The sequence below is a fragment of the Klebsiella sp. R445 genome (genome assembly GCF_051131755.1).
GTDB lineage: Bacteria > Pseudomonadota > Gammaproteobacteria > Enterobacterales > Enterobacteriaceae > Klebsiella > Klebsiella lignicola.
Genome location: NZ_CP180446.1, coordinates 4,183,308 through 4,240,978 on the forward strand (window position 1 = coordinate 4,183,308; position 57,671 = coordinate 4,240,978).

General features: G+C 56.5%; 46 protein-coding genes and 4 tRNA genes (1 of these 50 only partly in view). 33 read left to right on the forward strand and 17 right to left on the reverse strand.

The window, feature by feature from the left end:
- The 7 genes from ACMYSN_RS19765 to recD all read left to right on the forward strand — a co-directional run.
- On the forward strand, positions 1 to 545 hold the 3' portion of the coding sequence (locus tag ACMYSN_RS19765; RefSeq protein WP_462495888.1) for a prepilin peptidase-dependent protein. Its footprint begins 19 nt before the window's first position; 545 of the gene's 564 nt are visible here — the last part of the coding sequence; its start codon lies beyond the left edge, outside the window; its stop codon occupies positions 543 to 545.
- The gene (locus tag ACMYSN_RS19770; RefSeq protein ID WP_462495889.1) at positions 542 to 949 is read left to right on the forward strand and encodes a YgdB family protein; all 408 of its coding nucleotides are present in this window, start codon (positions 542 to 544) and stop codon (positions 947 to 949) included. Before ACMYSN_RS19765 ends, ACMYSN_RS19770 begins: the two co-directional genes overlap by 4 nt.
- Complete coding sequence (locus tag ACMYSN_RS19775; protein WP_462495890.1) at positions 934 to 1,257, forward strand: prepilin-type N-terminal cleavage/methylation domain-containing protein; 324 nt, start codon at positions 934 to 936, stop codon at positions 1,255 to 1,257. The genes ACMYSN_RS19770 and ACMYSN_RS19775 overlap by 16 nt, the downstream gene beginning before the upstream one ends.
- A gap of 12 nt (positions 1,258 to 1,269) precedes the next feature.
- On the forward strand, positions 1,270 to 4,641 hold the full coding sequence (gene recC / locus ACMYSN_RS19780; RefSeq protein WP_462495891.1) for an exodeoxyribonuclease V subunit gamma: 3,372 nt from the start codon (positions 1,270 to 1,272) through the stop codon (positions 4,639 to 4,641).
- A gap of 121 nt (positions 4,642 to 4,762) precedes the next feature.
- Complete coding sequence (ptrA, locus tag ACMYSN_RS19785; RefSeq protein ID WP_462495892.1) at positions 4,763 to 7,648, forward strand: insulinase family protein; 2,886 nt, start codon at positions 4,763 to 4,765, stop codon at positions 7,646 to 7,648.
- Complete coding sequence (gene recB / locus ACMYSN_RS19790) at positions 7,645 to 11,190, forward strand: exodeoxyribonuclease V subunit beta (protein ID WP_462495893.1); 3,546 nt, start codon at positions 7,645 to 7,647, stop codon at positions 11,188 to 11,190. The genes ptrA and recB overlap by 4 nt, the downstream gene beginning before the upstream one ends.
- Positions 11,187 to 13,025 (forward strand): exodeoxyribonuclease V subunit alpha, encoded by a 1,839-nt coding sequence (gene recD, locus ACMYSN_RS19795; RefSeq protein WP_462495894.1) that lies wholly within the window; start codon positions 11,187 to 11,189, stop codon positions 13,023 to 13,025. Before recB ends, recD begins: the two co-directional genes overlap by 4 nt.
- A gap of 76 nt (positions 13,026 to 13,101) precedes the next feature.
- On the opposite strand, the gene argA is transcribed toward recD, so the two are convergent.
- The gene (gene argA / locus ACMYSN_RS19800) at positions 13,102 to 14,433 is read right to left on the reverse strand and encodes an amino-acid N-acetyltransferase (protein WP_123756679.1); all 1,332 of its coding nucleotides are present in this window, start codon (positions 14,431 to 14,433) and stop codon (positions 13,102 to 13,104) included.
- A gap of 226 nt (positions 14,434 to 14,659) precedes the next feature.
- Between argA and amiC the strand changes: the two genes are divergently transcribed.
- From amiC to cobS, 6 genes are all read left to right on the forward strand, one after another.
- Entirely contained in the window at positions 14,660 to 15,913 is a 1,254-nt protein-coding gene (gene amiC / locus ACMYSN_RS19805) for an N-acetylmuramoyl-L-alanine amidase (RefSeq protein ID WP_462495895.1), read from the forward strand.
- Between the two features lie 18 nt (positions 15,914 to 15,931).
- A complete protein-coding gene (gene cobD, locus ACMYSN_RS19810) occupies positions 15,932 to 17,008 on the forward strand; it encodes a threonine-phosphate decarboxylase (protein WP_462495896.1) in 1,077 nt (358 codons plus the stop codon).
- A gap of 166 nt (positions 17,009 to 17,174) precedes the next feature.
- Positions 17,175 to 18,134: a CobD/CbiB family cobalamin biosynthesis protein gene (gene cbiB, locus ACMYSN_RS19815; protein WP_462495897.1), complete on the forward strand. Its 960-nt coding sequence runs from the start codon at positions 17,175 to 17,177 to the stop codon at positions 18,132 to 18,134.
- A gap of 64 nt (positions 18,135 to 18,198) precedes the next feature.
- Entirely contained in the window at positions 18,199 to 19,722 is a 1,524-nt protein-coding gene (locus tag ACMYSN_RS19820; protein ID WP_462495898.1) for a cobyric acid synthase, read from the forward strand.
- On the forward strand, positions 19,716 to 20,261 hold the full coding sequence (cobU, locus tag ACMYSN_RS19825; protein WP_462495899.1) for a bifunctional adenosylcobinamide kinase/adenosylcobinamide-phosphate guanylyltransferase: 546 nt from the start codon (positions 19,716 to 19,718) through the stop codon (positions 20,259 to 20,261). The genes ACMYSN_RS19820 and cobU overlap by 7 nt, the downstream gene beginning before the upstream one ends.
- A complete protein-coding gene (gene cobS / locus ACMYSN_RS19830) occupies positions 20,258 to 21,001 on the forward strand; it encodes an adenosylcobinamide-GDP ribazoletransferase (protein ID WP_462495900.1) in 744 nt (247 codons plus the stop codon). Before cobU ends, cobS begins: the two co-directional genes overlap by 4 nt.
- Before the next feature lie 136 nt (positions 21,002 to 21,137).
- Here the strand turns inward: cobS and ACMYSN_RS19835 are convergent.
- From ACMYSN_RS19835 to ACMYSN_RS19850, 4 genes are all read right to left on the reverse strand, one after another.
- Positions 21,138 to 21,214, reverse strand: a tRNA-Met gene (locus ACMYSN_RS19835).
- A 46-nt stretch (positions 21,215 to 21,260) separates the two neighbouring features.
- A tRNA-Met gene (locus tag ACMYSN_RS19840) sits at positions 21,261 to 21,337 on the reverse strand.
- Positions 21,338 to 21,383: 46 nt separating this feature from the next.
- Positions 21,384 to 21,460: transfer RNA gene (locus tag ACMYSN_RS19845), tRNA-Met, on the reverse strand.
- Between the two features lie 51 nt (positions 21,461 to 21,511).
- A tRNA-Met gene (locus ACMYSN_RS19850) sits at positions 21,512 to 21,588 on the reverse strand.
- 215 nt (positions 21,589 to 21,803) lie between these two features.
- Here ACMYSN_RS19850 and mltA point away from each other — a divergent pair.
- On the forward strand, positions 21,804 to 22,901 hold the full coding sequence (gene mltA / locus ACMYSN_RS19855) for a murein transglycosylase A (protein ID WP_123756686.1): 1,098 nt from the start codon (positions 21,804 to 21,806) through the stop codon (positions 22,899 to 22,901).
- Between the two features lie 105 nt (positions 22,902 to 23,006).
- A complete protein-coding gene (tcdA, locus tag ACMYSN_RS19860) occupies positions 23,007 to 23,813 on the forward strand; it encodes a tRNA cyclic N6-threonylcarbamoyladenosine(37) synthase TcdA (RefSeq protein WP_154143988.1) in 807 nt (268 codons plus the stop codon).
- Positions 23,814 to 23,891: 78 nt separating this feature from the next.
- Here the strand turns inward: tcdA and csdE are convergent, their stop codons facing one another.
- Together csdE and csdA are read right to left on the reverse strand one after the other, a co-directional pair.
- Positions 23,892 to 24,320 (reverse strand): cysteine desulfurase sulfur acceptor subunit CsdE, encoded by a 429-nt coding sequence (gene csdE / locus ACMYSN_RS19865; RefSeq protein WP_462495901.1) that lies wholly within the window; start codon positions 24,318 to 24,320, stop codon positions 23,892 to 23,894.
- Positions 24,320 to 25,525, reverse strand: coding sequence for a cysteine desulfurase CsdA (gene csdA / locus ACMYSN_RS19870; RefSeq protein ID WP_462495902.1), 1,206 nt, complete (start codon positions 25,523 to 25,525; stop codon positions 24,320 to 24,322). The genes csdE and csdA overlap by 1 nt, the downstream gene beginning before the upstream one ends.
- Before the next feature lie 443 nt (positions 25,526 to 25,968).
- Between csdA and gcvA the strand changes: the two genes are divergently transcribed.
- From gcvA to rlmM, 3 genes are read left to right on the forward strand one after another with little or no spacing between them, the layout of a single operon-like run.
- Positions 25,969 to 26,886 (forward strand): transcriptional regulator GcvA, encoded by a 918-nt coding sequence (gene gcvA, locus ACMYSN_RS19875; protein ID WP_462495903.1) that lies wholly within the window; start codon positions 25,969 to 25,971, stop codon positions 26,884 to 26,886.
- A 19-nt stretch (positions 26,887 to 26,905) separates the two neighbouring features.
- Entirely contained in the window at positions 26,906 to 27,301 is a 396-nt protein-coding gene (locus tag ACMYSN_RS19880) for a DUF423 domain-containing protein (RefSeq protein WP_123756691.1), read from the forward strand.
- Entirely contained in the window at positions 27,294 to 28,394 is a 1,101-nt protein-coding gene (rlmM, locus tag ACMYSN_RS19885) for a 23S rRNA (cytidine(2498)-2'-O)-methyltransferase RlmM (RefSeq protein WP_123756692.1), read from the forward strand. Before ACMYSN_RS19880 ends, rlmM begins: the two co-directional genes overlap by 8 nt.
- 97 nt (positions 28,395 to 28,491) lie before the next feature.
- Here rlmM and fucR read toward each other — a convergent pair whose 3' ends face one another.
- The 4 genes from fucR to fucI are packed head-to-tail and all read right to left on the reverse strand — an operon-like array spanning position 28,492 to position 32,936.
- Positions 28,492 to 29,208, reverse strand: a complete 717-nt coding sequence (fucR, locus tag ACMYSN_RS19890) for an L-fucose operon activator (RefSeq protein ID WP_462495904.1) — start codon at positions 29,206 to 29,208, stop codon at positions 28,492 to 28,494.
- A gap of 56 nt (positions 29,209 to 29,264) precedes the next feature.
- A complete protein-coding gene (fucU, locus tag ACMYSN_RS19895) occupies positions 29,265 to 29,687 on the reverse strand; it encodes an L-fucose mutarotase (protein WP_434670229.1) in 423 nt (140 codons plus the stop codon).
- A gap of 1 nt (position 29,688) precedes the next feature.
- Positions 29,689 to 31,107: an L-fuculokinase gene (gene fucK, locus ACMYSN_RS19900; protein ID WP_462495905.1), complete on the reverse strand. Its 1,419-nt coding sequence runs from the start codon at positions 31,105 to 31,107 to the stop codon at positions 29,689 to 29,691.
- 53 nt (positions 31,108 to 31,160) lie between these two features.
- The gene (gene fucI / locus ACMYSN_RS19905) at positions 31,161 to 32,936 is read right to left on the reverse strand and encodes an L-fucose isomerase (RefSeq protein ID WP_462495906.1); all 1,776 of its coding nucleotides are present in this window, start codon (positions 32,934 to 32,936) and stop codon (positions 31,161 to 31,163) included.
- Between the two features lie 465 nt (positions 32,937 to 33,401).
- On the opposite strand from fucI, the gene ACMYSN_RS19910 reads away from it, so the two are divergent.
- From ACMYSN_RS19910 to fucO, 6 genes are all read left to right on the forward strand, one after another.
- Entirely contained in the window at positions 33,402 to 34,901 is a 1,500-nt protein-coding gene (locus tag ACMYSN_RS19910; RefSeq protein WP_462495907.1) for a sugar ABC transporter ATP-binding protein, read from the forward strand.
- A 3-nt stretch (positions 34,902 to 34,904) separates the two neighbouring features.
- Positions 34,905 to 35,888 carry an ABC transporter permease gene (locus ACMYSN_RS19915; RefSeq protein ID WP_462495908.1) on the forward strand — a complete coding sequence of 328 codons (984 nt, stop codon included), beginning with the start codon at positions 34,905 to 34,907 and terminating at the stop codon, positions 35,886 to 35,888.
- 73 nt (positions 35,889 to 35,961) lie between these two features.
- The gene (locus tag ACMYSN_RS19920; protein ID WP_462495909.1) at positions 35,962 to 36,912 is read left to right on the forward strand and encodes an ABC transporter substrate-binding protein; all 951 of its coding nucleotides are present in this window, start codon (positions 35,962 to 35,964) and stop codon (positions 36,910 to 36,912) included.
- A gap of 220 nt (positions 36,913 to 37,132) precedes the next feature.
- Positions 37,133 to 38,128, forward strand: coding sequence for a LacI family DNA-binding transcriptional regulator (locus tag ACMYSN_RS19925; RefSeq protein WP_462495910.1), 996 nt, complete (start codon positions 37,133 to 37,135; stop codon positions 38,126 to 38,128).
- A 131-nt stretch (positions 38,129 to 38,259) separates the two neighbouring features.
- Positions 38,260 to 38,907 carry an L-fuculose-phosphate aldolase gene (gene fucA / locus ACMYSN_RS19930; RefSeq protein ID WP_462495911.1) on the forward strand — a complete coding sequence of 216 codons (648 nt, stop codon included), beginning with the start codon at positions 38,260 to 38,262 and terminating at the stop codon, positions 38,905 to 38,907.
- A gap of 25 nt (positions 38,908 to 38,932) precedes the next feature.
- Positions 38,933 to 40,081, forward strand: a complete 1,149-nt coding sequence (gene fucO / locus ACMYSN_RS19935; protein WP_462495912.1) for a lactaldehyde reductase — start codon at positions 38,933 to 38,935, stop codon at positions 40,079 to 40,081.
- 60 nt (positions 40,082 to 40,141) lie between these two features.
- Here fucO and xni read toward each other — a convergent pair whose 3' ends face one another.
- Together xni and kdgT are read right to left on the reverse strand one after the other, a co-directional pair.
- Positions 40,142 to 40,897 carry a flap endonuclease Xni gene (xni, locus tag ACMYSN_RS19940; RefSeq protein WP_123756700.1) on the reverse strand — a complete coding sequence of 252 codons (756 nt, stop codon included), beginning with the start codon at positions 40,895 to 40,897 and terminating at the stop codon, positions 40,142 to 40,144.
- Between the two features lie 237 nt (positions 40,898 to 41,134).
- A complete protein-coding gene (gene kdgT, locus ACMYSN_RS19945) occupies positions 41,135 to 42,124 on the reverse strand; it encodes a 2-keto-3-deoxygluconate permease (protein ID WP_462498297.1) in 990 nt (329 codons plus the stop codon).
- Positions 42,125 to 42,532: 408 nt separating this feature from the next.
- Here kdgT and kduI point away from each other — a divergent pair, with 408 nt between their 5' ends.
- The gene (kduI, locus tag ACMYSN_RS19950) at positions 42,533 to 43,369 is read left to right on the forward strand and encodes a 5-dehydro-4-deoxy-D-glucuronate isomerase (RefSeq protein ID WP_462495913.1); all 837 of its coding nucleotides are present in this window, start codon (positions 42,533 to 42,535) and stop codon (positions 43,367 to 43,369) included.
- 74 nt (positions 43,370 to 43,443) lie between these two features.
- Here kduI and ACMYSN_RS19955 read toward each other — a convergent pair whose 3' ends face one another.
- The 4 genes from ACMYSN_RS19955 to queF all read right to left on the reverse strand — a co-directional run bounded on the left by ACMYSN_RS19955 (position 43,444) and on the right by queF (position 49,065).
- Positions 43,444 to 44,811, reverse strand: coding sequence for an L-serine ammonia-lyase (locus ACMYSN_RS19955; RefSeq protein ID WP_462495914.1), 1,368 nt, complete (start codon positions 44,809 to 44,811; stop codon positions 43,444 to 43,446).
- A 54-nt stretch (positions 44,812 to 44,865) separates the two neighbouring features.
- Positions 44,866 to 46,155 (reverse strand): HAAAP family serine/threonine permease, encoded by a 1,290-nt coding sequence (locus ACMYSN_RS19960; protein WP_462495915.1) that lies wholly within the window; start codon positions 46,153 to 46,155, stop codon positions 44,866 to 44,868.
- A 585-nt stretch (positions 46,156 to 46,740) separates the two neighbouring features.
- Positions 46,741 to 48,108: a nucleotide 5'-monophosphate nucleosidase PpnN gene (gene ppnN / locus ACMYSN_RS19965; protein ID WP_462495916.1), complete on the reverse strand. Its 1,368-nt coding sequence runs from the start codon at positions 48,106 to 48,108 to the stop codon at positions 46,741 to 46,743.
- 111 nt (positions 48,109 to 48,219) lie between these two features.
- A complete protein-coding gene (gene queF, locus ACMYSN_RS19970; RefSeq protein ID WP_462495917.1) occupies positions 48,220 to 49,065 on the reverse strand; it encodes an NADPH-dependent 7-cyano-7-deazaguanine reductase in 846 nt (281 codons plus the stop codon).
- Positions 49,066 to 49,133: 68 nt separating this feature from the next.
- Here queF and syd point away from each other — a divergent pair, with 68 nt between their 5' ends.
- The 8 genes from syd (at position 49,134) to ACMYSN_RS20010 (ending at position 57,632) form a co-directional block, all read left to right on the forward strand.
- The gene (gene syd, locus ACMYSN_RS19975) at positions 49,134 to 49,679 is read left to right on the forward strand and encodes a SecY-interacting protein Syd (protein ID WP_462495918.1); all 546 of its coding nucleotides are present in this window, start codon (positions 49,134 to 49,136) and stop codon (positions 49,677 to 49,679) included.
- A 649-nt stretch (positions 49,680 to 50,328) separates the two neighbouring features.
- Complete coding sequence (locus ACMYSN_RS19980; protein WP_123756708.1) at positions 50,329 to 50,658, forward strand: YqcC family protein; 330 nt, start codon at positions 50,329 to 50,331, stop codon at positions 50,656 to 50,658.
- Entirely contained in the window at positions 50,658 to 51,452 is a 795-nt protein-coding gene (truC, locus tag ACMYSN_RS19985; RefSeq protein ID WP_462495919.1) for a tRNA pseudouridine(65) synthase TruC, read from the forward strand. Before ACMYSN_RS19980 ends, truC begins: the two co-directional genes overlap by 1 nt.
- A gap of 2 nt (positions 51,453 to 51,454) precedes the next feature.
- Complete coding sequence (locus ACMYSN_RS19990; RefSeq protein WP_123756710.1) at positions 51,455 to 51,898, forward strand: flavodoxin; 444 nt, start codon at positions 51,455 to 51,457, stop codon at positions 51,896 to 51,898.
- Positions 51,899 to 52,357: 459 nt separating this feature from the next.
- A complete protein-coding gene (gene gudP, locus ACMYSN_RS19995; RefSeq protein WP_462495920.1) occupies positions 52,358 to 53,710 on the forward strand; it encodes an MFS transporter in 1,353 nt (450 codons plus the stop codon).
- Between the two features lie 2 nt (positions 53,711 to 53,712).
- Entirely contained in the window at positions 53,713 to 55,053 is a 1,341-nt protein-coding gene (locus ACMYSN_RS20000) for a glucarate dehydratase family protein (protein WP_462498298.1), read from the forward strand.
- 29 nt (positions 55,054 to 55,082) lie between these two features.
- On the forward strand, positions 55,083 to 56,423 hold the full coding sequence (gudD, locus tag ACMYSN_RS20005; RefSeq protein WP_462495921.1) for a glucarate dehydratase: 1,341 nt from the start codon (positions 55,083 to 55,085) through the stop codon (positions 56,421 to 56,423).
- Between the two features lie 69 nt (positions 56,424 to 56,492).
- Positions 56,493 to 57,632 (forward strand): glycerate kinase, encoded by a 1,140-nt coding sequence (locus ACMYSN_RS20010; protein ID WP_462495922.1) that lies wholly within the window; start codon positions 56,493 to 56,495, stop codon positions 57,630 to 57,632.
- Positions 57,633 to 57,671: the final 39 nt, after the last annotated feature.

The following is a 57,671-nucleotide window of genomic DNA, read 5'->3' on the forward strand; positions in this document are numbered from 1 at the left end:
GGTTTTCTCTGGCTGAGACGCTTATCGCGATGGCTATCAGCGCCATTTTGCTGACCGGCGCCTCGCGTTTTTTACCTGCGCTGCAACGGCAGGTACTGCGCCAGACGCAGCAGCAGTCGCTGGATGACGAACTGTGGCAGCGCCTTTATACGGTAGCCAAACATCTGCAACGGGCAGGGTATTGCCGTGGGAAGTGTGTGGGGGAGCCATTGCTGATCGCCAGCAGCGGCCACTGCATCATCGTCCGTTGGGACAGCAACAGTAACGGCGTATGGGATATCTCGCCGGAGGCAACCTCAGATGCCACGGGCTTTCGCCTGAACAACGGTGCGTTAGAAACCCGGCGCGGGGTGACCAGCTGTTATGGCGGCGGATGGGAGAAAATGACCAATCCCGCGGCGATCAACGTGACCCATTTTGAGGTGACCCGCCAGGCGATTACCGGCTTTGCGCCAGAGCTTAGCGTGACCCTGACCGCACACTCGACCGCGGATCCACGAATGACCGCCCACGCGGAATACCGCGTGACGGGATATAACCTATGAGCTGCCAGCAGGGGTTCTCGTCACTGTTGATGGTGCTGTTGCTACTGGTGCTCGGTAGTACCTTGCTACAAGGGCTGAATCAGCGCCAGCGCGCGTTGCTGGCGCAAACCGCCGGAGAAACCCGGGGCATCCGGGAGACCGCCGGGGCGCACTCCGCCCTGCAGTGGGGAAAAGAGCAGCCGTGGTCGATAGATGACCCCGCAGCCTGTCGGCACGCAGGCAGCGATAACTGGCGCGCTTGTCTGCGCATTTTTAACGATGCCTCGGTGCTGCTGATAGCCAGCGGCGGCAGCATCTTATTATGGCAATCCGGGTGGGTTGAAAAGGGCGTGGTTCAGTTTTCACCCCACGGCTGGAGCGACTTCTGCCCGTTGACGGAGGAGGGCTTATGTCAAATGCCCTGAGCCGGGAGCACGGTTTTAGCCTGCCGGAAACGCTGCTGGCGATGGTGCTGCTGATGATGGTAGTGACTGTACTTGGCGGCTATCAGCGAGGGTTAGCCAGCGGTTTTATTCAATTAAATCAGTATCGCCAGCTGTGGCGTGATGCGTGGCGCTACGGTCAGTTGAACCCTCCCGCCATCTCGGGCGGCAGGGCGGTCAGCCGTTTGCAGACATCGGCGGCAAGATGTGTCAGCATCACGGTAACGATCACCATGCCCGTTGAAAAACGGGTGCAGATGACCCGGCTGCATTGCCCGGTAAATCAGTAGTCAGGAGCGAATATGTTAAGGGTGTACCACTCAAACCGTCTGGATGTTCTTGAAGCGTTGATGGAGTTTATCGTCGAGCGCCAGCGGCTGGACGACCCTTTCAAACCGGAGATGGTTCTGGTGCAAAGTACCGGTATGGCACAGTGGCTCCAGATGACCCTGGCAAAGCGATTTGGCATTGCGGCCAATATCGAATTTCCATTGCCAGCCAGCTTTATCTGGGACATGTTTGTTCGCGTACTGGCGGATATCCCCGGTGAAAGCGCCTTTAATAAACAAAGCATGAGCTGGAAACTCATGACCTTACTGCCGCAGCGCCTCGACGATGACGCTTTTACGCTGCTGCGCCACTATCTGAGCGACGACAGCGATAAGCGCAAGCTGTTCCAGCTCGCCTCCAGGGTGGCTGACCTCTATGACCAGTATCTGGTCTATCGCCCGGAATGGCTGATGCGCTGGGAGGCTGACGAACGGGTTGATGGCCTTGGCGATGCGCAGCAGTGGCAGGCGCCGCTGTGGAAAGCGCTGGTCGAACACACCGCCGAACTGGGGCAGGAGTCCTGGCACCGTGCGAATTTGTACCAGCGTTTTATCAGCGCCCTGGAAACGGCAGACCAACCGCCGGCCGGGCTGCCTTCACGAGTGTTTATCTGTGGTATTTCGGCGCTGCCGCCGGTCTATCTGCAGGCACTACAGGCGCTTGGCAAGCACGTGGATGTCTACGTGCTGTTCACCAACCCTTGCCGCTACTACTGGGGCGATATTAAAGACCCGGCTTTTCTGGCGAAACTGATGTCGCGCCAGCGCCGTCATCACCGCGAATCACGGGAGCTGCCGCTGTTCCGCGATGCCGAACAGGCGCCGGGGTTGTTTAACGACGCCGGGGAACAGGACGTCGGCAACCCGCTGTTGGCCTCCTGGGGCAAGCTGGGCCGGGACTATATCTATCTGCTGGCCGGGCTGGAACGCTATGAAGAGCTGGATGCCTTCGTCGATATCACGCCGGATAATCTGCTGCACAATGTACAGGCCGATATTCTCGATCTGCGCAATGCGGCGGTGGCCGGGCGTAACGCCGAGGAGTTTGCCCGCAGTGACAGCAAGCGCAGGTTGGCCCTGGGCGATCGCAGCTTGACTATTCAGGTGTGCCATAGCCCGCAGCGTGAAGTGGAAGTCCTGCACGACCGGCTGCTGGCGATGCTCGAAGAGGACCCGACCCTGACGCCGCGCGATATTATCGTGATGGTGGCGGATATCGACAGCTACAGCCCCTATATTCAGGCGGTATTCGGCAGCGCCAGCGGCGAACGCTGGCTGCCGTGGGCGATCTCTGACCGACGCGCCCGTGAATCGCACCCGGCGCTGCAGGCGTTTATTACGCTGCTGTCGCTGCCCGACAGCCGCTTTGCCAGTGAAGATGTTCTGGCTCTGCTGGATGTGCCGGTTCTTGCTGCCCGCTTTAGCATTGATGAAGCGGGGTTGCGCTACCTGCGTCAGTGGGTTAACGAGTCCGGCGTGCGCTGGGGGATGGACGACGATAACGTACGTGAGCTGGATCTGCCAGCCACCGGGCAGCACACCTGGCGTTTTGGTCTGACGCGTATGCTGCTGGGCTATGCGATGGACAGCAGCCAGGGCGAGTGGCAATCGGTATTGCCGTACGATGAATCCAGCGGGCTGATTGCCGAGCTGGTGGGCAACCTGGCTTCACTGCTAATGAAGCTCAACCAGTGGCGTCACACGCTGGCGCAGGAGCGTCCGCTGGCGGAATGGCTACCGCTGTGTCGCGAACTGCTGGACGACTTTTTCCTGCCTGATGGCGACACGGAAGCCGCTCTGGCGTTGATCGAGCAGCAGTGGCAGGCGGTCATTGGCGAAGGCGCTCAGGCGCAATATGCGCAGAGCGTTCCCCTGTCACTCCTTCGTGATGAGCTGGCCCAGCGCCTGGACCAGCAGCGTATCAGCCAGCGTTTCCTCGCCGGGCCGGTTAACATCTGTACCCTGATGCCGATGCGTTCGATCCCGTTCAAAGTGGTATGTTTGCTGGGGATGAATGACGGCATTTATCCGCGTACGCTGGCACCACTGGGCTTCGATTTAATGAGCCAGAAGCCGCAGCGGGGCGATCGCAGCCGTCGCGATGACGACCGCTATCTGTTCCTCGAGGCGCTGATGTCTGCCGAACAGACCTTATATATCAGCTATATCGGCCGCTCGATTCAGGACAATAGCGAACGTTACCCGTCGGTACTGGTACAAGAACTGGCGGACTATATTGGCCAGAGCCACTGCCTGGAAGGTGATGAAGAGCTGGATTGCGACGCCAGCGAGCGGCGGGTCAAAGCGCACATCACCCATCTGCATACCCGGATGCCCTTCGATGCGGCCAACTTCCTCGATGATGAACATCGAAGCTACGCCCGGGAATGGCTGGCGGCCGCCAGTCAGCAAGGGGAGGCGCACAGTGACTTTATCCAGCCGCTGCCGGTGCCGCCCATTGACACCCTGCCGTTTGAACAGCTGTTGCGCTTCTGGCAGCACCCGGTTCGGGCCTTTTTCCAGCAACGCCTGCGGGTTAACTTCCGCTCTGAAGAGAGCGATATCCCCGATGACGAACCCTTTACCCTGGAAGGGCTTAGCCGTTATCAGCTGAATCAACAGCTGCTGAATACCTTGATTGAGCAACAGGATCCCGCAACGATGTATCGTCGTTTCCGGGCTGCGGGCGAACTACCTTTCGGTGCTTTTGGCGAGCTGGCCTGGGAGACGCAACGTCAGGAGATGCAGAACCTTGCGGAGCGGGTTATTGCCAGCCGCCAGCCAGGGCTGAGCGTGGAAATCGATCTGCAATGTCACGGCGTTAACATTACGGGCTGGCTGCAGCAGGTACAATCAGACGGCCTGTTACGCTGGCGACCTTCGCTGCTGAGCGTGGCGCAGGGGATGCAACTTTGGCTGGAACACCTTGTCTACTGTGCTGGTGGCGGAACCGGCGAAAGTCGGCTGTTGGTGCGAAAAGAAGGCGAGTGGCGTTTCCCACCGCTGGCGCAAGAACAGGCAAAGGCATATCTTGATGAACTGGTAGCGGGTTACCTGCAAGGCATGTCCAGACCGCTACTGCTGCTGCCTGAAAGCGGCGGCGCATGGCTAAAAGTCTGTTATGACGCTGAAAAGGATGTCATGTTAACGGACGAAGAGACACAACAAAAAGCGCGGAGTAAATTTCTTCAGGCCTATGAAGGCAATATGGTGGTCAGCGGTGAAGGTACTGATGTCTGGTATCAACGCCTGTGGCGCACTCTTGAACCGGAATGCTATGACGAAATTATTACCCAAACACAGCGTTACCTGTTGCCGATATTTCGTTTCCATCAGTCCGAATAAATTGTAATAGTATAAAAATTGCGCAGATTAAGGTGTTCAATTATCATGCGCAACCAATCACGGACTGATGTGCACCGCGCCGATGCAACCGGCGCAAATTTGTTAATGATGAGGTTCGTGAATGCCCCGCAGTGTATGGTTCAAGGTTATTTTAGTGCTGGCGGCCCTTTGGGCGCCGTTAAGTCAGGCAGATACCGGATGGCAACCGATTCAGGACACTATCCGCAAAAGTGAAAAAGATCCCCGGCAGTATCAGGCAATTCGTCTGGATAATGGCATGGTGGTTCTGCTGGTTTCCGATCCGCAGGCGGTGAAATCGCTGTCTGCACTGGTGGTGCCCGTGGGATCGTTGCAGGATCCCGTCGAACACCAGGGGCTGGCGCATTTCCTCGAGCACATGACGCTGATGGGCTCACAAAAATACCCGCAGCCTGACAGCCTCGCCGAATTCCTCAAAATGCACGGCGGCAGTCATAACGCCAGTACCGCGCCTTATCGCACCGCGTTCTATCTTGAAGTTGAGAACGATGCGCTGGATGGTGCGGTCGATCGCCTGGCGGATGCCATTGCGGCCCCGTTGCTCGATAAAAAATATGCCGACCGCGAACGCAATGCCGTCAATGCCGAGCTGACCATGGCGCGGACCCGGGACGGGATGCGTATGGCGCAGGTCAGTGCCGAAACCATTAACCCGGCTCACCCGGCATCACATTTTTCCGGTGGTAACCTCGAAACGCTCAGCGACAAGCCCGGCAAACCGGTGCTCGATGCCCTGCATGCTTTCCGTGATAGCTGGTACTCGGCGAACCTGATGAAAGCGGTGATTTACAGCAATAAACCGCTGCCGGAGCTGGCAAGTATCGCGGCCACTACCTATGGCCGGGTACCCAACCACAATATCAGCAAACCGGAGATCACCGTTCCGGTGGTGACCGATGCGCAAAAGGGCATCATCATCCACTACGTTCCGGCGATGCCGCGTAAAGTGCTGCGCATTGAATTCCGTATTGATAACAATAGCGACCAGTTCCGCAGTAAAACCGACGAGCTGGTGACCTATATGATAGGGAACCGCAGCCCGGGGACCTTATCCGACTGGTTGCAGCAGCAAGGCCTGGTGGAAGGCATTCGCGCGGACTCCGATCCGGCGGTGAATGGCAACAGCGGCGTGCTGGCGATTTCCGCGACCCTGACGGATAAGGGCCTGGCGAACCGCGATGAAGTCGCCGCGGCGATCTTCAGCTACCTTAACCTGCTGCGTAGTCAGGGCATCGACAAACGCTATTTCGATGAGCTGTCTCACGTTCTGGCGCTCGATTTCCGCTATCCCTCGATCAACCGCGATATGGACTACGTTGAATGGCTGGCGGATACCATGATCCGCGTACCGGTAGAGCATACGCTGGACGTGGTGAATATTGCCGACCGGTACGACCCTCAGGCGATTAAAGACCGGCTGGCAATGATGACCCCGCAAAACGCCCGTGTCTGGTATATCAGCCCGCAGGAACCGCATAACAAAACCGCCTACTTTGTGAATGCGCCCTATCAGGTCGACAAGATTAGCCCCCAGACCTTTAGCGACTGGCAGCAGAAGGCGAGCGCTATCGACCTCAAGCTGCCGGTGCTGAACCCCTATATTCCTGACGATTTTACGCTGATTAAAAGCGACAAAGCCTACCCGCATCCGCAACTGATCGTCGATGAGCCGACGCTGCGCGTGGTCTACGCGCCGAGCCAGTACTTCGCCAGTGAACCGAAGGCCGATGTCTCGTTGGTGCTGCGCAACCCGCAGGCCATGGATAGCGCCCGCAGCCAGGTGATGTTTGCCCTGAATGATTATCTGGCGGGTATCGCGCTTGACCAGCTCAGTAATCAGGCGGCGGTCGGGGGAATCAGCTTCTCTACCGGCGCCAATAACGGGTTAATGGTCAATGCCAATGGCTACACCCAGCGCCTGCCGCAACTGTTTACCGCACTGCTGGATGGCTATTTCAGCTACACGCCGACCGAAGAACAGCTGGCGCAGGCGAAGTCCTGGTACGCACAGATGATGGACTCGGCGGAGAAAGGGAAAGCGTACGACCTGGCGATTATGCCGGTACAGATGCTGTCTCAGGTGCCTTATTTCCAGCGGGAAGAGCGCCGTGGGCTGCTGCCGTCGATCACCCTGAAAGAGGTCCTGGCCTACCGGGACAACCTGAAAGCCAAAGGACGACCGGAGCTGATGGTCATCGGTAATCTCAGCGCCGAGCAGTCCACCGCGATGGCTCGCCAGATCCAGCAACAGCTGGGGGCTGATGGTAACGAGTGGTGCCGGAACAAAGATGTGCTGATCAACAGCCAGCAGCTGGCGATTTTTGAAAAAGCCGGTAACAGCACCGACTCGGCGCTGGCCGCGGTCTTTGCGCCACCTGACGCCGATGAGTACAGCAGTTCCGCCGCCAGCTCCCTGCTCGGGCAGATTATTCAGCCGTGGTTCTATACCCAACTGCGTACCGAAGAGCAGCTTGGCTACGCGGTCTTTGCCTTCCCGATGAACATCGGCCGCCAGTGGGGGATGGGCTTCCTGTTGCAAAGCAGTGATAAACAGCCGGCGTTCCTCTGGCAACGCTTTAAGGCCTTTTTCCCCACGGCTGAAGCCAAACTGCGGGCCATGAGCCCGGCAGAGTTTGCGCAAATCCAGCAGGCGGTGATTGGCCAGATGACCCAGGCGCCGCAAACCCTCGGCGGGGAAGCCTCGCAGCTGAGCAAAGATTTCGATCGCGGTAATATGCGTTTCGATTCACGTGATAAAGTAGTGGCTCAGATAAAACTGCTGACGCCGCACAAACTTGCCGACTTCTTCCATCAGACGGTGGTGGATCCGCAAGGCATGGCGATATTGTCCCAGGTCTCCGGCAGCCAGAATGGCAAGACCGATTACGTCCACCCTGAGGGTGGCAAAGTCTGGGAAAACGTCAGCGCATTGCAGAAATCCTTACCCCTGATGCGAGAGAACGAATGACCGAAACCGCCGAGCCTCTGAATCCTCTGCGCTTGCCCTTAACGGGCGAGCGCCTGATAGAAGCCTCTGCGGGCACCGGAAAAACCTTTACCATCGCCGCACTCTACCTGCGGCTGTTGCTGGGACTCGGCGGTGAATCCGCCTTTCCCCGGGCGGTCAGCGTGGAAGAGTTGCTGGTGGTGACTTTCACCGAGGCGGCCACCGAAGAACTCCGTGGCCGTATCCGCAGCAATATCCATGACCTGCGCATTGCCTGCCTGCGTGAAAGCACGACCGATCCCCTCTATGCCGCGTTGCTGGCCGAAATCCCGGATAAAACTCAGGCGGCGAACACGCTGCTGCTGGCAGAACGGCAGATGGACGAAGCGGCGGTGTTCACCATTCACGGCTTCTGCCAACGGATGCTGAGCCTGAACGCCTTTGAGTCAGGCATGCTGTTCGAACAGCAACTGATCGAAGATGAATCCCGGCTGCGCTACCAGGCCTGTGCCGACTTCTGGCGCCGCCACTGTTACCCGCTGCCGCGCGACATTGCCGCGGTGATCCACGAGGCATGGAAAGGCCCGCGCGATCTGTTGAAATCTCTCGACCGCTGGTTACAGGGCGAAGCCCCGCAGCTCAAATCCCCGCCCGCGCCCGAAGAGACGCTGGCTGAACGTCATCAGCAAATCATTACCCGTATCAATGCGCTGAAAGCACAGTGGCGCGAGCAGGTTGGTGAGATTGAAGGCGTGCTGGAGAGCTCCGGCATTGACCGGCGCAAGTTCAATCGTGGCAATCAGGGTAAGTGGATCGACAAGATCAACGCCTGGGCTCAGGAAGAGACGCTAAGCTACCTGCTGCCCGACGCGCTGGAGAAATTCTCTCAGCCCTTCCTGTATGAACGCACCAAGGCCGATGGCGAGCCGCCGGTACATCCGCTGTTCAGCGCGGTGGAACAGCTGCTGGCCTCTCCGCTGACGCTGACGGATCTGGTGATGGCCAGGGCGATGGTGGAGATCCGCGACGCGGTGGCACGGGAAAAACGTCGCCGCGGCGAGCTGGGTTTTGACGACATGCTCAGTCGGCTGGATGCTGCGCTGCATGGCGAAAGCGCAGACGCGCTGGCCAGCGCTATCCGCCAGCGTTTCCCGGTGGCGATGATCGATGAATTCCAGGATACCGATCCGCAGCAGTATCGTATTTTCCGCCGTATCTGGCGGCACCAGCCGGAGACGGCGCTGCTGCTGATCGGCGATCCCAAACAGGCCATCTATGCCTTCCGTGGTGCGGACATTTTCACCTATATGAAAGCCCGTGGTGACGTTGCGGCTCACTACACGCTTGACACCAACTGGCGTTCTGCCCCCGGGATGGTGGAAAGCGTTAACCGCCTGTTTGGCCTCAGCGATAACCCCTTTATGTTCCGGGAAATCCCCTTTTTGCCGGTCAAAGCGGCCGGGAAGAACCACGGGCTGCGGTTTACCGTTGATAACGCCGCGGTGCCGGCGATGAACATCTGGCTGATGCCGGGTGAGGCCGTCGGGGCGGGCGAGTATCAGGCGTATATGGCGCAGCTGTGCGCGGCGCAAATTCGCGACTGGTTAAGCGCCGGTCAGCAGGGAAGCGCGCTGCTCTGGCGCGGGGACGCTGCCCGGCCGGTCCAGGCCTCGGATATGACGGTGCTGGTGCGTAACCGCCAGGAAGCCTCGTTGATCCGGGACGCCTTGCGGGCGCTGGCGATCCCGTCGGTATACCTTTCGAACCGTGACAGCGTATTTGAAACCCCGGAAGCGCAGGAGATATTGTGGATCCTGCAGGCGGTGCTGGCTCCGGAGCGCGAAAATACGCTGCGCAGCGCGCTGGCGACCTCGGTCTTTGGCCTGAACGCGCTGGATATCGAAAGCCTTAATCAGGACGAACGCGCGTGGGATGCGCTGGTTGAGGAGTTCAGCGAATATCGGCAAATCTGGCGCCAGCGTGGCGTGATGCCGATGCTGCGGGCGCTGATGAGCGCGCGGAAAATTGCGGAAAACCTGCTGGTGACGGTCGGCGGCGAGCGCCGGTTAACGGATATTCTGCACATCAGCGAACTGCTCCAGGAGGCGGCCAACCAGTTGGAGAGCGAACATGCGCTGGTCCGTTGGTTGACGCAGCACATCGCCGAACCGGACAGCAATGCCTCAAGCCAGCAGATGCGCCTGGAGAGCGACAAGCACCTGGTGCAAATTGTCACCGTGCATAAATCGAAAGGTCTGGAATACCCGTTGGTCTGGCTGCCGTTTATCGCGCGTTTTCGTAAGCAGGATCAGGCGTTTTATCACGACCGTGACTCCTTCGCTGCGGTACTTGATCTCGACGAAAACGAGGGCAGCCTGGAGCTGGCGGAAGCGGAGCGCCTGGCAGAGGACTTACGTCTGCTGTACGTTGCACTGACCCGTGCGGTCTGGCATTGCAGTCTCGGCGTCGCACCACTCAGCACCCGCCGCAGCGACAAACCCGGCGCCAGTGATTTTCATCAAAGCGCCCTGGGGCGCCTGCTGCAGGGCGGCGAAGCGATGGATGCCGCCGGGCTGACGGCGCGTCTGCAGGCCTTATGCTGCGATGATATTGCGTTGCAAACCCCAGCGGCGCTGGACCCGACACCCTGGCAGGCGCCGCAGGAGGCGTTGCCGCCGCTGTCAGCAAGGTTCCTGACGCGCCAGGTGACGGACGACTGGCGTGTCACCAGCTATTCCGGGCTACAGCAGCATGGCCATAGCCAGGCTCAGGATCTGCTGCCCCGTCTTGACGTCGATGCCGCTGGCGTCGGCGAGGTGGCCGACGATCCACAGCTTACTCCGCATCAGTTCCCGCGCGGCGCATCGCCGGGGACCTTCCTGCACAGCCTGTTTGAAGATCTCGATTTCACCCAGCCGGTGCCTGCCGAGTGGATGGCGACACAGCTGCAGTCCGGCGGCTTCGGCGAGCAGTGGACGCCGGTCCTGACCCAGTGGCTGGATGACGTACTGCGTACGCCGTTGCCGGGTGCCGGTATCGCGCTAAATCAGCTTAGTGCGGGCGATAAACAGGTGGAGATGGCCTTCTATTTACCCATTGAACAGCGGCTGGATCCGCAGCGGCTGGATGCCATGATTCGCCGCTACGATCCTCTCTCCATCGACTGCCCGCCGCTGGATTTCCGCCAGGTTCGCGGCATGTTAAAAGGCTTTATTGACCTCGTGTTCCGCCATAACGGTCGCTACTATCTGCTGGATTACAAATCGAACTGGCTGGGACCAGACCGCGAGGCCTACACCCGCCAGGCGATGGAACAGGCCATGCGCGGGCATCGCTACGATTTGCAGTACCAGCTCTATAGCCTGGCGCTGCACCGCTATTTGCGGCATCGCATCGCTGACTACCAATATGAACACCATTTCGGCGGCGTGATTTATCTCTTTTTGCGCGGCATTGACGGCCAGGGCGGTGAGCAGGGGATATTTACCACCCGTCCCGCTCAGCCGCTGATTGACGGCCTGGATGCGCTGTTTGCCGGAGACGTTCAGGAGAGCATGTCATGACAATGGATGAACTGTTGCTGGAAGCGGCAAATCAGCGGGTGTTACGCCCGCTAGACGTGCAGTTTGCGCTGATGGTGGCGCACGATGCGCATCCGGCGGTGAAACTGGCGGCCGCGGTGCTGAGCCGCGATGCCGGAGAAGGCCACGTCTGTCTGCCGGTGTCGCGCCTGCGCTCTGCGGAGTTTCTGGGTGGTAAAGCCAGCGAGATGCGCGAACAACTTCTGGCTCTGGCGGGATCGCCGGATGACTGGCCGGCGCTGCTGCTGGCGTCGTCTGCGGTTAGCGTTGGCGATCGTCCGACGCCGATGATCCTCTGCGGCGAACGGCTCTATCTCAACCGCATGTGGCGAAATGAGCTAACCGTGGCCCATTTCTTTAACGAGGCGAACCAGGTTATCGAGGTGAACGATGCCCGGCTGGCCGCCACGCTGGATGCCCTGTTCCCGGCAAGCGATGAGACCGACTGGCAAAAAGTTGCCGCCGCGGTTGCCCTGACCCGTCGTATTTCGGTGATTTCCGGCGGCCCCGGTACCGGGAAAACCACCACCGTCGCCAGACTGCTGGCGGCGTTGATTCAGACCACTCACCAGCCGCGCTGCCGTATCCGTCTGGCGGCCCCGACCGGGAAAGCCGCCGCCAGATTGACCGAGTCGCTGGGGGACGCGCTGCGTCGCCTTCCGCTAAGTGATGAACAAAAAGCGCTGCTGCCCAGCGAGGCCAGCACGCTGCACCGTCTGCTGGGCGCCCAGCCAGGCAGCCAACGTCTGCGCTATCACGCCGGTAACCCGTTGCATCTGGACGTACTGGTTGTGGATGAGGCCTCGATGATTGACCTGCCGATGATGGCGCGGCTGATTGACGCGCTGCCGGAACACGGGCGGGTTATTTTCCTCGGCGACCGCGATCAGCTGGCATCGGTAGAGGCCGGGGCGGTGCTCGGGGATATCTGTGCCTGGGTGAATGCCGGCTATACCGCCGGGCGTGCGGAACAGCTGACGAAGCTGACCGGCTATGCGCTGCCGGCCGGAGAAGGTGAAATTGCCGGTGCGCTGCGCGACAGCCTGTGTCTGCTGCAAAAAAGCTACCGTTTTGGCAGTCATTCCGGGATCGGCAGCCTGGCTCGGGCGGTGAATAATGGCGATCGCCAGGGCGTCAGGGCGACGTTACGCCAGCCGTTTGACGATATCGTCTTGCATCCGCTGAGCACCACCGAGGAATACGCCGCGATGCTCGCCCAGTCGCAGGATGGATATGGCCACTATCTACAGCTGCTGCGTGAACGGGCTGAGCCCGAAGTGCTGCTCGCTGCTTTCGCGGAGTTCCAGCTACTGTGCGCCCTGCGTGACGGCCCATATGGCGTCAGCGGCGTAAATGAACAGCTGGAGCAACGGCTAAACCGCAACCGGGCGATTTCGCTGCCGCGCCACTCGCGCTGGTATGAAGGGCGTCCGGTGATGATTTCGCGCAACGATAGTGCGTTAGGACTGTTTAATGGCGATATCGGGATTGCGCTGGAACGAGGGGAAGGGCTGCGGGTCTGGTTCCCGATGCCGGATGGCAGTATTAAGTCGGTACAGCCGAGCCGTTTGCCAGAGCATGACACCGCGTGGGCGATGACGGTGCATAAATCACAGGGGTCGGAGTTTGATCATGCGGCATTGATTCTGCCAGCGAAGAGCGTTCCGCTGGTGACCCGCGAGCTGGTCTATACCGCGATCACCCGCGCAAAACAGCGTTTATCGATGTATGCCGACGAGCAGGTGCTGCTCCAGGCTATCGTTGCCCGCACCGAGCGGCGCAGCGGACTGGCGGATATTTTCGCCAGTCATCAATAGAAGCAGGAACCCCGGCGGGCGACGGACAAGAGTCGCCCGGATAAGGCGTTTACGCCACTATCCGGGAGGGGGCGCTTTAGCCGAGGTCGGCCATCATCACTTTTGAACGGCGCTGATAGTTGTACATCTCTTTCTTACTTTCCGGCAGCAGGTCGATATCCACTGGTGTGAAGCCGCGCTCCTGGAACCAGTGAATGCTGCGGGTGGTGAGAACAAACAGTTTGCTCAGCCCCATTTGCTTCGCCTGGGTGGCAATCCGGTTAAGCAGCACTTCGCCGCGGGATGAACTGCGGTAATCCGGATGCACCGCCACGCAGGCCATTTCACCGATTTTCTCTTCCGGGAACGGATAAAGCGCGGCACAGGCAATGGTGGTGTTATCACGCTGAATAATGGTGAACTTATCGATCTCCATTTCCAGCTGCTCACGGGAGCGGCGCACCAGAATCCCCTGTTGCTCCAGCGGGCTAATCAGTTCGAGGATCCCGCCGATATCGTTAATGGTGGCGCGGCGAATCTGCTCCGCACTCTCCATGACGATCTGGGTCCCGATGCCGTCGCGTGAGAACAGCTCCTGCAGCAAGGCGCCATCTTCCTGATAGCTGATCAGGTGGCAGCGACGGACGCCGCTACGACAGGCTTTCACCGCGCCACGCAGAAAACGCACCGTGCCGGAGTTGTAATCTTCTTCCGCTTCCAGCTCTTCCACCCGGACCTGGGCTTCGTTCGGGAACAGCTCCGGAACAATCTCGCCATCCTGGTTGTAAACGCCTTGCGAGGAGCAGAAGCCGATCATTTTCTCGGCCTTCAGCTTAATAGCCAGCTGAGTTGCGATCTCTTCCGAGGTCAGATTGAAGCTTTCGCCAGTCACCGAAACGGCAACCGGTCCCATCAGGACGATGGCGCCGTTATCCAGTTGGCGGTGGATAGCTTCTTCATCGATGCGGCGGATGCGTCCGCTATGGCAATAATCAACGCCGTCATCGACGCCCAGCGGCTGGGCGATAATAAAGTTGCCGCTCACCACGTTAATATGGGCGCCCTGCAGCGGGGTATTGTTCAGGCTCATCGACAGGCGTGCGGTAATTTCCAGCTGCAGCATACCGGCAGCCTGCTTCACCAGTTCGAGGGTTTTGGCGTCGGTTACGCGGGTCTGTTTATGGTAGACCGGCTCGTGACGGTGCTCCGACAGATTGGCGTCAATCTGCGGACGGGCGCCATAGACCACCACCAGGCGGATGCCCAGGCTGTGTAACAGACCGATGTCATTGACTATGCTGGAGAAATTTTCATGCTCAATCGCTTCACCGCCAAGCATGATGACAAACGTTTTTCCCCGATGAGCGTTAATATAGGGGACTGAATGGCGGAATCCTTCTACCAGTTCGGTGCGACGTTCCTTCACCATGACAAACCCTCAATGCATGATTATTCGTAATAAGTGTATTTTTATTCTGTTTTGCCGTTAAACGCAAGCCTAAATTTATGGCTAAATTGATAAAAATCTGTGGCCAAATCCGTGTTCTCTAAGTTTGTTTACCCTTTTATTGATGACAGGTTATGCCGCTTTGGTTAAAGTTTCTGGTCAATCTGTTTGTTTTGAATACCAGTACGTTTTATTGCTTGGGAGTGGCATGCCGGGATACAAGTCAGGATTAAGCCGCCGTCACCTGTTAAAAGGGGCGGGTGCGATGTGGTTAATGAGCGTCAGCCCGATAGGTTTCGCTGCGGCGGCGCAGGTCGTCGCCGTCCGTGTCTGGCCGTCGTCAACCTATACCCGCGTGACGGTAGAATCTAATCATGTGCTGAAATACCGGCAGTTTGCGTTGAGCAATCCGGAACGGCTGGTGGTGGATCTGGAAGGGGTGAACCTGAACTCCGTGCTCAAAGGCATGGGAGGGAGCATCCGCGATGACGATCCCTACATTAAATCCGCGCGCGTCGGGCAATTTGATCCCCAGACGGTGCGGATGGTGTTTGAACTGAAGCAAAACGTCAAACCTCAGCTGTTTGCCCTGGCGCCGGTGGCCGGCTTTAAAGAGCGTCTGGTGATGGATCTCTATCCGTCCAACGCCACCGATGTGCAGGATCCTCTGTTGGCCCTGCTGGAAGATTACAACAAAGGCGACCTCGAACGGCAGGTGCCGCCTGCGGAGAGCGGCCCGAAGCCGGGGAAAGCCGGGCGCGATCGGCCGATTGTGATCATGCTCGATCCGGGCCACGGCGGCGAAGATTCCGGTGCGGTAGGCAAATACCATACCCGCGAGAAGGACGTGGTGCTGCAGATTGCCCGCCGGCTACGGGCGTTAATCGAAAAAGAGGGCAATATGCGGGCTTACATGACCCGCAATGAAGATGTCTTCATTCCGTTAAAGGTGCGCGTTGCCAAGGCGCAAAAACAGCGTGCCGATCTGTTCGTCTCCATTCACGCCGATGCCTTTACCAGCCGGCAGCCGCGGGGTTCTTCGGTCTTTGCCCTGTCGACCAAAGGGGCGACCAGTACCGCCGCGAAGTATCTCGCGCAAACCCAGAACGCCTCTGACCTGGTGGGGGGCGTCAGCAAGAGCGGCGATCGCTACGTCGACCATACGATGTTCGATATGGTGCAGTCGCTGACCATCGCTGATAGCCTGAAATTCGGGAAAGCGGTGCTGCAAAAAATGGGTAAGGTGAATAGCCTGCATAAAAACCAGGTCGAGCAGGCGGGCTTTGCGGTGCTGAAAGCGCCGGATATTCCGTCGATCCTCGTGGAAACGGCGTTTATCAGTAACGTTGAAGAAGAGCGTAAGCTGAAAACGGCCACCTTCCAGCAGCAGGTGGCCGAGTCCATTCTTGCAGGGATCAAAGCCTACTTCGCCGATGGTGCAACGCTGGCAAGACGCGGTTAATCAACACGGGAGCAGGAAATGGCGCTACTGAAGAGCGCGCATGGCGGTAATACCCGGGAAGCCGCAGCGCTGCTGGGGATTACCGCGGAACAGCTGCTGGATTTTAGCGCCAATATTAACCCGGCCGGCATGCCGGAAAGCCTCCGGTGTGCGCTGATTGATAACCTCGCCTGCGCTCAGCATTACCCCGACCTTGATTATCAGCAGCTGCACCTTGCGCTGGCCGAACATCACCAGATCCCCGCCGCGTGGATCCTCGCGGGAAATGGTGAAACCGAATCTATTTTTACGCTGGTCAACGGCCTGAAACCGCGTTCGGCGATGGTGGTAACGCCGGGTTTCGCGGAGTATCGCCGTGCGCTACAGGCGATTGATTGCGTTCCCCGAAGCTATGCGCTGCGCGAAGAAGACGGCTGGCAGCTGACCGAGGCCATTCTTGACGTGCTGACGCCGGATCTGGACTGTCTGTTCCTTTGTACCCCCAATAATCCCACCGGCCTGCTGCCGGAGCGTCCATTGCTTGAGGCGATTGCCGACCGCTGCCAGACCGCCGGTATTGCGCTGATTCTGGACGAAGCGTTTCTTGATTTTATCCCCGACCAACCGGGGTTTATCCCTTTCCTGCAGCATAACCCGCATATCTGGGTGCTACGGTCGCTCACCAAGTTTTACGCAATTCCCGGCCTGCGTCTGGGCTATCTGGTGAACAGCGATGAACAAGCCGTGGCCCGACTGCGCGAGAAGCAGATGCCCTGGTCGATCAATGCCTTTGCCGCGCTGGCCGGCGAGGTAGTCCTCAAGGATCGCGCTTATCAACAGGCGACCTGGCAATGGCTGGCGCAGGAGGGGGGACGCTTTTACGAGGCGTTGAACCAGCTTGATGATCTGACCGTCTATCCGGGACGGGCCAACTATCTGTTTTTGCGCTGCAATCGTGAGGGGCTCGACCTGCAACAGGCGTTGTTGCAGCAGCATATTTTGATCCGCAGCTGCGCGAACTATCCGGGCCTGGGTGAGGGTTATTATCGTGTGGCGATTCGCAGCCTGGAAGAGAATCAGCGTCTGCTTACGGCGCTCCGCACTATCATGGCATAATAGCGCCCCCTGATGCCTCCATCATCGGGGCAGACTATCACCAACAGGTGCCAGGGAAGGGGGTAATACTTCCCCGCAGCGACCACTCTGAACAGGAACAGGGTATGGCGGTAACACTCCATCCATACATTTTCATCCACCGACTGGTGGCCGCGAGGCGTAAGCCATGACGCTGCTGGCCTGGTGTGTCGCCTGGGTTCTCGATGTTTTGATCGGCGATCCCCCGCGGTGGCCGCATCCGGTGCGCTGGATGGGCAATCTCATTACCTTTATTCAATCTCTCGTTCGTCGGTATTGTCGCAGTGACCGCGCGCTGCGCATCGGCGGTGCCGTGCTGTGGCTGACCGTCGTCGGTCTGACGTGGGGGCTGAGTTGGGCGGTGCTGAATATCGCCCGGCATATCCATCCCTGGCTGGGCTGGGGCATTGAAGTGTGGCTGATCTTTACGCTGCTGGCCGGTCGTTGCCTCGCGGACTCTGCCCGGGAGGTCGAATGTCCGCTGCGGGCTGGCGACCTGGCGCAAAGCCGCGAAAAGCTCTCCTGGATCGTCGGGCGCGATACCTCTCAACTGCAGCCTGAACAGATTAACCGCGCGGTGGTGGAAACGGTGGCCGAGAACACCGTCGACGGCATTATCGCGCCGCTGTTCTTCTTATTGCTGGGCGGCGTGCCGCTGGCGATGGCCTACAAAGCGGTGAACACCCTCGATTCAATGGTGGGGTATAAGCATCAAAAATATCGCGCCATTGGTATGGTCAGCGCCCGCCTCGACGACGTCGCGAATTATATTCCTGCCCGCCTGAGCTGGCTGCTGATCGGCCTCGCAGCGTTCTTATGCCGCAACGACGGCGCGCGTGCCCTGCGGATCGGCTGGCGCGATCGTTATTGCCACAGCAGCCCCAATTGCGCGTGGTCAGAAGCCAGCGTGGCTGGGGCGTTAGGTATTCGCCTCGGCGGCCCGAATGACTATTTTGGCGAGCGGGTGGAAAAACCGTGGATTGGCGACGCCGTGCGCGATATTGCGGTCGATGATATTCCCCGGACCATTCGCCTGATGTGGGTCGCCTCGACGTTAGCCCTGGTACTGTTTATGGTGCTGCGCTATCTGTGGGCAGGTGCGGCCTGAGCGCCGGCACAGAAAACAAAATAGATTGCAATGACATGCGAGAAAACGCGAGCGAGGAAGCCTTATGAAGCAGGCAATTATGTTGCAGGGGACGGCGTCCGATGTCGGCAAAAGCGTGCTGGTGGCCGGATTATGTCGAATTTTTTATCAGGATGGCCTGCGCACGGCGCCGTTTAAATCGCAGAATATGGCCCTGAACTCCGGCATCACCGCTGACGGTAAAGAGATGGGCCGGGCGCAGATTTTCCAGGCCGAAGCGGCCGGGATTGCGCCGGACGTGCGCATGAACCCGGTATTGTTGAAACCGACCAGCGATCTCAAAGCCCAGGTAGTGCTGATGGGGAAAGTGGCCACCAACATGGACGCGGTGAGCTACCACGAGTACAAACCGCGCCTGCGCGAGCAGATCCTTGAGGTCTATCGCAGCCTGGCGCAGGAGTACGATGTCATGGTCCTGGAAGGGGCCGGCAGCCCGGCGGAGATCAACCTGCGCGACCGCGATATCGTCAACATGGGCATGGCGGAGCTGGCCCAGTGCCCGGTGATCCTCGTTGCCGATATCGATCGCGGCGGGGTGTTTGCCGCCATCTACGGCACTCTGGCCCTGCTGCAGGAGCAGGAGCGCGCCAGGGTCAAAGGGGTGATCATTAATAAATTCCGCGGCGATATCACGCTGCTCTACTCCGGGATCGAACAGATCGAAGCATTAACCGGCGTTCCCGTGCTGGGCGTACTGCCGTGGCTGGAGGTCGACCTGGAAGATGAAGACAGCGTCGCGTTGCAGAAAGGCAAATACCTGAGCACCACGCAGCGCGAGATAGACATCGCGGTGATTCAGCTACCGCATACCTCGAACTTCACCGATTTCAACGCGCTGGCGGCGCAGCCGGACGTCCGCGTCCGCTACGTCCGTTATCCGCAGGATCTGGCGGGCAGCGATCTGGTGATCCTGCCCGGCAGCAAAAATACGCTGGGCGATCTGCTGTGGTTGCGCGAAAGCGGGATGGAGCAGGCGGTGCTGCAGGCGCATCAGCAGGCGATCCCTGTTCTGGGGATCTGCGGGGGATATCAGATGCTGGGCGAGACGATCGTCGATGGCGTCGAATCTGGTCTGGAGACATTACCCGGGCTGGGCCTGCTTAACACCGTGACCCGGTTTGCCCAGCATAAAACCACCACCCAGGTTGAGGCGACAATGTCGGCCGCGCTGCCGGGCTGGCTGGCTGGAGTTGGCGGCCTGCGCGTGCGCGGCTATGAAATCCACATGGGTGAGACGGTGCTTCACGGGGACAGCCAGCCGGTGCTGGCGCTGGAGAAAAACGGCCAGCGGGTCGCGGACGGGGCAATGACCGCCGACGGCCTGGTATGGGGTACCTACCTGCACGGGCTGTTCGACAGCGATGATTTCACTCGCGCGCTGGTCAACGGCCTGCGTATGCGTAAAGGGCTGAACGCGCTGGATCTGTCGGTCCATTACGCGCAATACAAATCAAAGCAGTTTGATGTGCTGGCCGCCGCCATGCGCCAGCATATTGATATCGAAAAAATTTACCATATTATGCAGCAGCATCAGGAGCCATCATGCTGATTCTGGTTACCGGCGGCGCCCGTAGCGGCAAGAGCCGCCATGCCGAAGCGCTGATTTCCGATTCGCCGCAGGTCCTGTACCTCGCGACGTCGCAGATTATTGATGACGAAATGGCCGAGCGGATCCAGCATCACCGCGATAGCCGACCGGCGCACTGGCGGACCGCCGAACGCTGGCAGCATCTCGATGAACTGATTACGCCGCACAACGACCCACAGGAAGCGGTATTGCTGGAGTGCATCACCACCATGGTGACTAACCTGCTGTTTGCTCAGGGCGGCGAGAGTTCCCCGGACGGCTGGGATTTTGCGGCGATGGAGCGAATGATAGACGACGAAATCCACACGCTGATCGCCGCCTGCCAGCGCTGTCCGGCGACGGTGGTGCTGGTCACCAATGAGGTGGGGATGGGGATTGTCCCGGAAAATCGTCTTGCGCGGCATTTCCGCGATATTGCCGGGCGGGTCAACCAGCGTCTGGCGTCTGCAGCGGATGAAGTCTGGTGGGTAGTATCAGGTATTGGAGTCAAAATTAAATGATCAAATTATTTTGGGCAACGCTCTCTTTTATCAGCCGGTTACCGGTGCCGGGCCGCTGGTCGCAAGGGCTTGAGATCGATCACTACGTGCGCGGGATTGTGACCTTCCCGCTGGTCGGGGTGTTGCTGGGCGGGCTGAGCGGGCTGGTGTTTCTGGCCGTGGCGTCGTGGTGCGGCGTGCCGCTGGCGGCGCTGTTCTGTGTGCTGGCGCTGGCGTTGCTGACCGGTGGTTTTCATCTCGATGGCCTGGCCGACACCTGCGATGGGGTGTTTTCCGCCCGTGGCCGGGAACGGATGCTGGAGATCATGCGTGACAGCCGGCTGGGAACCCACGGCGGGCTGGCGCTGATTTTTGTCCTGCTGGCAAAAGTGCTGGTGATTAGCGAACTGGCGCTGCGCGGGGCACCGGTTCTGGCTGCGCTGGCGGCTGCCTGTGCGGCGGGGCGAGGTGTCGCCGTGCTGCTGATGTATCGCCATCGCTATGCCCGCGAAGAGGGGCTGGGCAATGTGTTTATCGGCAAAGTGAGCGGGAAACAAACCTGCGTAACGCTGGGCGTGACCGCCATTCTCGCGGCCATGTTGCTGCCCGGCATGCAGGGCGTCATGGCGTTGGGGATCACCATGGTGGCGATTTTTGCCATTGGGCAATTATTGAAACGTACCCTGGGCGGGCAAACCGGCGACACGTTGGGAGCCGCGATAGAACTGGGTGAGCTGATTTTCCTGCTGGCACTGTTGTGAGTCAGTATGAGTAACCGGGCGCCATGGTCGCTCCGCATGGGGTGGCGATGGCGTATCTGGTATCAAGGTTATTGGATAGCTATGAGGGTGGCGGGGCGCAGAAACAAAAAAACACCCGTTAGGGTGTTCATTGTGTTGGTTGCGGGGGCCGGATTTGAACCGACGACCTTCGGGTTATGAGCCCGACGAGCTACCAGGCTGCTCCACCCCGCGTCCGTCTTTACTCTTCATCGAGTAACTTGCTTATCAGATTTTAAATTGGTTGCGGGGGCCGGATTTGAACCGACGACCTTCGGGTTATGAGCCCGACGAGCTACCAGGCTGCTCCACCCCGCGTCCGTCTTTACTCTTCATCGAGTAACTTGCTTATCAGATTTTAAATTGGTTGCGGGGGCCGGATTTGAACCGACGACCTTCGGGTTATGAGCCCGACGAGCTACCAGGCTGCTCCACCCCGCGTCCGTCTTTACTCTTCCATCGAGTAAAGCTTACTGCTTATCTGATTTTAATTGGTTGCGGGGGCCGGATTTGAACCGACGACCTTCGGGTTATGAGCCCGACGAGCTACCAGGCTGCTCCACCCCGCGTCCGTGGATGCGCACTATACTCCGCTAACGTTCTGATGCAACCCTTTTTCATCTAAAACAGTAATTTTGTAATAACTGATGTATAAAAGAGCGCTTTTCGCTGGTTTTTTGCTCAAATTTGTATTTGTGATGCTTTAGCGCATTTCAATAGCCCTGGGGGTTTGTTATCTTCCCTCCTCACGAACCGCGACTAAGCAGCGTAAAGAAGAGATACCATGAAAGGACGTTGGGCAAAGTATGTAGTGACCGGAGCAATGATGGCAATGCTTGCCGCTTGTTCCTCAAAACCGACCGATCGCGGCCAGCAGTATAATGAAGGGAAGTTAACCCAGCCGTTTTCGCTGGTTAACCAGCCTGATGCGGTGGGTTCGCCCATTAACGCCGGTGACTTCTCCGAGCAGGTCAGGCAGATTCGCAGTGCCTCACCGCGCCTCTATAATAGCCAGAGCAACGTTTATAGCGCGCTGCAGCAGTGGTTAAGCGCCGGTGGCGATACCCGCACCTTAAGCCAGTACGGTATTGATGCCTGGCAGATGCAGGGTGCCGATAGCTACGGCAACGTGCAGTTCACCGGCTACTACACCCCGGTGGTGCAGGCGCGCCATACCCGTCAGGGCGAATTCCAGTACCCTATTTATCGCATGCCGCCGAAACGCGGTAAGCTGCCGTCCCGTGCCAGCATTTATGCCGGTGGGCTGAGTGACGCCTATATCCTGGCCTACAGCAATTCGCTGATGGACAACTTTATTATGGACGTGCAGGGCAGCGGCTATATTGATTTTGGTGACGGCTCGCCGCTGAACTTCTTCAGCTATGCCGGCAAAAACGGCTGGTCTTACCGCAGTATTGGCAAAGTGCTGATCGACCGTGGCGAAGTGAAGAAAGAAGATATGTCGATGCAGGCGATTCGTGAATGGGGCGAAACCCATAGCGAAGCGGAAGTGCGTGAACTGCTCGAACAGAACCCGTCGTTCGTCTTCTTTAAACCGCAGTCATTCGCACCGGTGAAAGGGGCGAGCGCGGTTCCGCTGATTGGCCGCGCGTCGGTGGCCTCTGACCGCAGCATTATTCCGCCGGGCACTACCCTGCTGGCAGAAGTGCCGCTGCTGGATAACAACGGCAAGTTTAATGGTCAGTACGAACTGCGTCTGATGGTGGCCCTGGATGTGGGCGGGGCGATTAAAGGGCAGCATTTCGATATTTACCAGGGCATCGGGGCGGACGCTGGCCATCGTGCTGGTTGGTATAACCACTATGGTCGCGTCTGGGTGCTGAAGAACGCACCGGGTGCTGGCAACGTCTTTAGCGGTTAACATCTCCTCTCCTTGTTCCCCGGTCGCGCCGTGCGTACCGGGGCGACGGTAGCCCGGTACGGCGCCTGTGCGCCATCCGGGTTTTTCCACTTATTCTGAGGTTTTATGTCTGTTGTAATCAGCGACGCCTGGCGCCAGCGTTTTGGCGGTACGGCGCGTTTATATGGTGAAAAAGCGCTGCAGTGTTTTGCGCAGGCGCATGTCTGCGTCGTTGGCATTGGCGGCGTCGGTTCCTGGGCGGCGGAAGCGCTGGCACGAACCGGTATCGGCGCGATCACCCTCATCGACATGGACGATGTCTGCGTCACCAACACCAACCGGCAGATCCACGCCCTGGGCGGCAACGTCGGGCTGGCGAAAGCCGAGGTGATGGCCGAGCGTATTCGCCTGATTAACCCGGAATGCCGGGTGACGGTGATTGACGATTTTGTCACGCCGGAAAACGTGGCTGAGTATATGGGCGCCGGTTATAGCTACGTGATTGATGCCATCGATAGCGTGCGTCCCAAGGCGGCGCTGATTGCCTGGTGTCGCCGTAATAAAGTGCCGCTGGTGACCACCGGCGGGGCGGGCGGACAAATCGACCCGACGCAGATTCAGGTGGCTGATCTAGCGAAAACTATCCAGGATCCGCTGGCGGCGAAGCTGCGTGAACGGCTGAAAGGGCAGTTTGGCGTGGTGAAAAACAGCAAAGGTAAGCTGGGGATTGATTGCGTCTTCTCAACCGAAGCGCTGGTTTATCCGCAGGCCGACGGCAGCGTATGCGCCATGAAGAGTACCGCCGAAGGCCCGAAACGGATGGATTGTGCCTCCGGCTTTGGCGCGGCGACGATGGTGACCGCCACCTTTGGCTTTGTTGCCGTATCCCATGCATTGAAGAAAATGCTGGCGAAGGCCGAACGTCAGGGATAGGTTTTTGCGCGCCTGATACGGGCTACGGGGTTAACAGTAGCCCGTATTAGGCGCAGCGCCAGCCGAGGGAATCAGCGGCTATACCTCGCGGGCGGCAGCAAGCACCGCCTCGCTGAGGGCCGACAGGCCCTGACTGCGCGACGCGCTCAGCTGACCGCGAAGTCCCAGCTCATCAAACAACGCCAGCGGATCCCGCGCCAGCAACTCCGCCGCGCTTTTGCCTTCGACGGCGGTCAGCAGCACCGCCAGCAGCCCACGCACGATGCGTCCTTCGCTGTCGCCGAAGAAATGCAGCCTGCCATCAACCACCTGATATCCCAGCCAGACGCGGTTCTCACAGCCGGCGATCTCCCGGGCCTGAGCCTTTAGCTCGTCGCTCAGCGTGGGAAGCTTTTTGCCGAGTAAAATCAGCTGCCGGTATTTATCCTCCCACTGGGTCAGCGGAAGGAAGGTTTGCCGTAACGTCGCGTCGGTGACGGCGGTGCCAAAGGGATGTGAAGCTGTCATTAATCCACCAGTATTTCCAGGGCGCGGTCAACGGCGTGAACCAGCGCGTAAACATCGTCCTGGGTATTATAAGGGGCAAACGAGGCGCGCAGGGTGCCGCTGACGCCCAGCGCCGCCAGTAACGGCTGGGCGCAGTGCTGCCCGGCGCGTAACGCAATTCCGGATTCTGCCAGCAGGGTGACCATATCGCTGTGGTGTACGCCAGCAAAATCAAAGGCCAGCAGGCTTGAATCCTGGCAGCGGAACGAACGGAACCCCGGTCGTTTAGCCAGCGCCTCTTCGGCCAGCGTCGCCAGGCTGCGGCTCCAGCTTTCGGCCTGGGCGATATCGCAATCTTCCAGCCACTCCAGCGCCGCGCTCAGGCCAATCACTCCGGCGACGTTGGGGGTACCGGCTTCCAGACGATAGGGCACCGGCTGGGTAGTGAAACCCTCGAAGGTCACCTGCGAAATCATCTTGCCGCCGCCAAGCCATGGCGACATGGCGTCGAGGAGATCGTTTTTGCCGTAGAGCACGCCAATCCCGGTCGGGCCATACAATTTATGACCAGAGAAAGCATAAAAATCGATATCCAGCGCCTGTACGTCGGCGGGGAAATGGACTGCGCCCTGCGCCCCGTCTACCATTACCACCATCCCGGCATCATGGGCGTGACGGATCGCCGTCGCCAGGTCCGGGCAGCCGCCGGTGACGTTGGACATCTGGCCGATTGCCAGCAGCCGACTGCGCGGGGTGATCAACGCAGGCAGCAGAGTGACGTCTGGCAGACGATCGGCGCCGATCGGCAGTTTAACGATCCGCGCACCGGTCTGCTCCGCCACCATCAGCCAGGGCACCAGGTTGGCATGATGCTCTGCCTCGCTGACGATGATCTCATCGCCGGGCTGCAGGCGAGGGCGAAGATAGCTTTGCGCCACCATATTAATGGCTTCAGTGGTGCCGCGGGTCCAGACGATATCTTTGGCGGATGGCGCATTGAGCAGCGTCGCCACGCGTTCGCGGGCATCTTCATAGCGCTCGGTCAACCGCTGAGCGGCGGCGAACTGGCTGCGATGCACGTTACCTGCGCTGAGGCGATAAAACTGGTCGCTGGCGTCGATCACCGCAAGCGGCTTCAGCGCCGTCGCGGCGCTATCAAGATAAACGCCAGCATCGGCCAGCGCAGGAAACTGGGCGCGAAATTGCGCAGGGTTGAATGCGTTCATGGAATTCCTCATTGCAATACGTCGATCGTCGCGCAAATTAGCCATCAGGGCAAGGCTGGAGAGAGCAAGAGTGTGGGGAATCGTGAGCGTGCGGTGACGGACAGGCAAAAAAAAGCACCGCTTGTTGCGGTGCTACATTAAATCACTATGGACAGACAGGGTAAATGTACAGGAAGTGAAAAGGGGTAGCTTAGCTACCATGGTCCGCAAAGACAGACCAATTGCAAACACAACAACACAACATCACAACCGTAAGCCAAAAGCTTGTTGGAACACGCATTCCAAAAAAAGCTCTTCGTTCCGGCTCAGGAAGTGCCGCCACTATAGGTATTTGCTGGTAGAACCTCAACGGACAAATTATAATGGCTCAGATAAAAAAAACTAATAGGTTAACTGTTGTTTCCTGTTTGTTAAATTGCCTTAACATCTAAGCCAGAATAACTATGTCAAAGCGATTACCCCCCCTGAATGCATTACGTGTTTTTGATGCAGCCGCACGTCATTTAAGCTTCACTCGCGCCGCCGATGAGCTTTTTGTGACCCAGGCCGCAGTAAGTCATCAAATCAAGTCACTAGAGGATTTTCTAGGGCTGAAGCTGTTTCGACGCCGCAACCGTTCGCTGCTGCTGACGGAAGAAGGACAGAGCTATTTTCAGGATATTAAAGAGATTTTTTCGCAACTGACCGAAGCGACACGTAAACTGCAGGCCCGCAGTGCAAAAGGGGCCTTAACGGTCAGTTTACTGCCCAGTTTTGCTATTCAGTGGCTGGTGCCGCGACTTTCAAGCTTTAACTCAGCTTATCCGGGGATCGACGTCAGGATCCAGGCGGTGGACCGTCAGGAAGATAAGCTGGCGGATGACGTCGACGTGGCAATTTTCTATGGCCGGGGCAACTGGCCAGGGCTGCGCGTCGAAAAACTGTACGCCGAATATCTGCTGCCGGTGTGTTCACCGGCGTTGTTGACCGGCGACAGGGCATTGAAAACGCCTGCCGATCTGGCGCAACATACGCTGTTGCACGATGCTTCCCGTCGCGACTGGCAAACTTATATCCGTCAGCTAGGTCTAAGCCATATTAATGTGCAACAGGGGCCTATCTTCAGCCACAGCGCGATGGTGCTGCAGGCGGCGATTCACGGGCAAGGGGTGGCGCTCGCGAATAACGTGATGTCCCAGTCCGAAATTGAGGCCGGGAGACTGGTCTGTCCGTTTAATGATGTCCTGGTCAGTAAGAATGCGTTTTATCTGGTTTGTCATGACAGTCAGGCTGAACTGGGTAAAATAGCCGCCTTCCGGCAGTGGATACTGGCGAAAGCGGCGAGCGAACAAGAAAAATTTCGTTTTCGTTACGAACAATAGATGATTGTAGGGTAAAAACATGACCAGCCGTTTTATGCTGATATTCTCCGCGATAAGCGGTTTTATTTTTGTGGCTCTGGGCGCCTTTGGCGCACACGTGCTGAGTCGCACCATTGGGGCGACAGAAATGGCCTGGATCCATACCGGGCTTGAGTACCAGGCGTTCCATACGCTGGCGATTTTCGGCCTGGCGGTGGCGATGCAGCGTCGCATCAGCATTTGGTTCTACTGGAGCAGCGTGTTTATGGCGCTCGGTACCGTATTATTCAGCGGCAGCCTCTATTGCCTGGCGCTGTCGCATTTGCGCCTGTGGGCGTTTGTTACGCCGGTGGGAGGCGTGAGCTTCCTCGCCGGTTGGGTATTAATGTTAATTGGTGCAATTCGTCTGAAACGTAAGGGCGTTGTTCATGAATAAGGTTGTCCTCTATTGTCGCCCCGGGTTTGAGAAGGAGTGCGCAGCAGAAATTACGGACAAGGCTTCCCGCCTTGATATCTTTGGCTTTGCCCGGGTTAAAGAAGACTCTGGCTATGTCATTTTTGAATGCTATCAGATGGAAGATGGCGACAAGCTGGTGCGTGACCTGCCGTTCAGCTCGTTGGTGTTTGCCCGTCAGATGTTTGTGGTTGGCGAACTGCTGCGCGACCTGCCGCCAGAAGACCGCATCACGCCGATTGTCGGCATGCTGCAGGGCGTGGTAGAGAAGGGTGGCGATCTGCGGGTTGAAGTGGCCGACACCAACGAAAGTAAAGAGCTGATGAAGTTCTGCCGTAAACTGACGGTTCCGCTGCGCGCCGCGCTGCGTGAAGCTGGCGTGCTGACCAACTATGAAACGCCAAAACGTCCGGTAGTGCATGTGTTCTTTATTGCCCCTGGCTGCTGCTACACCGGTTATTCCTACACCACCAACAATTCGCCATTTTATATGGGGATCCCGCGTCTCAAGTTCCCGTCCGATGCGCCGAGCCGTTCAACGCTGAAGCTGGAAGAGGCATTCCACGTCTTTATTCCTGCCGATGAGTGGGACGAGCGTCTGGGCAACGGCATGTATGCGGTAGACCTCGGGGCCTGCCCTGGCGGCTGGACCTATCAGCTGGTCAAACGCAATATGTGGGTGTCGTCAGTGGATAACGGCCCAATGGCGCAGAGCCTGATGGATACCGGGCAGGTGACCTGGCTGCGTGAAGATGGATTCCGCTACCGTCCAACCCGCAATAACATCTCGTGGATGGTGTGCGATATGGTGGAAAAACCGGCTAAAGTGGCGGCGTTAATGGCCCAGTGGCTGGTGAATGGCTGGTGCCGTGAAACCATCTTCAATCTCAAACTGCCGATGAAAAAGCGTTACGAAGAGCTGTCGCGTAACCTTGCCTATATCCAGGAACAGCTGGATGAACACGGCATTAATGCGCAGATCCAGGCGCGTCAGCTGTATCACGATCGTGAAGAAGTGACGGTGCACATTCGTCGCCTGTGGGCGGCAGTTGGCGGGCGTCGTGACGAGCGCTAAGCGCCTGTGAACGTCCGGAGATACCCGTCTTCAGTCACCGCATGAAGAGGGTATCGCGGCGCCGCCTGTCGGCGCCGTACCCGCGGTGCCGATGGCGCTACTTTGCCGCCAGCTGCTCATCAGAAATAATATGTGTCACATCATCAAGGTGGCCAATACTGGCCTCTCCCGAACGATTAAACTTACTTTTGTCGATCAGCAGTAACGACTGCGCCGCGCGTTTAAGCAGCAGCGATTTAAACTCGGCATTCACGATATTCGAATCCCACAGTGTGCCATTGCTATCAATGCCTTCGCAGGAAAAAATAAACAGATCGATCTCCAACGGTTTGACCTGCGAGATCAACGATGGGCTGACGTAGCAGCCGTTTTTACGCTGCAGAGTCCCGCCGGAGCAGGTGAGCTGAATATTTTCGCGTTTGCTCAGCTCCTGGCAAATAGGCTGGCTGTTGGTAAACACGTGCAGGTTGATATCCGGCAGCTGACGGGCCAGATACCAGCAGGTGGAACTGGCATCCAGGGCGATCACCATCCCTTCGTCGATCCACGCCAGCGCGCCGCGGGCGATGTCCGCTTTATGGGCATAATGGCTTTTGAGGCGGATGTGAAATGGATCGCCGCTGTCCTGGCTCTCCCGATGAATGATTTTGACCCGCCCGTGGTTACGCAACACTTTTCCCCGGGACTGCAGGTCGCTGAGATCGCGGCGAATCGTCTCTTTGCTGACGTTAAGCTGGAGCGATAAGGCTTCGGTCGTCAGGCTACTGTGGCTGATTAGCAGGTCTATTATCGCTTGCTGGCGTGCCGCTTTCATTGTCTCATCCTGTCATTCGATGAACGCCCGCATCAGGCGGACGCTCCGGCATGAGATTACGGCGTTACTCCTTTTTTTAAAAGAATATTCCCGTACTTAGCACGCTCGCCTGTGATAACGATCGCAAAGGCTTTTTGCGCTCGTTCATAGAAGGCAAAACGGTCAATACGCGTGATCTCCGGGCAGGAGCCCTGGTACGAAAGCGCGTCGCGGTAGCGCGTTTCCACCTGCGGATCGAGCGTATCGCCCTCTACCACTGCCATCATCACCAGCGGCGGCGCATAGCTGTCCAGCTCAAACAGCGGAATAATCGCCCGCAGCAGATCGCTGACCAGCAGGCCGTCGGCACGCAGCACCTGTGGCCCGACGCTGTGAGCCGGAAAGTGGGCGTCGGAGAAAATAATTTCATCCCCATGGCCCATCTCTGCCAGCACCTTAAGCAGTTCCGGCGAGATAAGCGGCGAGATCGTTTTTAACATTTCAGGCTCCCTCTGTCAGTTCAGGTTCGGTATGCGGGTAGAAATAACGGTAACGATAGTCCACCTGGGCTCTGGCCTCCTCGGGGGTGGCAAATTCCCCTGTGCCAGACCAGGCGTACATCGCCGCGCCGGCAACGGTGGTTTCGGCGTCATCCAGGACTTTGATCGGGATATTCAACATGTTGGCTTTGATTTGATTCCACAGCAGGTTACGACTGCCGCCGCCAACCAGCAGCAGTTCGCTGGCGGTAAAGTGGCCGATGGTTTCCAGGGTGCGCAGGTTATTGTGCAGCTGAGTGGCTAAGCCTTCCAGCGCGGCGCGATAAAAATGGCCGCGGGTGGTATTGAGCGTGACGCCTTGCCAGCCAGCATTGTGGCAGGCGAGCAGATCGCACTGCATGGTTACGCCCCCGGCGCCGTCTGGGATTTGGCGGGCCTCGTCAATCAGGGTTTGCCACGGTGTCTCTGCGGTCCAGAGCAGCTGGCGTACCCACTCCAGCACGCCGGATGCCAGCCACTGCATGCCGGGGTTAGCCAGTCCGGCATGGCTGTCCAGCTCGCAGGTGGAACCGGGATACTGGCTGAGCAGGGACGTGTTGACCCTGGCGCTACGCACCATCAGGATTTCCCAGGTCCCGGAGGAGAGCACCGGTTCATCCTGCTGCGCACCGGCACCGAACAGGGCAAATTGCGTGTCGTGCCCGGCAGAGAACACCGGGATCCCGACAGGCAGTCCCAGCAGCGTGGCGGCGGTATTTTGCAGGACGCCAATTCGCTCACCGGCTTCAACCAGCGCAGGAAACAGACGACGTGGTATCCCGGAGGCATCAAGGATCGCCGGGCTAAAATCGCGCTGATGAAGATCGAGCATCTGGCTGGTGCCGGCCATGGTGGTATCGGTGGTGAACGCCCCGGTTAAGCGGTGGTTGATTAACGAGGAGATAAACAACCAGGCGTGGGCTTTTTCCAGCAGCTGCGGGTGGTTTTCTTTGAGCCACACCAGCTTGTATAGCGTATTGAAGCTGAATGCGCCGACGCCGGATATTTCCTGTAGCCGTTGCGGGGCCATGATGCGGCCGATATTTTCCATCACCGCGAGCGTGCGCGGGCATTTCCAGCTGATGATCGGGTAGAGCAGTTCGCCCTGTTCATCGACCAGCGCACCGTCCACGCCAAAGGTGGTGACGGTGATACCGCGGATCCGACAGTGAGCCAGTTCCGCGCTCAGGCGCCGGCAGCACTCGGCGAAGCGTTGCAGAATGGCGTCCAGCGACCACTGGTGCCAGGCCACGTTCTCGCAGGCGCTCTCGCTGGCGTTGGCGGTCGATGCCCGGGCGACAATCTTCCCCTGACGGTCGACGGCGATGGCCCGCACGTTGGTGGCGCCGCAATCGAGGACCAGGATGACTTCATTTTTCATAATCTCTCCCAGCAAACAATTACGCCCTCCCGCATTGGGGAGGGCGTAGCGCATTAACGTTTGTACAGCGGACCGTAATTCTGACAGGCGCGATAATCCTGACCTTCGCTGTCCATGCCGTGGGCCGACCAACTGGAAGGCCGGTAGATTTTGTCCTCTTCCACGTTGTGCATGCACACCGGAATACGCAGCATCGACGCCAGGGTAATAAAGTCAGCCCCGACGTGACCAATGGTCAGCACCCCGTGGTTGGCGCCCCAGTTAGCCATCACCGAGTAGACATCGGCGAACGGGCCTTTGCCGGTCAGGCGCGGCGCAAACCAGGTGGTGGGCCAGGTGGAGTTGGTCCGCGCATCCAGCTGGGCATGTACCTCTTCAGGTAACTCGACGCTCCAGCCTTCTGCAATTTGCAGTACCGGCCCCAGCCCTTTGATGATGTTCACGCGGGTCATGGTAAACGGCACGCCGCCTTCGGTCAGGAAGCGAGAAGAGAAGCCGCCGCCACGGAAATATTCGTGGATCGCCGGGCACCACTCGGTGGCCGCCAGGCAGGCATCGGCCTCCTGTTGCGTAATGTCCCAGTGCGGTTTTATCGTCGGGTTACCGGCACTGTCGCGCTGTTTGCAGGAGCCGTCGAGCGCCGCTGAACCGGAGTTAATCAGGTGAATAATGCCGTGCTGTGCCAGGCCAGTAAGCGGCTGGCCGGTGACGCGTTCGACGGCATCCGGCGACCAGTAGGTTCGCACGTCGGCAAAGACCTGTGCGGTACCGGTCAGCTGATGGCCCATCAGCATCGCCACGCCGTTAAGGCTGTCGTTTTCGGTGGCGACAACAAATGGTTCACGCACGCCGTTCCAGTCGAAGGAGCTGTTGAGCAGCGCCTCGGCGGTGTCGCCGTTGGGGTATTGATCGGTCCAGTGACGCTGGCCCTGGAAGCCGGCGGCAATGGCGTTGAAGCCCAGCGACTCTTCAACCAGCCCTTTTTCCGCCAGCTTGCTGTTGCCCTGCATCATGTCGCGAATGCACATCGCCATCAGCAGGCTCTCTTTCAGCACCGCGCGGCTCTGTTCTTCATTGCGCTTATACTGCTGGGCGTTCTGGTCTTCGCCGTAGCGGAAGTTTTTATCTGCCCAGGCCAGCGCCATCTCCAGTTCGACTTCGTCATAGATCTTCTGGTCGATGCGGCGACGCAGCTCGGTCATATCTACCGGCTGGACCTTCATCCCAAGCCAGGATTCAAAGAAGTTATGGTCGACGATGGAGCCGGCGATGCCCATCGATACCCCACCAACGGAGAGGTAGCTTTTGCCTTTCATGCTGGCAACGGCCAGCCCGGCGCGGGCAAAACGCAGTAGCTTTTCTTCGACATCGGCCGGGATGGTGTTGTCGTCGGCATCCTGAACGTCATGGCCGTAGATAGAAAAGGCCGGAATGCCTTTTTGAGTGTGGGCGGCCAGCGCGGCAGCGAGATACACGGCGCCGGGACGCTCGGTGCCGTTGAAGCCCCAGATGGCCTTCGGGCGCATCGGGTCCATATCGATGGTTTCGCTGCCGTAGCACCAGCAAGGAGTGACGGTAATGGTCACGCCGATGTTCTGACGGCTGAACTTCTCTTCACAGGCGGCGGATTCCGCCATGCCCGCGATACAGGTGTCGGCAATCACGCACTCAATCTGCGCGCCGCAGGCATGACGGAGCTTCTCGCCGATCAGCGCGGCGGTGGCTTTCGCCATGTTCATGGTTTGTTCTTCCAGCGACTCGCGTACCCCCATACGACGTCCGTCAATCACCGGGCGAATACCAATTTTCGGTAAGTTGTTTTTTTTCATTCGAGGTTCCTCATCTCACGTTATGCCATTGCTGCCGGAGCGGATGTGAGGACACCGCCGAAGCAGTTGGTTGAATTACCATTTTTGCTAACTCGAGTTAGCTTAGGTATTCGCGAGTTTTTTACACAACTTTTTTGTTTTGGATATGTGAGAGGCTTCACGAGAAGTGGTTAAAATTCGATCTACATCAAATTAATTAATGACGCCATTTTGTTTTATTTGGTTATAAATCATTATGATAAGATAAATATCTTGCCTGGCATCACAATTTTTAACCAAATGATTTGGCTATTTTTGGCAGCTAAAATAGCCTTTAAAAGGCATGAGCTACCTCGAGTTAGCAAATTAATATAATACACATGAGCTTTTAGACAGTATTCGCATTAACGGTGACGATGGCTCTCTGACAACATTGCTTTTGCCTGATTCACTGGTGACCGTTTCTGATTATTGAGGAAAGCAGCAATGTCTGAAGCATTCTTACAGATGAGTCATATTACTAAACGATTTCCGGGTGTATTAGCGCTGAGTAATGTGAGTTTCTCCTTGCGCAAGGGTGAAGTCCACGCACTGTTAGGCGAAAATGGCGCAGGGAAGTCGACCCTGATGAAAATTTTGTCTGGGGTATATCAACCAGATGAAGGGGAGATTATTTTTGAAAATAATTCTGTTTCATTCGCTAATCCACTGAGCGCGCAAAATGCGGGTATCACGATAATTCATCAGGAGTTTAATCTTTTTCCTGATCTCACCGTTGAAGACAATATATTTATCGGCAGGGAGTTTTGCAAAAATAACCGCTGGCGTCTGGATGAAAAACAACAGCGAAAAGCCGCGGTTGATATTTTGCAAAAATTAAACCTGAATATTTCGCCAGATACCCTGGTTGCCGACCTCACCGTCGCGCAACAACAAATGGTGGAGATTGCAAAAGCGATATCGGTTAATGCCAGGATTTTGATCATGGATGAGCCGACCGCCGCGCTGACGGAAACAGAGATCGAAAGCTTGTTTCAGGTCACCCGCTTGCTTAAAGAGCAGGGGACCGGGATCGTGTACATCTCACATCGCCTGGAGGAGTTAGCGTTGATCGCCGATCGCGCCACGGTGATGCGCGATGGCCAGTTCATTGCCACCGTTGACTATGACTCTGTCAAAATCAGCGATCTCATTGCCATGATGGTTGGACGTGATTTGGGCAATATCTATCCGTCTCGTGAACCTCTGGCTCAGCATATACCGGTGCTTGAAGTCAGCGGCCTGGGACGTGAGGGCGTGCTGAATAACATCGATTTCACTCTGCATCAGGGCGAAATTCTAGGCTTTGCCGGTCTGATGGGGGCCGGGCGCACTGAGCTGGCCCGCGCCATCTTTGGCGCCGATCCGATTGATGTCGGGACGATTAAGCTGAACGGCACCCCGACGGTGGTAAAAGATATTCCGGATGCTATCCGACAAGGTATCAGCTACTTGACGGAAGACCGTAAAAAAGAGGGGCTGGCGTTAGGATTATCTGTTGAACGTAATATTATGCTGGGGAATTACCCTGAATATTCCGATCGTTATGGCAACGTTGATACCCAACGCTGTCAGAAGATCAGCATGGAACAGGTGAATGCCCTACGCATTAAAACACCACATCTTGAGCAGGCTGCTTTGAATTTAAGTGGTGGTAATCAGCAGAAAATTATTATTGCCAGATGGGTATGTAAGGATACCGACATTCTTATCTTTGATGAACCTACGCGCGGTATTGATGTAGGGGCCAAACTTGAAATTTATGAATTAATGAATCGACTGGTGGCAAAAGGGAAATCAATCATCATGATCTCTTCTGAATTGCCAGAAGTACTGGGGATGTGCGATCGCATTTTAGTTATGCGTAGCGGGCGTATTACCGGTGAATTAACTTCTGATGAAGCCACGCAAGAAAAAATAATGCAATACGCGACGTTAGAGGATTAATTTATGACTATCTCTACAACCTCTTTAGACAGTAATGATAAGAAAACAAAAGTTAATAAAGAACTTTTGATGCGCCTTGCACCGCTGTTCAGCCTGATTATTTTGGTAATATTTTTTAGTATTGGCTCACCATTTTTCTTTAATACTGAAAATATTATGACAATCGCCCTACAAACTTCGGTGATTGGCATTATGGCTATTGGTGTCACCTTTGTCATTATCACCGCCGGGATCGATCTTTCACTTGGCTCCGTTGTAGCCTTCTCCGGTGTGGCTGTCGGGTTATGCGCCACACTTGGTTTGCCACTGCCGGTATGTATTCTGGCGGGGGTACTGGCTGGGGGACTTTGTGGCTATGTGAACGGACTGTTGGTTACCAAAATGACGATCCCGCCCTTTATTGCCACATTGGGTCTGATGATGTCTGTCAGAGGTATCAATATGGTGATGACCGATGGACGCGCGATTTACTTTGCCGATTATCCCACCTTCAAAATGCTGGCTCAGGGACGCCTGTTCGATGTGCTCCCGTACCCCGTCTTTTATCTTGTCGTCGTGGCGCTGGTGGCCGCTTATATCCTGAAAAAAACGGTCATTGGACGCTATGTCTACGCCGTCGGCAGTAACGAAGTTGCCGCCCATCTCTCCGGGATCAAGGTTCAGCGCGTCAAAATTTTCGTCTATGCCTTCTGCGGTCTGTTAACCGGCATCGCCGGGGTTATCCTCGCTTCGCGTTTAAACTCGGGCCAACCAACGGTTGGTGTGGGTTACGAACTGGAGGCCATTGCGGCGGTAGTGATTGGCGGCACAAGCCTGATGGGCGGGATCGGTACGATCGGCGGCACCATTATCGGTGCATTCATCATGAGCGTACTGAAAAATGGGCTGAATTTGATGGGGGTTTCTCAGTTCTGGCAAATGGTGGCGATGGGTATTGTCGTGGTGGCCGCCGTCTATCTCGATACCTTACGCAAAAAAATACGCTGATTTACGCTCCCGAAGGTTGCGGGGCACTATGACCCTGACGTTTAGGGTGACTCACTCAGAACGGAGTACAACAATGAGAACCAGGCATTTTGTCTACGCGTTATCTCTGCTGGCCTGTATTACCTCCAGCGCATTGGCTAAGGATTTGAATCTTCCCGTTGTCAGTAAAGGTTTCCAGCATGAATTCTGGCAAACCGTGAAAATGGGGACTGAAGCGGCAGCGAAGGAGCTGGGTGACAAGACCAGCTATGTTGGCCCGGCGGATGAAACTCAGATTGCTGAGCAGATTCAGTTGGTTGAAAACGTTATGGCGCAAAAACCTAACGGGTTGTTGTTGGCCTCGTTAGATGCTAACGCGCTTGCGCCGCTGGTGGAAACGGCTAACTCACGCGGCATTAAGGTGGTGACCTTTGATTCCGGCGTTAATTCCGATATCCCAGTCAGTTTCGTGGCAACGAATAACCGTAAAGCGGGAGCCGAAGCGGCTGACGCACTTGCTGTGCAGGTTAACAATAAAGGAAAAGTAGGGATTATTGCCCACGTTGCGGGTACCTCTTCTGCAATTGAACGTTCAGAAGGATTTAGTGCACGCATGAAGGAAAAGTATCCGGACATCCAGGTTCTGCCGGTTCAGTACAGCGATGGCGACCCGCAGAAGGCGATGGATAAAACTATCGATATGATCCAGGCCAACCCAGATATCGCCGGAATCTATGCGACGAACGAAGGATCAACGCTCGGGGTGGCGAACGCCATTGATAGCCAAAACCTGAAGGGCAAAGTGAAGGTGATCGGCTTTGACAGTACAGAAGCTATTATTGCCTTCCTGAAATCAGGTGTGATACAGGGCTTTGTGGTACAGGATGCTTACCAGATTGGCTATCAGGGGATCAAGGCGCTGAATGCCGCGGTGTCCGGTCAGCCTGTACCAAAAGAGATTGATATTCCGGTCAAATACGTGAATGCGCAGAACATTAACACACCGGAGATCGATAAGTTATTACACCCGTTTGGTAAGAAGTAGCGCGCGTTGGGGCGACGATCTCGCCCCCACGTTTCCCGTTAGCAGCAGGGCGTTATGATGAGGAGAACCGCGCTGCAGGACTTTTCCGTGCGCAAACTACAGGCCTGTATGACGTAGTGGGATCAATAACAAGAGGTTAACCAACTGATGCAGTAAGACAAATGTTTAAAATACTTTTATGATTGAGAATTGACGCTTGGATGTGGATTGGGGCATATAAATGGCTAAAACAGTAGAGCAGATAGCCAGCGATCTGAATTTATCGGTTACGACCGTGCGACTGGTGTTGAATGGGAAAGCTGAACAGTATCGAATCAGTGTTAAAACCCAAACGCGCATTAATGAATATGTCGAGCGATATGGTTATGTCATTAACCATTCGGCCCGTAGCCTGAAGCTGAATAAAACGGATACGCTGGGTCTGATTGTACCCAATATTTCCAACGTGTTTTTTGCTACCCTGGCTGAGAAACTTGAGCAACGCTGCCGTCGTTCCGGATATCAGTTAACGATTAGCTGTACCTATGATGATGTTGATTATGAAAATAAATTAACTAAAGCGTTAATTGCCCGTAATGTTGATGGCCTTTTTATTGTGCCTTCGACGTTAGAGAATCAGCAGCACCATCTGCGTCAGGTCAGAAAACCGATGGTTTTACTTGACCGTGATTTTAAGTATACCGATAACGCACTAGTGGAAAGTCATAATATTCTGGGGGGAGAGAAACTCACCCAAAGCCTATGTGATGCGGGCAAATCGCCGGTTTGGTTTTTAGTCGGCGATACCGGGTTACCCAGTATTGGCGATCGTCTGAATGGGTATCTTAATACTCTGGCTAAACAGGGGATTACTCACCGTGACTGGGTGCGTGAAGGGCCTGATAATACGCCCGATGGCGGCTATCGGTTGATGGAGAAACTGCTCAACGAGCAGGGGTGTCCGCAAGCGTTTATAGCATCGTCGTTACCCGTGCTGGAAGGGGCGGTGCGAGCGATTCGCCATCGCTTTGGCGTGGTACCTGCGGAAATCAATATCGGGACCTTCGATGAACATCCCATGCTGGGTTTTTTGTCGAATAATGTGTGGTCAATGCAGCAGGATGAAAACGTCTGGGCGGAAAAAGCGTTTGACATGATGCTCAGTGCGATTGAAGAACATCCGGTAAAAGAGACCGTGAAAGTTGAAATGAAATTAATTAAACGCCTTAGACAATAATAAAACGTAAGCGTTAAAAATAGAACCAGCGACTGAGTATTTATCATGCTCAGTGGCTGTCCTTACCTTAAACCTGACCTTTCTTTATTTTTATCAATAAAGACGAGGGGAACTGTACCCGGAGAATAATTATGGAAAGAAATCGGCTGTCGCGAGAAATAATTGAAACTTGTCTTGAAATGACCCGTCTGGGATTGAACCAGGGAACAGCTGGAAATGTGAGTGTGCGATATGATAACGGAATGTTAATCACCCCCAGTGGCATTCCATACGAAAGACTCACGGAAAGCATGATTGTATATGTTGATAACGACGGGAAATACGACCAACGGCAATTGCCTTCCAGTGAATGGCGCTTTCACCTCGCGGCTTACCAGACCCGGCCCGACGCTCATGCGGTTGTTCATAACCACGCGGTGCACTGCACGGCGGTGTCGATCCTTAATCGTCCGATCCCGGCGATCCACTACATGATTGCCGCCGCCGGGGGAAACTCGATCCCCTGCGCGCCGTATGCCACGTTTGGCACCCGCGAGCTGTCTGAGTTTGTCGCCGTAGCGTTAAAAAATCGCAAAGCGACCCTGCTGCAACACCATGGCCTGATTGCCTGCGAAGAGAATCTGGAAAAGGCGCTGTGGCTGGCCCACGAAGTGGAAGTCCTGGCCCAGCTTTATCTCAGTACCCTGGCAATAGTCGATCCCGTTCCGGTTCTGGGCGACGAGGAGATTGCCATCGTACTGGAAAAATTCAAAACCTACGGGTTACGGATTGAAGAGTGATTCGCAAAGCGAGCGGGAGGCAGCGATGGCGAACAGAATGATTTTAAATGAGACGGCATGGTTCGGGCGGGGAGCGATCACCGCGTTAACCGATGAAGTAGCCCGTCGGGGATATCGTAAGGCGCTGATTGTGACCGACAACAATCTGGCGCAATGCGGTACGGTTGAGCAGGTGACCCGCAAGATGGATGCCGCGGGGCTGACGTGGGATCTCTTTGCCGGGGCGATCCCTAATCCAACGATTGCCGTGGTGCAGGAAGGGTTGCAGGTATTCCAACGCAGCGGCGCGGATTATTTGATCGCGATAGGCGGCGGCTCTCCGCAGGATACCGCGAAGGCGATCGGCATTATTAGCAATAACCCGGAATTTGCCGACGTGCGCAGTCTGGAAGGTCTCTCGCCGACCCGCCAGCCGAGCGTGCCGATCATGGCCATCCCGACCACCGCCGGGACGGCGGCTGAGGTGACCATTAACTACGTGATCACCGATGAAGACCAGCGGCGCAAATTTGTCTGCGTCGACCCGCATGATATTCCGCAGGTGGCGTTTATCGATGCCGATATGATGGACGGTATGCCGCCGGCATTAAAAGCGGCGACCGGGGTAGATGCGCTGACTCATGCCATTGAAGGCTACATCACGCGGGCGGCGTGGGCGCTGACCGATGCGCTGCACATTAAAGCCATCGAGGTGATTGCCGGGGCGCTACGAGACTCGGTCACCGGCGATCGCCTGGCGGGAGAGGCGATGGCGCTGGGGCAGTATATCGCCGGCATGGGCTTTTCCAACGTGGGACTGGGGTTGGTGCACGGCATGGCGCACCCTTTAGGGGCGTTTTATAACACCCCGCATGGGGTGGCAAATGCCATTTTATTGCCTCACGTGATGCGCTATAACGCCGACTTCAGCGGCGAGAAGTTTCGCGATATCGCCCGGGCCATGGGGGAGAAAGTCGAAGATCTGAGTCTGGAGCAGGCCCGGCAGTCTGCGGTTGACGCGGTCTTGCGCCTCAACCGCGATGTCGGGATCCCGCTGCATTTACGCGATGTCGGGGTTCGCAAAGAGGATATTCCGGCGCTGGCGCAGGCGGCTTTTGACGATGTCTGCACCGGCGGCAATCCGCGGGAAGCCAGCCTGGCAGACATTGTGGCGCTGTATCATACGGCCTGGTAGGTAATGTTGTCGGCCAGTACACAGGGCGATACTGCTATCGCCCTGTCGCCGCAGGCAAGTTTACGGCGTCAGTCGTAGCTGCTGTAAATTGCCGTCGAGCTGCAGGTCGGTCTGCAGACGGGCGATCTCACGACAGGTAAACGCCATCTCTTTATGCATTTCCAGCTTCTTGCGCCACTTCTCAGGCACGTCGGCCAGACGGGCGTAGATCCCCTCGAGGTCCTGAAAATCCGTCAACAGCTGTGCCGCGCTTTTAGGGCCGATCCCCGCCACACCCGGCACTTTTGAACTGCTGATCCCGGCAAGTCCCCAGTAATCGGGCAGCTGCTCGGGCGTGACGCCAAACTCGTTGGCGATGAAAGGGGCATCCAGCCAGCGCTTTTGAAAGTAGTCGCGAATACGGATTGGGGGCGACAGCAGCTGGCAGTAGCCTTTATCGGTGGAGACAATGGTCGCCTGATGCCCGGCGTGCGCGACTTTGATCGCCAGGGTGGCGGCGAGGTCGTCTGCTTCATTGCCTGCTAAGGTCCAGCAGCGGATCCCGCGTTGCTCAAAGGCCGCCCGCAGCGCGGGCATTTCAGCCTCCAGGGTTTCAGGCATCGGGGAACGCCCGGCTTTGTATTCCGGCAGACGCTGGTGGCGCCAGCCGTGAGCGCGGTCTTCATCATCAAACACCGCCACGGCATGCGTGGGCTGGCTATGAACGATGAGCTGTTCCAGCGCATGCAGGCAGGTATCCACACAGGGAGAGCCCTGAACGGCATGGATGCGACGGATCAGATTGAGTGCGTCGACAATTAACAGATGAACGGCCACAGATGCCCCCTTAGCGCCCGGTGTTCTCTAAACCCTAAGGGTATCAAAGCCGTGAGGGGGTGGCTATCGGCATGCGGATATTCAGGAATGCGCCGCGCAAAGGTGTCATATTCGCGTTGGCGATATCTGCGGTGCTAAATAACAGAATGGTGGAATAGTAGAATAGAAGCATGGGGAATAGTGGAATAATTGAATGTCAAAGGAGCCTTACGGCTCCTTTGAATAAACGATCACCCGTTAATGATGTTGTACTACCTGGGTCAGATCTTTTTCTTTGACCTTACCACCGACTTTTCGTGAATAAATTGCGGTAATAATGGGCACCAGAATTGCGGTGACAATAACGCTGGCGGCAACCAGCGCGGTTGCTGATGCGGCCACCGGTTCAAAGGCCGGATTAATTTGGGCAATAATTACCGGGTTAGCCACTGCAGCACCGGCCGCGGAAGAGGCTGCAATACCGGCAGTACCGTTACCGCCGCCAATAAATTTATCAGCGAAAATCAGTGGAATACCGGTGATGACGATTACCGCGACGCCCAGAATAATACCCAGTAAGCCGGTTTCCATAATCACGTTGAGATTAATCGTATTCCCCAGCGCGAAGCCGAAGAAAGGAATCAGCGTCGGCGTTGCTTTACTGAAGAACGCGCGGAAATCGTGGTCAAGGTTGCCAAGGGTGAAGCCAATCAGGAACGGCAGCACCGCGCCAATAAAGTGGTGTGGCTCAAAGGTGGCGAGGCCGGCGGAACCCAGAATCACCATAGTCATCAGCGGACCTGATTCCAGAGACATTAAGACGAACGCGCCGGACTCTTCTTTGGTGCCGTACTGATTCATAAGGCTGGCGTACAGGCCGCCGTTGGTCATATCCATGGCGGAAACGATCGCCAGCACCGACAGGCCGGCGAACATACCGGTCTGAATACCACCATCAGGAATAAAGGAGGCGGCAATCATCGCCACAACCCAGGCCACCGCAATTTTGGTGATCACCAGGGTGCCGGATTTTCGCAGTACCGTGCCGGTGGCACGAAGGTCAATTGAGGCGCCGATGCAGAAGAACCACACTGCAAGAATTGGTACCGTGCCGCTGATCATTCCCTTGGTAAAGGAGCCAAAATAGGCGCCAGTATCCGGAGCGAAGGTATTCAGCATCGCGCCAAGTAGCAGCGGAATCAGCATCATCCCACCTGGGATACGTTCAATGGTTGCTTTAATTTTCATCATCATTCCCTTTATTTTTTTATTGTCTACAGCGACTTACTGGTGACAGTCCCTCTGCTGAGGCAATAAATTTCATTTTATAATTGAATTAAAAATCTTCTTTTAGGAGTCATGGTGTTGACTCTTACTTCTGACCCTGGGCGGTGTTGTAAAGGCTTTAGCCTTAAATGTTATGCTCCGAAAATGACCTGTCGGGGTATACTATCCTTTTGAAGAAACCTTGATTCAATCAAATTGAAACAATATTTCAGTTTGGATCACATTATTTTTGTCACCACGCTGATAAGATATTTTCTAACAGGGTTAAATGTGAAAAATGTGTGATTACTTTAATTAAATGTCGTTTTTTTATTAATGAGATGGAGGCGGTTAGCGCGCCTGTATTGATTTGCCAGTGAGGAGTTATAAATGGATATACGTCAAAGCATTCACAGCGATCACGCCAAAACGCTTGATACCGCAGGTTTACGCAAAGAGTTTCTGGTAGAGACTATCTTTGCCGCCGATCGCTATACCATGACCTACAGCCACATCGACCGCATCATCGTCGGCGGCGTGATGCCGGTGACGCAAACCGTGAGCGTGGGCGGCGAAGTGGGCAAGCAGCTCGGCGTCAGCTACTTCCTTGAACGCCGCGAGCTGGGGGTTATCAATATCGGGGGAGCGGGCACCATTACCGTCGACGGCACCTGTTATGAAATCGGCCATCGCGATGCGCTGTATGTCGGGAAAGGGGCGAAAGAGGTGATCTTTGCCAGCGTCGATGCGGCGAAGCCTGCCCGTTTCTACTATAACTGCGCGCCAGCCCATACCACCTATCCGACAAAACGCGTGACCCCTGCGGATGTAGCGCCGGTTGTGCTGGGTGAAGATGTGACCAGTAACCGTCGCACGATTAACAAGTATTTCGTGCCGGATGTGCTGGAAACCTGCCAGCTGAGCATGGGGCTGACCGAGCTTGCGCCAGGCAACTTGTGGAATACGATGCCGTGCCATACGCATGAGCGTCGGATGGAGGTCTATTTCTACTTCGGTCTGGAAGAGAACAGCTGCGTGTTCCATATGATGGGACAGCCGCAGGAGACGCGGCATATTGTGGTGCAAAACGAACAGGCGGTGATTTCACCTAGCTGGTCGATTCACTCGGGTGTCGGTACGCGCGCGTATACCTTTATCTGGGGGATGGTAGGGGAGAACCAGGTATTTGACGATATGGACCACGTCAAAGTGGGCGACCTGCGCTAACGTCTTAATAAGGCTGTCTGAGACAAGATATTGTCGCCCTGAGCATTGCAGCTCAGGGCGTTTTTTTGTGCTGATTAATCGCAGGCGACGATTTTCATTGCCAGACCACCGCGCGAGGTTTCGCGGTATTTGGCGTTCATATCTTTGCCCGTTTCGTACATGGTTTCGATCACTTTATCGAGGCAGACGCGCGGCTCGCTGGTGCGGCGAAGCGCCATCCGCGCGGCGTTTACCGCTTTAACGGCGGCGATAGCATTACGCTCGATGCAGGGAACCTGCACCTGGCCGGCTACCGGATCGCAGGTCAGACCCAGATTGTGTTCCATGCCGATTTCAGCGGCGATACACACCTGGCCCGGACTACCGCCCAGCAGCTCCGCCAGACCGGCGGCGGCCATTGAACAAGCCACGCCGACTTCGCCCTGGCAGCCTACTTCGGCGCCGGAAATAGAGGCGTTCATCTTATACAGCGAGCCGATGGCGCTGGTGACCAGCAGGTAGCGAGCCAGCGAGTTGGCGTTCACCTTACGGATAAACTTGTCGTAATAGGCGAGTACCGCCGGGACGATCCCGCAGGCGCCGTTGGTCGGTGCCGTGACCACGCGACCACCAGCCGCATTTTCTTCGTTGACCGCCAGAGCAAACATATTAATCCAGTCAACAACCGCCATCGGGTCGCTGTTGGTATTGTCCTGACTGACCAGCATCCGGCGCAGGGCGGCGGCGCGGCGCGGTACCCGCAATCTGCCCGGCAGAACGCCTTCGGTGGTAATGCCGCGTTCAATACCGCCGCTCATCACTTCCCACACCGCTTCGAAGTGCTGTTCCAACTGGGCTTTGCTGTGCAATGCCAGCTCGTTTTGCATCATCAGGCCGGACAGCGAGAGCCCACTTTCACGACAGTGTCGTTGCAGGTCTGCGGCATTTTTGTATGGGTAAGGCACCACGGCCGGGGCTTCATTGGTCTGGCCGAAGTGTTGCTCATCGACGATAAAACCGCCGCCAATGGAGTAGTAGGTTTGCGTGTAGAGCACCTTGTCGTCGTTCAGAGCGGTGATGCGCATACCGTTTTCGTGCAGCGACAGGTTGTCGGCATGGAAATTCATGCACTGGTCAACCGGGAAGTCGACTTCATGCTGGCCGTTTGCCAGCATCAGACGCCCGTGGGTGTTGACGTCCTGAATAAACGCCGGGATGGCGTCGATATCGACGCTGTCTGGCAGGTTGCCCGCAAGGCCCATAATAATGGCGATGTCGGTATGGTGGCCTTTACCGGTCAGGGAAAGCGAGCCGTAAACGTCGACAACAACTTTGCTGACGTTGGCAAGCAGCCCACGTGCGATGAGGTCGTCGGTGAATTGTTTGCCCGCTTTCATCGGTCCAACGGTATGGGAGCTGGACGGGCCAATGCCGATTTTAAAGATATCGAATACGCTGATCATGATGCATCCAGTACTGTCGGGAAGCGCGCCGCCCGCGGGCGGCGCGAAGGGGGATTAGCTGAACAGAGAGTAGAAAATAGCGGAGATGGCAATCAGGCCCATAATCACAACGAAGACGTTGCTGATGTGGCCGCTGTATTTGCGCATGGCCGGGACTTTCTGAATGGCGTACATCGGCATCAGGAACAGAATCATCGCGATAATCGGGCCGCCGAGGGTTTCGATCATACCGAGAATGCTTGGGTTCAGGGTCGCCACAATCCAGGTGGTAACCAGCATGAACAGCGCTGTGATTTTGTTCAGTTTGTTGATTTCGATGCTTTTGCCTTTACCGCGCAGGGACTTAATCACCATGCCGTTAAAGCCTTCACGTGCACCCAGATAGTGGCCGAGGAAGGATTTGGTGATGGCAATCATCGCAATGATCGGCGCCATCCAGGCAATCAGCGGTGCGTTAAAGTGGTTCGCCAGGTAAGAGAGAATCGAGATGTTCTGATCTTTGGCCGCCGCGAGGTCTGCCGGAGACAGGCTCAGTACGCAGCTGAAGACGAAGAACATCACGGTGATCACCATCATGACGTGGGCGCGAGCCAGGATGCTGGAGCATTTTTTCTCTGCGCCGTCGCCGTACTCTTCACGCTTCGCTACGGCGAAGGAGGAGATGATCGGTGAGTGGTTAAAGGAGAACACCATCACCGGAATCGCCAGCCACAACGTCATCCACAGGCCGTTACCGGTGGCGGAGGCGCTGCTCAGGGAGAGGGTTTCCAGTGCTGCGCTGTTCCACTGCGGGATCAGGTACAGTGCCAGAATCATCAGGGCGACCACAAACGGGAAGACCAGAATACTCATCGCTTTAACAATCATCTGCTCGCCGAAACGTACGATGGTCATCATACCTACGATCAGAATCAGCGAGAGGATCGCACGCGGCGGTGCAGTCATCTGCAGCTGGTGCGTCATAAAGCTCTCAACGGTATTGGTGATCGCCACGCTATACACCAACAGAATCGGGTAGATGGCGAAGAAATAGAGCAGCGTAATCAGCTTACCTGCGCCAACGCCAAAGTGCTCTTCAACCACTTCAGTGATGTCTTCACCCGGATTTTTACCGGAAAGCACAAAACGGGTCATCCCGCGGTGGGCAAAGAAGGTCATCGGAAAGGCAAGTATTGCCATGATAATCAGGGGGATCATACCGCCGACGCCGGCATTAATCGGCAGGAACAATACGCCCGCACCGATTGCCGTGCCGTACAGGCCCAGCATCCACATGGTGTCTGTTTTGCGCCATCCGCTGCGGGTTTCGCCCGTAACGATAGTGCTGGTTTGAGTGGTTTCCATCTGTTTCTCCTGGAGGAAGCGACCAAATATAATGATTAAAATCAATTAAGTAATACTAAATTCGTTTGTTTACGGTTTTTTAATGATTTTCTCCGTAACAAGTGGGGCGGGAAGATACATTTATCTGGTAAATGCATCAGTGATCGCGATCCCAATTGCAATAATCCACTTTCGATGTGGGTATTTTTAGTTCAACAGTCTGTTTCTGGTGATCAGCCAGATATTTGTGGCGCGAAGGCTATCATTTACAGGATATGAGATAAAAGGAGTGGGGCGTAATAACGAGGTTTTTGCTGTAAAAATGAGATGTAGACGATGTTTTCACGCTTAAATGCATTTTTATTAGTGATATTTATCGCTGTTTATGGAAACGCAAACGATTGGCTTTGTAAAAACAGAACAAACGATTCTTAAAATAATTGAATCATTCGGAAAGTCGCGCCGAGGAAAGGCAAGGGAACACGCAGGGGAAAGTGGAGGAGAGCAAAGGAGAGAAAAGGAGAGCACAGGGGAGAACCAGGGAAGGAAAAGCGGGTTACGGCATCGCGTGTCGTAACCCGGTATGGCAGAGTGACAGGTTATTTGTCAGGAGCCGATTTCATAGCAAGGAATATAGGCAGTTCCGCCTGGCAGCTTCATGCGATGCTGGGCGACGAAGCCCTGCAGCAGCTCGTCCATCCGACGCATGATCTCCGGATCGCCGTGCAGCTTGTAAGGGCCGAACTTCTCAATCGCCTGAATACCCACCTCTTTGACGTTGCCGGCCACGATGCCGGAAAACGCACGACGGAGGTCCGCCGCCAGCACTTCTACCGGTTGGTCCGGATAGAGCTTGAGGTTGGCCATGTTTTCATGCGTTGGATCGAACGGCATTTGCAGGTCAGGAGTAATACGGATCGACCAGTTGAAGCTGTAGGCATCCCCGGTCTCGCGGCGGTTCTCTTTCACCAGCGGCATCGCTTTCTTCATCTGCCGTGCCACCTCTGCGGCATCGTCAACGATAATGCGGTAGTGACGACGGGCCGACTCACCCAACGTGTGCACGATGAATTCATCCAGCACGCGGAAATAGTCAGCGCTCTCTTTTGGTCCGGTCAGGATCAGCGGCAGCACCTGCGACTGGTTTGCCGGGTGCATTAAAATACCCAGCAGATAGAGCAGCTCTTCTGCCGTCCCCACGCCGCCCGGGAAGATGATAATGCCGTGGGCGATGCGCACGAACGCTTCCAGACGCTTTTCGATATCCGGCATGATGATCAGCTCGTTCACCAGCGGGTTTGGCGGCTCGGCGGCAATAATTGACGGCTCGGTCATCCCGATAAAGCGGCTGTCTTTATAACGCTGCTGAGCATGGCCGACCGCGGCGCCTTTCATCGGTGCTTCCATGGCGCCCGGGCCACAACCGGTGCAGATGTTCAGCTCACGCAGACCAAGCTGGGTGCCGACGCGACGGGCGTACAGATATTCATTTTCGTTAATAGAGTGGCCGCCCCAGCAGACAATCATGTTCGGCGCTTCGCCGACGTGCAGGGCGCGGGCGTTACGCAGAATCGAAAACACCAGATTGGTGATATGTACCGAGCTTTCGAGATCGAGATTCGGGAGGCGCACGGTGTTGTGGATTTGTCCGTAGACGAACAGGATATCGCGCAGCACGGCAAACAGGTTGGCCTGCAGGGAGCGAATAATCCGCCCGTCAACGAAGGCCTCTTCCGGCGGATTGATCAATTCCAGCTTCACACCGCGTTCGCGGCGCAGGACGTTAATATCGAAGTTTTCAAAACGAGACAGTAGCTCCTTGCTGTTATCGGTCAGGCTCCCCGAATTGAGTACAGCAAGCGAGCAGTTACGAAAGAGTTGATAGAGGTCACTGCTGGCGGTGCGTTTAAGCATATCCACTTCCAGCTGTGACAGCATATCCATTGAACCAAGCGGGCTAACATGTGTAATCAAGTGAACTCCTTACAGGACGATTATCGTCTTCCTGAGATTACAATAGCCTTGCCGGTGACGTTTCCACAACCTTGCGCACGCGTTAACGCACGCAAATTGTGAAAATGTTTACTACTGACGGGCGAGGCGGCCGATGGCCGGCACAAATTCGCCGTTGCTGCGCCACGGGTTAATATCCAGACCCCCGCGGCGGGTATAGCGGGCATAGACAGAAAGGGATTCCGGCTGGCAGAAACGCAGGAGGTCGTTAAAAATTCGCTCGACGCACTGCTCGTGGAATTCATTGTGGTGGCGGAACGAGACCAGATAGCGCAGCAGCTTTTCGCGGTCGATTTTAGGCCCACGATACTGAATCTGTACCGAGCCCCAGTCGGGCTGGTGGGTGATCAGACAGTTGGATTTGAGCAGATGGCTGACCAGCGTCTCCTCGACGATCTTGCCGCCCGCGGCATCCTGCAGATAGTCGGTGCTGAACTCATAGTTATCAATCTCGATATCCTGCTCATCGATGCAGGTACCGTGCAGATGCGCCACCGGCTGGCCTTCGAGCTCGTCGAGGCGATACAGCGACACCATGACCTCGCCCTGGGCGCAGGCGCTGAGATCGCGTGTCAGCGTTGCCTGAACATCCTGCCAGCTGGCAAAACGGGTCTGATTAAAACTGTTGAGATAGAGCTTAAAGCTCTTCGATTCCACCAGGTTAACGGTTGTGTCATTCAGCTCAACGTGACCGACGGCGACCTGCGGCAGCCCTTTGGCGTTCAGCCAGGAGAGCTCGTACAGGGTCCATATATCACCGCCGTGAAACGGCAGATTATCCGCGTGCAGCCCCAGCGGGTCGCGGTTCAGGCTGCGCGGCACGCCCTGAAGCAGGGAGGCATCATAAGTATCGCGGTAATCCGTTGATTTACCGAGCGTCAGGCCGGCCAGCGCCTGATGATTATCGTAAGAAGACATGTTTCACCATAGGAAAGCGGGTACACTAGCAACCAAGTGTATCCTGGCTAACGTGAAGAGAGAAACCGGTGGACCATCAAACTGCAGAAGCGCTGCAAGCCTTTACTCAACGCTATTGCGCTGCCTGGCAGCAGCAGTACGCCAGCCTGCCGCGAAGCGAAGAGCTTTATGGTGTCCCGTCTCCCTGTATCAGCGCGACGGACGATGATGCGGTGTTCTGGCAGCCGCAGCGCTTTTCCTTAGAACCCGATATCAGCGCAGTTGAACGGGCGCTCGATATTGTGGTACAACAGCCGATTCATAGTTATTATACCACCCAGTTTGCCGGTGATATGACGGCCCGCCTGGCTGGTGAGACGATGACGCTGTTGCAAACCTGGAGTCCGGATGACTTCCAGCGCGTGCAAGAGAATTTAATCGGCCATCTGCTGGTGCAAAAACGACTCAAGCTGTCGCCGACGCTGTTTATTGCGACGCTGGACAGCGAGCTGGATGTCATTTCGGTCTGTAACGTGAGCGGCGAAGTCCTTAAAGAGACGCTCGGTACCCGCAAACGGACAACTCTTTCTCCTTCTCTTGCGAGTTTCCTTAATCAGCTTGAGCCAGTTCTGTAATCCATTATACCAACCAGTTTGTGAGAGATCTCTTACAAGACCTGTAAGAGATCGTCATCATTTACGCAATTTTTTAATCAATTGATTTGTAATAAATCCATAAAACTCAAACGGTTGTCCTTTTTTGTTGCTCCGCAGGGTGAGGTTAATCTTAAGAGATTCTCTCAAGAAGGCTTGTAAGACGAAGCGGAATCAGTGATCCTATGTACGTCGACAGGAAGTCGCGAGAAGAAGTGAACATCAGGATGATGACACTTCTTGCAGGACCCGCCGGGAAGGCGTTGCAAGGACAGGCTTCAGGATGAAGCACAGGATCACGCAGGAACGCGTAAAGGACACCTCCAGGATGGAGAACGTGAGCCGCTCATGATGAACGGTGGATCAGGAAGATCGGGACAAACTTAGGATAAGTGATTTCACATCGGGGTGGTGTGAGAGCAGGATGCGCTAGTTTATGGATGAACATGGTCAGGAGACCACAGGAAAAGTTTTCATGGACGAGCAGGGAGCACCAATGTAGCTGGATTGCTGCGAAACGAACCGGGAGCACTGTTAACACAGTGCTCCCTTTTTTTATGCCTCTAATACAGTAGTTTTCGCTGCGGTATTTGCTATTCTGCGTCCGGTTTACAACTCATCGAGGTTTCCCATGACTCTTCACCTTAGCGTGCGCGAGCGTTTGCACGCCCTTGAAGCGCTGCTGCGCGAAACAGAACACTGGCAAGAAAATGCGCCGGAAAGCCGGGCTTTTGCCAGCGATCAGCCGTTCTGTATGGACACCCTGGAACCGCTGGAGTGGCTTCAGTGGGTCCTGATCCCGCGGATGCACAACTTACTCGATAGCGAACAGCCGCTGCCGCAGAATTTCGCCGTGGCCCCCTATTATGAGATGGCTCTCGATGCCACCCATCCGCTGCGTGAACGCGTACTGGCGGAACTGCTGCTGCTCGATACGCTGTTTACGAGCGACGACGCCTGATGCTGGAAATTATCTATCAGGACGAATGGCTGGTGGCGGTGAATAAACCTTCCGGCTGGCTGGTCCATCGTAGCTGGCTGGATCGCGATGAAAAAGTGGTGGTGATGCAGACCGTCCGCGATCAGATTGGCCAGCACGTGTTTACCGCTCATCGTCTCGACCGCCCGACCTCCGGGGTCCTGCTGATGGGGCTGTCCAGCGAAGCGGGACGGCGGCTGTCGCAACAGTTTGAACAGCACCAGATGCAAAAGCGCTACCACGCGGTAGTGCGCGGCTGGCTGACCGACGATGCGGTCCTGGATTACCCGCTGGTGGAAGAGCTGGATAAAATCGCCGATAAATTCGCCCGCGATGACAAAGAGCCCCAGCCGGCAGTCACCCATTATCGCGGGATGGCGACGGTCGAAATGCCGGTTGCGACCGGGCGTTATCCGACGACGCGCTATAGCCTGGTGGAGCTGGAACCAAAAACCGGGCGAAAACATCAGCTGCGCCGCCATCTCTCCCATTTGCGGCATCCGATTATTGGCGACAGCAAACACGGTGACCTCCGACAGAATCGTAGCGCCACCGAACATTTTGCCGTAGACCGCCTGATGCTTCACGCCAGCCAGCTATCATTAACCCACCCCTTTACCGGCGAACCGTTGGTGATCCGCGCGGGCCTGGATGAGGTCTGGATGCGTGCGCTGTCGCAGTTTGGCTGGCGCGGCCTTCTACCGTTAAATGAAAGGGTTGAGTTTGCTGACGACAGCGGTCAGGATGAAGATATTGAGGTCAATCCAGGGAGATAATCATGGCAGAAGTCGGGATTTTTGTAGGCACGATGTATGGCAACGCGCTGCTGGTCGCCGAAGAGGCAGAAGCCATTCTGAGCGGACTGGGCCACAAAGCGAAGGTGTTCGAAGATCCGGAAATCCAGGACTGGGAACCCTACAGCGGCAAATATGTGCTGGTGGTGACATCCACCACCGGACAGGGCGATCTGCCGGACAGCATCGTCCCGCTGTACGAAGGGATGAAAGACATGTACCAGCCGCATCTGCGCTACGGGATTATCGCGCTGGGCGATAGCACCTACGCCAATTTTTGCGGCGGCGGCAAGACCTTTGACGCGCTGCTGCAGGAGCAGGGCGCAAAACGGATCGGCGATATGCTGATGATCGATGCCAGCGAAGATCCGGAACCCGAGGGTGTCTCCAACCCGTGGGTGCAACAGTGGGCGAGCCTGCTGGAGTAACGCAATAACAGATTGCGCCCTCTGTGCCGCAGAGGGCCTTTTCGCCGCGGCCAGCGCTGGTTCACACCGTTTGGCCCGTGGTTCTGGCATTTGCACGATAGCCTTGTGGTTTATCTGGTTTTTTCCCCGACATTTCCACCGGGTCAAGAGAGACAATTCACACTCCTGCGGATTGTTTCACCGTTAGCGTGGCTGGCGGCCGTTGCTTTTCATTTCCGTGAACTACCCCCCATCTTCTCAGACAAAAGCCACAAATCTATTTCTAAATGCCCGTGAAAGCTGTGTATATGCACGGTGAGCCAGCCAGGGCCTCTTTCTATACTCTCCGAGCCAGTTAAAAAAACAGTACGTCAGACATAACAAAAATGAACAGAAACACGAACACGTCATTCTGATTACCCTACCGGTTGTGCCGTTCAGAATGAACGTAGCTATCGGCTATGATTCAGGAGTGCAACAATGAGTACATTAAGTCAGGCTGCGAGCGGCGCGGAAAAACGCACCAATGCTCGCTACTGGATAGTGGTGATGCTGTTTATCGTCACGTCCTTTAACTATGGCGATCGCGCTACGCTGTCGATCGCCGGTTCGGAAATGGCCAAAGATATTGGCCTCGATGCCGTTGGCATGGGATATGTTTTTTCTGCCTTCTCATGGGCTTACGTTATTGGTCAGATCCCCGGCGGCTGGTTGCTCGACCGCTTCGGCTCCAAACGCGTCTACTTTTGGTCCATTTTCATCTGGTCGATGTTTACCCTGCTGCAGGGTTTCGTCGATATCTTCAGCGGCTTCGGCATTATTATCGCGCTGTTTACCCTACGTTTTCTGGTCGGCCTGGCGGAAGCCCCATCATTCCCCGGCAACAGTCGAATCGTCGCGGCCTGGTTCCCTGCACAGGAAAGGGGCACGGCGGTAGCGATTTTCAACTCGGCACAATACTTTGCCACCGTGATCTTCGCGCCAATCATGGGCTGGTTAACCCATGAAGTGGGCTGGTCACATGTGTTCTTCTTTATGGGCGGACTGGGGATTGTTATTAGCTTTGTGTGGCTGAAAGTCATCCATGAGCCTAATCAGCATCCCGGCGTGAACAAGAAAGAGCTGGAATATATTGCTGAAGGCGGTGCGCTGATCAACATGGATCAGAAGAAAGACACGCATAAAGTCCCGATGAGCGAAAAATGGGGGCAAATCAAACAGCTGATCGGTTCCCGCATGATGGTTGGTATCTATATTGGCCAGTACTGCATCAACGCGTTGACCTACTTCTTTATCACCTGGTTCCCGGTGTATCTGGTTCAGGCTCGCGGCATGTCGATCCTGAAGGCCGGGTTTGTCGCCTCGATCCCGGCGATCTGCGGCTTTGCCGGGGGCGTGCTGGGCGGGATCATCTCCGACTGGTTAATGCGGCGCACCGGTTCACTTAATATTGCCCGTAAAACGCCGATTGTCTTAGGCATGCTGTTGTCGATGGTCATGGTGTTCTGTAACTACGTGAGTGCAGAATGGATGATTATCGGCTTCATGGCGATGGCCTTCTTCGGCAAAGGGATTGGCGCATTGGGCTGGGCCGTGATGGCGGACACCGCGCCGAAAGAGATCAGCGGCCTGTCTGGCGGTCTGTTCAACATGTTCGGTAATATCTCCGGCATCGTGACGCCGATTGCAATTGGCTACATCGTCGGGACTACGGGCTCATTTAACGGCGCGCTGATTTACGTCGGGGTGCATGCGCTGGTGGCTGTACTGAGTTATCTGGTGCTGGTGGGCGATATCAAACGTATTGAACTCAAACCGGTTACGGAGCGCTAATGATGAATACACAATCAAGTCCCGTCGTTACCGACATGAAAGTGATTCCGGTGGCCGGCCATGACAGCATGCTGCTGAATATCGGCGGCGCGCACAATGCCTGGTTTACCCGCAATATCGTGGTCCTGACCGACAGCGCCGGCAATACCGGCATCGGCGAGGCACCGGGCGGCGAAGTGATTTATCAGACGTTGCTCGATAGCGTTCCGCTGGTGGTCGGGCAGGAAATCGCCCGCCTGAACAAAGTGGTTCAGCAGGTACACAAAGGTAACCAGGCTTCAGACTTTGATAGCTTTGGCAACGGCGCCTGGACCTTTGAGCTACGGGTGAACGCGGTGGCCGCGCTGGAAGCGGCGCTGCTGGATCTGCTCGGTAAAGCGCTGCAGGTTCCGGTCTGCGAACTGCTGGGACCGGGCAAACAGCGCGATGCGGTCACCGTGCTGGGCTATCTCTTCTATATTGGCGATCGTAACAAAACCGACCTGCCGTATCTGGAGAATACCCCAGGCGATCACGACTGGTATCACCTGCGCCATCAGGAAGCGTTGAACAGCGACGCGGTGGTGCGCCTTGCCGAAGCCGCGCAGGACCGCTATGGCTTTAAGGATTTCAAGCTCAAGGGCGGCGTGTTGCCCGGCGAGCAGGAAATTGACACCGCCCGTGCGCTGAAGAAGCGCTTCCCGGATGCGCGTATCACCGTCGACCCTAATGGCGCGTGGCTGCTTGATGAAGCGATTGCGCTGTGCAAGGGGCTACAGGATGTGCTGACCTATGCCGAAGACCCGTGCGGCGCCGAACAGGGCTTCTCGGGCCGTGAGGTGATGGCCGAGTTTCGTCGTGCAACCGGGCTGTCGGTTGCCACCAATATGATCGCCACTAACTGGCGTGAAATGGGCCACGCGGTGATGCTTAACGCGGTGGATATTCCACTGGCCGACCCGCACTTCTGGACCCTCTCCGGGGCGGTCCGCGTCGCGCAGCTCTGCGATGACTGGGGGCTGACGTGGGGTTGTCACTCGAACAACCACTTTGATATTTCGCTGGCGATGTTTACCCATGTGGGCGCCGCCGCGCCGGGTAACCCGACCGCCATCGATACCCACTGGATCTGGCAGGAAGGCGATTGCCGCCTGACGAAAAATCCGCTGCAGATCGCTCACGGAAAAATTGCCGTACCGGAGGCGCCAGGGCTGGGTATTGAACTGGATTGGGACCAGCTGCAAAAAGCCCATGATGCCTATAAGACCCTGCCTGGAGGCGCGCGTAATGACGCGGGTCCGATGCAGTATCTGATCCCCGGCTGGAAATTCGATCGCAAACGTCCCGTATTTGGTCGCCGTTAAGTCGCCACCTAATAAGAAAAGGATTCAAGATGAGTACATTATTTTCTACTCCCGTCGTTACCACCATGCAGGTTATTCCGGTTGCCGGTCACGACAGCATGCTGATGAATCTTAGCGGGGCGCACGCCCCCTATTTCACCCGTAATATTGTGATTATTAAAGACAACTCGGGCCATACCGGCGTCGGCGAAATCCCCGGCGGCGAGAAAATCCGCCAGACGCTGGAAGAGGCGGCTGAACTGGTGGTCGGCAAGACGCTGGGTGAATATAAAAACGTGCTGGGCGCCGTGCGTCAACGCTTCGCCGACCGGGATGCCGGCGGTCGCGGTTTGCAAACATTTGATTTACGTACCACCATTCACGTCGTGACCGGAATTGAAGCCGCGTTACTGGATCTGCTGGGGCAGCATCTTGGCGTTAACGTGGCCTCTCTGCTGGGCGACGGTCAGCAGCGTAGTGAAGTTGAAATGCTGGGCTACCTGTTCTTTGTCGGCAATCGCCATGCCACGCCGTTGAACTATCAAAGCCAGACTGACGAACGCTGCGACTGGTACCGGATGCGCCACGAAGAGGCAATGACGCCGGATGCCGTTGTCCGACTGGCGGAAGCCGCTTACGAGAAATATGGTTTCAACGATTTCAAACTCAAAGGCGGCGTGCTGGCGGGTGAGGAAGAAGCCGAATCGATCGTCGCTCTGGCGAAGCGATTCCCGCAGGCGCGGGTGACTCTGGATCCTAACGGCGCCTGGCTGCTGGATGAAGCCATCCAGATTGGCAAGCAGCTGAAGGGCGTGCTGGCGTATGCTGAAGATCCCTGTGGCGCAGAGCAAGGGTTCTCCGGTCGTGAAGTGATGGCGGAGTTCCGTCGTGCCACCGGTTTGCCGACGGCCACCAATATGATTGCCACCGACTGGCGTCAGATGGGGCATACTCTGTCATTGCAATCGGTGGATATCCCGCTGGCGGATCCGCACTTCTGGACCATGCAGGGGTCGGTACGTGTGGCGCAGATGTGCCATGAATTTGGTTTGACCTGGGGTTCACACTCCAACAACCATTTCGATATTTCGCTGGCGATGTTCACCCACGTAGCCGCGGCGGCACCAGGCAATATTACGGCGATCGACACCCACTGGATCTGGCAGGAAGGTAACCAGCGCTTAACCAAGCAACCTTTTGAAATTCAAGGGGGTATGGTGCAGGTGCCGTCAACGCCGGGCCTGGGAGTCGAGCTGGATATGGACCGCGTGATGCAGGCGAACGAGCTGTATAAAAAGCATGGACTGGGGGCGCGCGATGACGCCATGGCGATGCAGTATCTGATCCCGAACTGGACGTTTGATAACAAGCGCCCGTGCATGGTGCGCTAAGGAAAATCCGGTTCCAGCGGGAACCGGAGACCTATTGATACCGGGTGTTTGGTCATTTAAGGACAGCGTATGAAAATTGTGATTGCGCCGGATTCATACAAGGAGAGTCTGAGCGCCCTGGAGGTTGCGACCGCGATAGAGGCGGGGTTTCAGGAGATTTACCCCGACGCGGAGTATGTCAAACTGCCCGTTGCCGACGGCGGCGAAGGGACCGTCGAAGCGATGGTCGCCGCCACTCAGGGACATCTGGTACAGGTGACCGTGACCGGCCCGCTGGGGGAACTGGTGCAGGCGTTTTACGGCCTGTCCGGGGATGAACGCTGCGCCTTTATCGAAATGGCGGCAGCCAGCGGCCTGGAAAGCGTCCCGGTGGCCAGCCGCAATCCCTTAATCACCACCACCTGGGGAACCGGGGAGCTGATCCGTCACGCGCTGGATGCGGGCGTCCAGCAGATTATTATCGGCATTGGCGGCAGTGCAACCAACGATGGCGGCGCCGGGATGGTGCAGGCGCTGGGGGCCAAATTGCTGACGCAGGATAACCAGCAGATTGCCGCCGGGGGCGGTGCCCTGGAGCAGCTAGCGCGCATTGACCTCAGCGGGCTGGATAGCCGGCTCGCCGATTGTCGCATTGATGTTGCCTGCGATGTGACTAACCCGCTAACCGGCCCGGAGGGGGCAACGGCGGTATTTGGCCCGCAAAAAGGGGCGACGGCGGAGATGATCGTTCGCCTGGATCGGGCGCTGGCGCATTTCGCGCAGATTATCCAACGTGATTTAACCGTCGATGTCCTGCAGCTGGAAGGCGGCGGTGCCGCCGGCGGCATGGGCGCGGCGCTGTATGCGTTCTGTGGTGCCCGATTACGCCCGGGGATTGAGATAGTGACCGATGCCCTGCATCTCGCCGAACTGGTCGCCGATGCCGACCTGGTGATCACCGGCGAAGGGCGCATTGATAGCCAGACCATTCACGGCAAGGTGCCGGTCGGGGTCGCGAAGGTCGCCCAGCGCTACAACGTACCGGTGATTGCCATCGCTGGCAGCCTGACCGCCGATGTTGGTGTTGTGCATCAGCATGGCCTGGATGCAGTATTTAGTGTGATCTATTCGGTGTGCACCCTTGAAGAGGCGCTGGCCAATGCGGCAGACAATGTGCGCATGACGGCGCGAAACGTCGCCGCGGTGCTGAAACTCGGCCAGCAACGTTAACTCCCAGCCGTATCCCGGATAAGCGTCGTGCTATCCGGG

Excerpts from the sequence above, each read along its gene's own strand:
- cobS (WP_462495900.1), top strand. The coding sequence starts at position 20,258 with ATGATCAAATTATTTTGGGCAACGCTCTCTTTTATCAGCCGGTTACCG.
- truC (WP_462495919.1), top strand. The coding sequence starts at position 50,658 with ATGCTGGAAATTATCTATCAGGACGAATGGCTGGTGGCGGTGAATAAA.
- ptrA (WP_462495892.1), top strand. The coding sequence starts at position 4,763 with ATGCCCCGCAGTGTATGGTTCAAGGTTATTTTAGTGCTGGCGGCCCTT.
- gudD (WP_462495921.1), top strand. The coding sequence starts at position 55,083 with ATGAGTACATTATTTTCTACTCCCGTCGTTACCACCATGCAGGTTATT.
- ACMYSN_RS19925 (WP_462495910.1), top strand. The coding sequence starts at position 37,133 with ATGGCTAAAACAGTAGAGCAGATAGCCAGCGATCTGAATTTATCGGTT.
- cobD (WP_462495896.1), top strand. The coding sequence starts at position 15,932 with ATGGCGCTACTGAAGAGCGCGCATGGCGGTAATACCCGGGAAGCCGCA.
- rlmM (WP_123756692.1), top strand. The coding sequence starts at position 27,294 with ATGAATAAGGTTGTCCTCTATTGTCGCCCCGGGTTTGAGAAGGAGTGC.
- fucA (WP_462495911.1), top strand. The coding sequence starts at position 38,260 with ATGGAAAGAAATCGGCTGTCGCGAGAAATAATTGAAACTTGTCTTGAA.
- ACMYSN_RS19960 (WP_462495915.1), bottom strand. The coding sequence starts at position 46,155 with ATGGAAACCACTCAAACCAGCACTATCGTTACGGGCGAAACCCGCAGC.
- fucR (WP_462495904.1), bottom strand. The coding sequence starts at position 29,208 with ATGAAAGCGGCACGCCAGCAAGCGATAATAGACCTGCTAATCAGCCAC.
- ACMYSN_RS19770 (WP_462495889.1), top strand. The coding sequence starts at position 542 with ATGAGCTGCCAGCAGGGGTTCTCGTCACTGTTGATGGTGCTGTTGCTA.
- ACMYSN_RS19920 (WP_462495909.1), top strand. The coding sequence starts at position 35,962 with ATGAGAACCAGGCATTTTGTCTACGCGTTATCTCTGCTGGCCTGTATT.
- cobU (WP_462495899.1), top strand. The coding sequence starts at position 19,716 with ATGCTGATTCTGGTTACCGGCGGCGCCCGTAGCGGCAAGAGCCGCCAT.
- argA (WP_123756679.1), bottom strand. The coding sequence starts at position 14,433 with ATGGTGAAGGAACGTCGCACCGAACTGGTAGAAGGATTCCGCCATTCA.
- recB (WP_462495893.1), top strand. The coding sequence starts at position 7,645 with ATGACCGAAACCGCCGAGCCTCTGAATCCTCTGCGCTTGCCCTTAACG.
- cbiB (WP_462495897.1), top strand. The coding sequence starts at position 17,175 with ATGACGCTGCTGGCCTGGTGTGTCGCCTGGGTTCTCGATGTTTTGATC.
- ACMYSN_RS20010 (WP_462495922.1), top strand. The coding sequence starts at position 56,493 with ATGAAAATTGTGATTGCGCCGGATTCATACAAGGAGAGTCTGAGCGCC.
- ACMYSN_RS19910 (WP_462495907.1), top strand. The coding sequence starts at position 33,402 with ATGTCTGAAGCATTCTTACAGATGAGTCATATTACTAAACGATTTCCG.
- queF (WP_462495917.1), bottom strand. The coding sequence starts at position 49,065 with ATGTCTTCTTACGATAATCATCAGGCGCTGGCCGGCCTGACGCTCGGT.
- ACMYSN_RS19955 (WP_462495914.1), bottom strand. The coding sequence starts at position 44,811 with ATGATCAGCGTATTCGATATCTTTAAAATCGGCATTGGCCCGTCCAGC.
- csdE (WP_462495901.1), bottom strand. The coding sequence starts at position 24,320 with ATGACAGCTTCACATCCCTTTGGCACCGCCGTCACCGACGCGACGTTA.
- ACMYSN_RS19880 (WP_123756691.1), top strand. The coding sequence starts at position 26,906 with ATGACCAGCCGTTTTATGCTGATATTCTCCGCGATAAGCGGTTTTATT.
- tcdA (WP_154143988.1), top strand. The coding sequence starts at position 23,007 with ATGTCTGTTGTAATCAGCGACGCCTGGCGCCAGCGTTTTGGCGGTACG.
- kdgT (WP_462498297.1), bottom strand. The coding sequence starts at position 42,124 with ATGAAAATTAAAGCAACCATTGAACGTATCCCAGGTGGGATGATGCTG.
- fucO (WP_462495912.1), top strand. The coding sequence starts at position 38,933 with ATGGCGAACAGAATGATTTTAAATGAGACGGCATGGTTCGGGCGGGGA.
- recC (WP_462495891.1), top strand. The coding sequence starts at position 1,270 with ATGTTAAGGGTGTACCACTCAAACCGTCTGGATGTTCTTGAAGCGTTG.
- gcvA (WP_462495903.1), top strand. The coding sequence starts at position 25,969 with ATGTCAAAGCGATTACCCCCCCTGAATGCATTACGTGTTTTTGATGCA.
- gudP (WP_462495920.1), top strand. The coding sequence starts at position 52,358 with ATGAGTACATTAAGTCAGGCTGCGAGCGGCGCGGAAAAACGCACCAAT.
- amiC (WP_462495895.1), top strand. The coding sequence starts at position 14,660 with ATGCCGGGATACAAGTCAGGATTAAGCCGCCGTCACCTGTTAAAAGGG.
- fucU (WP_434670229.1), bottom strand. The coding sequence starts at position 29,687 with ATGTTAAAAACGATCTCGCCGCTTATCTCGCCGGAACTGCTTAAGGTG.
- mltA (WP_123756686.1), top strand. The coding sequence starts at position 21,804 with ATGAAAGGACGTTGGGCAAAGTATGTAGTGACCGGAGCAATGATGGCA.
- ACMYSN_RS20000 (WP_462498298.1), top strand. The coding sequence starts at position 53,713 with ATGAATACACAATCAAGTCCCGTCGTTACCGACATGAAAGTGATTCCG.
- ACMYSN_RS19915 (WP_462495908.1), top strand. The coding sequence starts at position 34,905 with ATGACTATCTCTACAACCTCTTTAGACAGTAATGATAAGAAAACAAAA.
- ACMYSN_RS19980 (WP_123756708.1), top strand. The coding sequence starts at position 50,329 with ATGACTCTTCACCTTAGCGTGCGCGAGCGTTTGCACGCCCTTGAAGCG.
- recD (WP_462495894.1), top strand. The coding sequence starts at position 11,187 with ATGACAATGGATGAACTGTTGCTGGAAGCGGCAAATCAGCGGGTGTTA.
- csdA (WP_462495902.1), bottom strand. The coding sequence starts at position 25,525 with ATGAACGCATTCAACCCTGCGCAATTTCGCGCCCAGTTTCCTGCGCTG.
- ACMYSN_RS19775 (WP_462495890.1), top strand. The coding sequence starts at position 934 with ATGTCAAATGCCCTGAGCCGGGAGCACGGTTTTAGCCTGCCGGAAACG.
- kduI (WP_462495913.1), top strand. The coding sequence starts at position 42,533 with ATGGATATACGTCAAAGCATTCACAGCGATCACGCCAAAACGCTTGAT.
- ACMYSN_RS19990 (WP_123756710.1), top strand. The coding sequence starts at position 51,455 with ATGGCAGAAGTCGGGATTTTTGTAGGCACGATGTATGGCAACGCGCTG.
- fucK (WP_462495905.1), bottom strand. The coding sequence starts at position 31,107 with ATGAAAAATGAAGTCATCCTGGTCCTCGATTGCGGCGCCACCAACGTG.
- fucI (WP_462495906.1), bottom strand. The coding sequence starts at position 32,936 with ATGAAAAAAAACAACTTACCGAAAATTGGTATTCGCCCGGTGATTGAC.
- ACMYSN_RS19820 (WP_462495898.1), top strand. The coding sequence starts at position 18,199 with ATGAAGCAGGCAATTATGTTGCAGGGGACGGCGTCCGATGTCGGCAAA.